49 protein-coding genes (1 of these 49 running past the window's edge) are annotated in these 57,671 nt (G+C 69.7%); 28 read left to right on the forward strand and 21 right to left on the reverse strand.

Features of this window, described 5'->3' with window-relative positions; translation table 11 throughout:
* Positions 1 to 65: 65 nt before the first annotated feature.
* On the reverse strand, positions 66 to 902 hold the full coding sequence (locus N7E59_RS09165; protein WP_261624631.1) for a type IV toxin-antitoxin system AbiEi family antitoxin domain-containing protein: 837 nt from the start codon (positions 900 to 902) through the stop codon (positions 66 to 68).
* A 166-nt stretch (positions 903 to 1,068) separates the two neighbouring features.
* Positions 1,069 to 2,391, reverse strand: coding sequence for a histidinol dehydrogenase (hisD, locus tag N7E59_RS09170; protein ID WP_261624632.1), 1,323 nt, complete (start codon positions 2,389 to 2,391; stop codon positions 1,069 to 1,071).
* Positions 2,392 to 2,602: 211 nt separating this feature from the next.
* On the opposite strand from hisD, the gene N7E59_RS09175 reads away from it, so the two are divergent.
* A complete protein-coding gene (locus tag N7E59_RS09175) occupies positions 2,603 to 4,234 on the forward strand; it encodes a mechanosensitive ion channel family protein (protein ID WP_261624633.1) in 1,632 nt (543 codons plus the stop codon).
* Here the strand turns inward: N7E59_RS09175 and N7E59_RS11845 are convergent.
* Positions 4,218 to 5,396, reverse strand: a complete 1,179-nt coding sequence (locus tag N7E59_RS11845) for an SDR family NAD(P)-dependent oxidoreductase (protein WP_315943009.1) — start codon at positions 5,394 to 5,396, stop codon at positions 4,218 to 4,220. The genes N7E59_RS09175 and N7E59_RS11845 overlap by 17 nt on opposite strands.
* A gap of 185 nt (positions 5,397 to 5,581) precedes the next feature.
* Here N7E59_RS11845 and N7E59_RS09185 point away from each other — a divergent pair, with 185 nt between their 5' ends.
* Positions 5,582 to 5,989: a hypothetical protein gene (locus N7E59_RS09185; protein WP_261624634.1), complete on the forward strand. Its 408-nt coding sequence runs from the start codon at positions 5,582 to 5,584 to the stop codon at positions 5,987 to 5,989.
* Between the two features lie 28 nt (positions 5,990 to 6,017).
* Here the strand turns inward: N7E59_RS09185 and N7E59_RS09190 are convergent, their stop codons facing one another.
* Positions 6,018 to 6,878, reverse strand: coding sequence for an MBL fold metallo-hydrolase (locus N7E59_RS09190; protein WP_261624635.1), 861 nt, complete (start codon positions 6,876 to 6,878; stop codon positions 6,018 to 6,020).
* Positions 6,879 to 6,985: 107 nt separating this feature from the next.
* Here N7E59_RS09190 and N7E59_RS09195 point away from each other — a divergent pair, with 107 nt between their 5' ends.
* Genes N7E59_RS09195 through N7E59_RS09205 form a run of 3 tightly spaced genes read left to right on the forward strand, consistent with a single transcriptional unit; the run spans position 6,986 to position 9,974 of the window.
* Positions 6,986 to 8,083, forward strand: coding sequence for a glutathione S-transferase C-terminal domain-containing protein (locus N7E59_RS09195; RefSeq protein ID WP_261624636.1), 1,098 nt, complete (start codon positions 6,986 to 6,988; stop codon positions 8,081 to 8,083).
* A gap of 36 nt (positions 8,084 to 8,119) precedes the next feature.
* On the forward strand, positions 8,120 to 8,914 hold the full coding sequence (locus tag N7E59_RS09200) for an SGNH/GDSL hydrolase family protein (RefSeq protein WP_261624637.1): 795 nt from the start codon (positions 8,120 to 8,122) through the stop codon (positions 8,912 to 8,914).
* Between the two features lie 10 nt (positions 8,915 to 8,924).
* Positions 8,925 to 9,974: an ATP-grasp domain-containing protein gene (locus N7E59_RS09205; RefSeq protein ID WP_261624638.1), complete on the forward strand. Its 1,050-nt coding sequence runs from the start codon at positions 8,925 to 8,927 to the stop codon at positions 9,972 to 9,974.
* Between the two features lie 66 nt (positions 9,975 to 10,040).
* On the opposite strand, the gene N7E59_RS09210 is transcribed toward N7E59_RS09205, so the two are convergent.
* Positions 10,041 to 11,297, reverse strand: a complete 1,257-nt coding sequence (locus N7E59_RS09210) for an aspartate aminotransferase family protein (protein WP_261624639.1) — start codon at positions 11,295 to 11,297, stop codon at positions 10,041 to 10,043.
* Positions 11,298 to 11,530: 233 nt separating this feature from the next.
* Between N7E59_RS09210 and N7E59_RS09215 the strand changes: the two genes are divergently transcribed.
* On the forward strand, positions 11,531 to 13,015 hold the full coding sequence (locus N7E59_RS09215) for an NAD-dependent succinate-semialdehyde dehydrogenase (protein WP_261624640.1): 1,485 nt from the start codon (positions 11,531 to 11,533) through the stop codon (positions 13,013 to 13,015).
* 118 nt (positions 13,016 to 13,133) lie between these two features.
* On the opposite strand, the gene N7E59_RS09220 is transcribed toward N7E59_RS09215, so the two are convergent.
* Positions 13,134 to 14,177: an endonuclease domain-containing protein gene (locus N7E59_RS09220; protein ID WP_261624641.1), complete on the reverse strand. Its 1,044-nt coding sequence runs from the start codon at positions 14,175 to 14,177 to the stop codon at positions 13,134 to 13,136.
* A 211-nt stretch (positions 14,178 to 14,388) separates the two neighbouring features.
* On the opposite strand from N7E59_RS09220, the gene N7E59_RS09225 reads away from it, so the two are divergent.
* The 6 genes from N7E59_RS09225 (at position 14,389) to N7E59_RS09250 (ending at position 21,263) form a co-directional block, all read left to right on the forward strand.
* Entirely contained in the window at positions 14,389 to 15,501 is a 1,113-nt protein-coding gene (locus N7E59_RS09225; protein WP_261624642.1) for a diaminopropionate ammonia-lyase, read from the forward strand.
* Positions 15,501 to 16,658, forward strand: coding sequence for an amidohydrolase (locus N7E59_RS09230; protein ID WP_261624643.1), 1,158 nt, complete (start codon positions 15,501 to 15,503; stop codon positions 16,656 to 16,658). Before N7E59_RS09225 ends, N7E59_RS09230 begins: the two co-directional genes overlap by 1 nt.
* Positions 16,659 to 16,950: 292 nt before the next feature.
* Entirely contained in the window at positions 16,951 to 18,816 is a 1,866-nt protein-coding gene (dnaK, locus tag N7E59_RS09235) for a molecular chaperone DnaK (protein WP_261624644.1), read from the forward strand.
* 10 nt (positions 18,817 to 18,826) lie between these two features.
* Complete coding sequence (locus N7E59_RS09240; protein ID WP_315943010.1) at positions 18,827 to 19,573, forward strand: nucleotide exchange factor GrpE; 747 nt, start codon at positions 18,827 to 18,829, stop codon at positions 19,571 to 19,573.
* Positions 19,574 to 19,749: 176 nt separating this feature from the next.
* Complete coding sequence (locus tag N7E59_RS09245; RefSeq protein WP_261624645.1) at positions 19,750 to 20,763, forward strand: DnaJ C-terminal domain-containing protein; 1,014 nt, start codon at positions 19,750 to 19,752, stop codon at positions 20,761 to 20,763.
* A complete protein-coding gene (locus N7E59_RS09250; protein ID WP_261624646.1) occupies positions 20,763 to 21,263 on the forward strand; it encodes a heat shock protein transcriptional repressor HspR in 501 nt (166 codons plus the stop codon). Before N7E59_RS09245 ends, N7E59_RS09250 begins: the two co-directional genes overlap by 1 nt.
* 92 nt (positions 21,264 to 21,355) lie before the next feature.
* On the opposite strand, the gene N7E59_RS09255 is transcribed toward N7E59_RS09250, so the two are convergent.
* The 6 genes from N7E59_RS09255 to N7E59_RS09280 form a co-directional block, all read right to left on the reverse strand.
* The gene (locus N7E59_RS09255; RefSeq protein WP_261624647.1) at positions 21,356 to 21,571 is read right to left on the reverse strand and encodes a hypothetical protein; all 216 of its coding nucleotides are present in this window, start codon (positions 21,569 to 21,571) and stop codon (positions 21,356 to 21,358) included.
* Positions 21,568 to 22,776 (reverse strand): M20 family metallopeptidase, encoded by a 1,209-nt coding sequence (locus N7E59_RS09260; protein WP_261624648.1) that lies wholly within the window; start codon positions 22,774 to 22,776, stop codon positions 21,568 to 21,570. Before N7E59_RS09260 ends, N7E59_RS09255 begins: the two co-directional genes overlap by 4 nt.
* Before the next feature lie 85 nt (positions 22,777 to 22,861).
* Positions 22,862 to 24,496 carry an AbgT family transporter gene (locus tag N7E59_RS09265; protein WP_261624649.1) on the reverse strand — a complete coding sequence of 545 codons (1,635 nt, stop codon included), beginning with the start codon at positions 24,494 to 24,496 and terminating at the stop codon, positions 22,862 to 22,864.
* Positions 24,497 to 24,632: 136 nt separating this feature from the next.
* Positions 24,633 to 25,454 (reverse strand): tRNA (guanosine(46)-N7)-methyltransferase TrmB, encoded by an 822-nt coding sequence (gene trmB, locus N7E59_RS09270; RefSeq protein ID WP_261624650.1) that lies wholly within the window; start codon positions 25,452 to 25,454, stop codon positions 24,633 to 24,635.
* Entirely contained in the window at positions 25,454 to 25,762 is a 309-nt protein-coding gene (locus N7E59_RS09275; RefSeq protein ID WP_261624651.1) for a hypothetical protein, read from the reverse strand. The genes trmB and N7E59_RS09275 overlap by 1 nt, the downstream gene beginning before the upstream one ends.
* A gap of 78 nt (positions 25,763 to 25,840) precedes the next feature.
* Positions 25,841 to 26,653 carry a hypothetical protein gene (locus N7E59_RS09280; protein WP_261624652.1) on the reverse strand — a complete coding sequence of 271 codons (813 nt, stop codon included), beginning with the start codon at positions 26,651 to 26,653 and terminating at the stop codon, positions 25,841 to 25,843.
* Positions 26,654 to 27,409: 756 nt separating this feature from the next.
* Here N7E59_RS09280 and wecC point away from each other — a divergent pair.
* Positions 27,410 to 28,672, forward strand: coding sequence for a UDP-N-acetyl-D-mannosamine dehydrogenase (wecC, locus tag N7E59_RS09285; protein WP_261624653.1), 1,263 nt, complete (start codon positions 27,410 to 27,412; stop codon positions 28,670 to 28,672).
* A 192-nt stretch (positions 28,673 to 28,864) separates the two neighbouring features.
* Here wecC and N7E59_RS09290 read toward each other — a convergent pair whose 3' ends face one another.
* From N7E59_RS09290 to N7E59_RS09305, 4 genes are all read right to left on the reverse strand, one after another.
* Complete coding sequence (locus tag N7E59_RS09290) at positions 28,865 to 30,850, reverse strand: BCCT family transporter (RefSeq protein ID WP_261624654.1); 1,986 nt, start codon at positions 30,848 to 30,850, stop codon at positions 28,865 to 28,867.
* 138 nt (positions 30,851 to 30,988) lie between these two features.
* A complete protein-coding gene (locus tag N7E59_RS09295; RefSeq protein WP_261624655.1) occupies positions 30,989 to 33,049 on the reverse strand; it encodes a penicillin-binding transpeptidase domain-containing protein in 2,061 nt (686 codons plus the stop codon).
* Complete coding sequence (locus N7E59_RS09300) at positions 33,046 to 34,128, reverse strand: CPBP family intramembrane glutamic endopeptidase (RefSeq protein ID WP_261624656.1); 1,083 nt, start codon at positions 34,126 to 34,128, stop codon at positions 33,046 to 33,048. Before N7E59_RS09300 ends, N7E59_RS09295 begins: the two co-directional genes overlap by 4 nt.
* Before the next feature lie 204 nt (positions 34,129 to 34,332).
* Positions 34,333 to 35,169, reverse strand: a complete 837-nt coding sequence (locus N7E59_RS09305; RefSeq protein ID WP_261624657.1) for a methyltransferase domain-containing protein — start codon at positions 35,167 to 35,169, stop codon at positions 34,333 to 34,335.
* 149 nt (positions 35,170 to 35,318) lie between these two features.
* On the opposite strand from N7E59_RS09305, the gene N7E59_RS09310 reads away from it, so the two are divergent.
* On the forward strand, positions 35,319 to 36,713 hold the full coding sequence (locus N7E59_RS09310; protein ID WP_261624658.1) for a hypothetical protein: 1,395 nt from the start codon (positions 35,319 to 35,321) through the stop codon (positions 36,711 to 36,713).
* Between the two features lie 9 nt (positions 36,714 to 36,722).
* On the opposite strand, the gene N7E59_RS09315 is transcribed toward N7E59_RS09310, so the two are convergent.
* The gene (locus N7E59_RS09315) at positions 36,723 to 37,385 is read right to left on the reverse strand and encodes an IclR family transcriptional regulator (protein ID WP_261624659.1); all 663 of its coding nucleotides are present in this window, start codon (positions 37,383 to 37,385) and stop codon (positions 36,723 to 36,725) included.
* Positions 37,385 to 38,431, reverse strand: a complete 1,047-nt coding sequence (gene hutG / locus N7E59_RS09320) for a formimidoylglutamase (protein ID WP_261624660.1) — start codon at positions 38,429 to 38,431, stop codon at positions 37,385 to 37,387. The genes N7E59_RS09315 and hutG overlap by 1 nt, the downstream gene beginning before the upstream one ends.
* Positions 38,432 to 38,589: 158 nt before the next feature.
* Between hutG and N7E59_RS09325 the strand changes: the two genes are divergently transcribed.
* Genes N7E59_RS09325 through hutI form a run of 4 tightly spaced genes read left to right on the forward strand, consistent with a single transcriptional unit; the run spans position 38,590 to position 44,272 of the window.
* Positions 38,590 to 40,281 (forward strand): urocanate hydratase, encoded by a 1,692-nt coding sequence (locus N7E59_RS09325; RefSeq protein ID WP_261624661.1) that lies wholly within the window; start codon positions 38,590 to 38,592, stop codon positions 40,279 to 40,281.
* A 32-nt stretch (positions 40,282 to 40,313) separates the two neighbouring features.
* Positions 40,314 to 41,675: a YjiH family protein gene (locus tag N7E59_RS09330; RefSeq protein ID WP_261624662.1), complete on the forward strand. Its 1,362-nt coding sequence runs from the start codon at positions 40,314 to 40,316 to the stop codon at positions 41,673 to 41,675.
* A 28-nt stretch (positions 41,676 to 41,703) separates the two neighbouring features.
* Positions 41,704 to 43,050, forward strand: coding sequence for a Na+/H+ antiporter NhaC family protein (locus N7E59_RS09335; protein WP_261624663.1), 1,347 nt, complete (start codon positions 41,704 to 41,706; stop codon positions 43,048 to 43,050).
* Positions 43,051 to 43,081: 31 nt separating this feature from the next.
* Positions 43,082 to 44,272, forward strand: coding sequence for an imidazolonepropionase (gene hutI / locus N7E59_RS09340; RefSeq protein WP_261624664.1), 1,191 nt, complete (start codon positions 43,082 to 43,084; stop codon positions 44,270 to 44,272).
* A gap of 19 nt (positions 44,273 to 44,291) precedes the next feature.
* Here the strand turns inward: hutI and N7E59_RS09345 are convergent, their stop codons facing one another.
* Together N7E59_RS09345 and N7E59_RS09350 are read right to left on the reverse strand one after the other, a co-directional pair.
* Complete coding sequence (locus N7E59_RS09345; RefSeq protein ID WP_261624665.1) at positions 44,292 to 45,206, reverse strand: DMT family transporter; 915 nt, start codon at positions 45,204 to 45,206, stop codon at positions 44,292 to 44,294.
* 181 nt (positions 45,207 to 45,387) lie between these two features.
* The gene (locus N7E59_RS09350; protein WP_390905037.1) at positions 45,388 to 45,738 is read right to left on the reverse strand and encodes a metal-sensitive transcriptional regulator; all 351 of its coding nucleotides are present in this window, start codon (positions 45,736 to 45,738) and stop codon (positions 45,388 to 45,390) included.
* An 88-nt stretch (positions 45,739 to 45,826) separates the two neighbouring features.
* Between N7E59_RS09350 and N7E59_RS09355 the strand changes: the two genes are divergently transcribed.
* Positions 45,827 to 46,045 (forward strand): heavy-metal-associated domain-containing protein, encoded by a 219-nt coding sequence (locus N7E59_RS09355; RefSeq protein WP_261624666.1) that lies wholly within the window; start codon positions 45,827 to 45,829, stop codon positions 46,043 to 46,045.
* Positions 46,042 to 48,372 (forward strand): heavy metal translocating P-type ATPase, encoded by a 2,331-nt coding sequence (locus N7E59_RS09360; RefSeq protein WP_261624667.1) that lies wholly within the window; start codon positions 46,042 to 46,044, stop codon positions 48,370 to 48,372. Before N7E59_RS09355 ends, N7E59_RS09360 begins: the two co-directional genes overlap by 4 nt.
* 109 nt (positions 48,373 to 48,481) lie before the next feature.
* On the opposite strand, the gene N7E59_RS09365 is transcribed toward N7E59_RS09360, so the two are convergent.
* The gene (locus N7E59_RS09365; RefSeq protein ID WP_261624668.1) at positions 48,482 to 49,621 is read right to left on the reverse strand and encodes a Fic family protein; all 1,140 of its coding nucleotides are present in this window, start codon (positions 49,619 to 49,621) and stop codon (positions 48,482 to 48,484) included.
* A 409-nt stretch (positions 49,622 to 50,030) separates the two neighbouring features.
* Here N7E59_RS09365 and N7E59_RS09370 point away from each other — a divergent pair, with 409 nt between their 5' ends.
* The 8 genes from N7E59_RS09370 to rlmN form a co-directional block, all read left to right on the forward strand.
* Positions 50,031 to 51,092, forward strand: a complete 1,062-nt coding sequence (locus N7E59_RS09370) for a YeeE/YedE family protein (RefSeq protein ID WP_261624669.1) — start codon at positions 50,031 to 50,033, stop codon at positions 51,090 to 51,092.
* Between the two features lie 100 nt (positions 51,093 to 51,192).
* On the forward strand, positions 51,193 to 51,420 hold the full coding sequence (locus tag N7E59_RS09375) for a sulfurtransferase TusA family protein (protein ID WP_261624670.1): 228 nt from the start codon (positions 51,193 to 51,195) through the stop codon (positions 51,418 to 51,420).
* 210 nt (positions 51,421 to 51,630) lie between these two features.
* A complete protein-coding gene (locus N7E59_RS09380) occupies positions 51,631 to 52,713 on the forward strand; it encodes a FecCD family ABC transporter permease (RefSeq protein ID WP_261624671.1) in 1,083 nt (360 codons plus the stop codon).
* The gene (locus tag N7E59_RS09385) at positions 52,710 to 53,843 is read left to right on the forward strand and encodes a FecCD family ABC transporter permease (protein ID WP_261624672.1); all 1,134 of its coding nucleotides are present in this window, start codon (positions 52,710 to 52,712) and stop codon (positions 53,841 to 53,843) included. The genes N7E59_RS09380 and N7E59_RS09385 overlap by 4 nt, the downstream gene beginning before the upstream one ends.
* Before the next feature lie 5 nt (positions 53,844 to 53,848).
* A complete protein-coding gene (locus N7E59_RS09390) occupies positions 53,849 to 54,673 on the forward strand; it encodes an ABC transporter ATP-binding protein (protein WP_261624713.1) in 825 nt (274 codons plus the stop codon).
* A gap of 90 nt (positions 54,674 to 54,763) precedes the next feature.
* Complete coding sequence (locus N7E59_RS09395; protein ID WP_261624673.1) at positions 54,764 to 55,786, forward strand: ABC transporter substrate-binding protein; 1,023 nt, start codon at positions 54,764 to 54,766, stop codon at positions 55,784 to 55,786.
* A gap of 24 nt (positions 55,787 to 55,810) precedes the next feature.
* Positions 55,811 to 56,836: a siderophore-interacting protein gene (locus N7E59_RS09400; protein ID WP_261624674.1), complete on the forward strand. Its 1,026-nt coding sequence runs from the start codon at positions 55,811 to 55,813 to the stop codon at positions 56,834 to 56,836.
* Between the two features lie 126 nt (positions 56,837 to 56,962).
* Positions 56,963 to 57,671, forward strand: the 5' portion of a protein-coding gene (rlmN, locus tag N7E59_RS09405; RefSeq protein WP_261624675.1) for a 23S rRNA (adenine(2503)-C(2))-methyltransferase RlmN. The gene runs 599 nt beyond the window's last position; only the first 709 of its 1,308 coding nucleotides appear in the window; it begins with the start codon at positions 56,963 to 56,965; its stop codon lies beyond the right edge, outside the window.

Raw genomic sequence — 57,671 nt, forward strand, 5'->3', positions numbered from 1 at the left:
CGCCGTATGTCGAAGCCCGGCGCACCCACGTAGGGGAGCGCCCGCCGGCTCACGGTCACCCCGCCTCACCGTCCCGCGCGCAGCGGCACCGGCGGCTGAAGGTGCCGCCGGGTGCGCAGCACGGCGAGCAGCCACCGCTGGGTCCGCTCCCAGGAGTGCCAGAGCTGTTCGTAGCCGAGCCGGTCGGTCATGAACCCCAGCCCGCGGCTCTCGAAGTCCCGTCCCCGGTCGACGGCGATTTGGCTCGGAGAGGTGTGGAACGCCCGGCTGTCGGCCTCCAGGATCCAGGACCGACCGACCAGCAGATCGACCCGGCCGACCCCCGGGATGAACACCTGGGGCTGCACGGGCACCCCGCGGCGCTGGAAGAACAGCCGCAGACGGGTCTCGGACCCCGACTGCGCCAGCGGTGAGAAGTGCTGTGCGGCGCGGCGGGCACGCATGGGCACCGTGGCCAGCAGGTGCTCCGCTTCTGCCTGATCGAGTGCGCCTCGATTCACCGCCGATTCGAGGACGATGAGCCCGGTCTCCTCATCGTGGCGGTGGAGCACCTGCGCCACCGCGTCGGCCACCGGCAGCACCGCCGACCTGCAGACGGTCACCAGCCGGTGGAACTGCACTGCCCGCGGCGGGACGGTCGGGGACGGCGCACCGGGGTTCAGCGCCACGTGAAGGTCGGTCTGGTGGGGCACCCACAGTTCGTGCAGCTCGCAGGCGCTCAGGCAGCCGAGACGTCCGCCCAGCTGCACGGCGCGCACCGCCGGCTCCGGCGAACGGCTCTCGGCGAACCACCCCCGGCTGACTCGGTGCAGGCGTCCCTGCGACAGCAGCTCGGACACGTGCCTGCGCTCGACGCCCATCTGCGCCAGCTGACTTCTGGTGAACGGTCCCGGATTCTCCACGGGATCGACCCTGACATGCGGCCGCCCACCCCCGCTGAGGCGATCCACACCCTTGTGGAAAACCTCTCAGACGATGCTCATCTATGAGGGCGGTTCGGGCTTCCCATATACGGAAGCCCGAACCACCCTCATAGATGAGTGACTCGGTCACGCCCTGACACCAGGCTCACCCCGCCGAATCCCCCTCGAACCGGCACCTCACCGCGTCCCCGTGCGCCGGCAGACCCTCCGCCTCGGACAGCGCCGCCACATGCCCGGACACCTGCTCCAGACCCGCCCGGTCGTAGCGGATCACCTGCTGGGACCGCAGGAAGCTGGTCACGTTGAGCCCGGAGCTGTAGGCCGAGGCGCCTCCGGTGGGCAGCACGTGGTTGGATCCCGCGCAGTAGTCGCCCAGCGACACCGGGGAGAACGTGCCCAGGAAGATGGCCCCGGCGTTGCCGATCCGGTCCGCCCACACCTGGTCCTCGGCGGTCATGATCTCCAGGTGCTCGGCCCCGTAGGCCTCGGCGATCTCCGCGGCCTGCTCCAGCGAATCCACCACCAGCACCGCGGACTGCGCCCCGCTCAGCGAGGCCTTCACCCGCTCCGCGTGGCGCGTCTGCGCGGCCTGGTCGGCCACGTGTTCGAGCACGTCCTCGGCCAGGGTCATCGAATCGGTGACCAGCACGGCGGCGGCCAGCTCGTCATGCTCGGCCTGGGAGATCAGGTCGGCGGCGACCACCGAGGCGTCGGCGGTGGAGTCGGCGAGCACCATGATCTCCGTGGGTCCGGCCTCCGCGTCTATCCCGACGACGCCCTGCACCGCCCGTTTGGCGGTGGCCACGAAGATGTTCCCGGGCCCGGTGACCAGGTCGACCGGGTCCACCACGCGCAGCCCCTCCGCGTCCCGGGCGCCGAAGGCGAACATGCCCACGGCCTGGGCCCCGCCGACGGCGTAGACCTCCTCCACCCCGAGCAGCCTCGCGGCGGCCAGCACGGTCGGGTGCGGGTATCCGCCGAAGTCGGGCTGCGGGGGCGAGGCGATGGCGAGCGATTCGACCCCGGCCACCTGGGCGGGCACCACGTTCATCACCACCGAGGAGGGGTACACCGCCTGTCCGCCGGGCACGTACAGCCCCACCCTCCGGATGGCGGACCACCGGTTGACCACCACGGCCCCGGCCCCGAGTCGGACCTCGGAGGAATCGGGCAGCTGGGCGGTGTGGACTTCGCGGGCGCGGATGATGAGCTCGTCGAGCGCACTCCGGATCGCCGGGTCCAGCTCGGTCAGGGCTGAATCGAGGGCGCTCTGCGGGACGCGCAGCGACGGCGGCCGCACCCCGTCGAACTGCTCGGAGAGGTCGAGCAGCGCCTCGGCTCCGCCGGTGCGCACGTGTTCGAGGATCGGCGCCACGGTCTCGGTGGTGGTGGCGATGTTCTGCTCCGGTCGCGGCAGCACCGAGGCGACGTCCGGGACGGTGCCGCGCAGGTCCTTCAGGGTGAGCATGATCCTCCTGGGTCGGGTGGCGGCGCACGGTCGCGGCGGCGCACACCCCCATTCTCACTCATCGGTCCTCGTGGAGGAGACGTTCAGCGATCGATGGGAAGACATGTCACGATGGTTCCGTCCGAGGCGCCGCCGTGTTCCCGCGCGGCCCGGGCCCGGAGAGTCAGACGCTCAGCCCGCCCCGGGCTGGGCAGGTGCCACAGGAGGTCGCGTGTTCTCAGCGCAGACGTCGACGTCGTCCGCCCCGCAGGATGATCCCTCCGAGCCGGCGGAGGAGGTCACCGACATCGTCGAGGAGAACGTCCCCGACGGCGTCCAGGCCCTGATCGCCGAGGTCGGCCCGACGATGGGTCTGCTCATCGGGGTGGGGATCTCGGTGGTGTTCGCGTTCCTGGTGATGGTGGCTTCGGCGATCATCCTCAAGCAGATCTTCCGGAAGATGCCCAGCGCGCAGCGTGCGGTGAACCGGACCCGCATCCCGGCGTTCGTCACGGTGACGCTGATCGGTTCGCGGCTGACGCTGGGGATCGTCACCACTGATCATCAGGATGTCTGGTATCTGGTGTTCTCGTACGCGCTGCTGGTGTCGATCGTGGTGTGCGCGGCCTGGTGGGCGCTGCGGGTGGTGGGGATCGTGGAGGCGGTGGTCCTCTCGCGGTTCGCCGATGAGGAGAGGGTCGATGATCGTCGCAGCCGCCGGGTGCAGACCCAGGTCTCGCTGATCCGTCGGGTGATGTACGCGATCATCGTGACGATCGCGGTGGCCGCGGTGCTGCTGATGATCCCGCAGGTGCAGGCGCTCGGGGCGGGGCTGCTGGCCTCGGCCGGTGTGATCTCGGTGGTGGCGGGTCTGGCGGTCCAGTCGACGCTGACCAATGTGTTCGCCGGGGTGCAGCTGGCCTTCACCGATGCGATCCGTGTGGGCGATGTGATCGTGATGGAGGACGTCTACGGGGTGGTGGAGGACATCACCCTGTCGGCGGTGGTGGTGAAGATCTGGGATGAGCGGCGGGTGATCTACCCGTCCAGCCACTTCACCACGGTGCCGTTCGAGAACTGGACGCGTGTGGGCACGGAGATGATGGGCACGGTGGATGTGGATCTGGACTTCCGCGCGCCGATGGATGAGATCCGTTCCCGGCTGAAGCGGCTGCTGAAGTCGACGACGCTGTGGGACGGCAAGGAGTATTCGGTGCAGGTCTCGAAGGCGGAGTCCGGGGTGCTGCAGGCCCGCTGCACGGTCTCGGCGCGGAATTCGGCGGATCTGTGGGATCTGCAGTGTCTGGTGCGTGAGGACATCGTGAACTTCCTGCGGCATGAGCATCCGCATGCGCTGCTGGCCACGCGGATGGTGATCGACTCCGGTGAGGAGGACCGCGACGGCCGGCTCTCGGTGCGCACCGGGCAGTTCGGTGCGGTGCCGGAGGACGGGGCGCGACGCTCGGAGGTCGACGGTTCGGGGCCGCACTACGAGGATTCTCTCGGTCGGTCCACGGACACTCGGGAGTTCCCGTCGACGTCGCATCCGGACACCGATGAGCATGAGTTCGTCCGCCGCTACGGCACGGCCGCGGAGCCGTCGGCGTATTCGGACGACCAGGACACTCCGCTGACCCGTGCGGGGGCGGGGGCCTCCCTGTTCACCGGGTCGATCAGTGCGGTGGAGCGCAATCGCGAGTTCGGCGGCCCGGGGGAGGATGCCTACCGGGAACGCCGTGAGTGGCTCGACGAGCACCACGGCACTGGGGAGATCGAGACCGCAGAGGTCTCAGAAGACGGCAACGACCGCGACGTCGACCGCACTCGCGGCACGGACGACGACGGCGTCAGCGGCCCGCGCTGATCGGCTGCCGGGCCGAGTCGCCCTCGGTTCCGGGCTGCGTCTCGCCGACCTGCGTCTGATCAGCGTGTGCGGCCCGGCGCGGCGGTCCGGGGAGCGAGATCCGCTTCGGCGCCGGAGCATCCGCCTTCGCGGCTGAGGCTGCGGCCTCCTGCTTCTGCGCCTGCTCGGCCTCCTGCTTCTCGGTCTTCTCCTGCTCCCGGGCGGCCTTCGCGGCGGCCTTCTCCTCGGCGCGGGCCTCCTTCTGAGCCTGGGCTTCGGCCTGCTTCGTCGCCTTGGCCTCGGCCTTCTCCGCCTTCCTGCGCTCCTTCTCGAGGCGCCGCCGTTCGGCAGGGGTCTGGAAGGCGCCGTCCGGTGCCGGGGAGGCGACGTCGACCTGCTCGTCGGCGGCGACGGCGGCCGCGGAGTCCCGCTTGTTGTACGCCCAGCGCACCACGGAGTCGGGCATGACCTTCAGGGTGGCGGTCACCGCCTGGTAGGTGCGGGAGGGGACGTGCACCTTGGCACCCTGCGCGTTCGCGGCCAGGCCCTCCCGGACGACGTCGTCGGCGTTGAGCCACATCCACCCCTTGGCGCGGTCGACGCTGATGCCCGACCGGCCGTGGAACTCGGTGCGCACCAGGCCGGGGCACAGTGCGGTGACGACGACGCCGTGGCGGGCCAGCTGCTCGTGCAGGGCTTCGGAGAAGTTGATGACGTAGGCCTTGGCCGCCGAGTAGGTGCCGGTGGAGGTGTACCCGGCCACCGAGGCGACGTTGATGATGCGCCCGCCGCGCTGCCGGCGCATGGTCTGGGCGGCGGTGTGGCACAGCTCCAGGGTGGTCTGCACGTGGAGGCGGAGGAGCTTGAGCTCGTCCTCCAGCTCGGTGTCGGCGAAGTCTCCGGCCAGCCCGTGGCCGGCGTTGTTGACCAGCAGGTGCACCGGCTGGGTGTGGTCGGCGAGCCGGTCGCGGACTGCGGCGACGCCGTCGTCGGTGGTCAGGTCGGCGACCAGCCGACGCGCTCGGATCCCGTACTGCGTGGTGAGCGTATGGGCCTGGGTGCGTAGCCTGTCGGCGTCGCGGGCGACGAGGACCAGCTCGTAGCCCTGGGCTGCGAGCTGGCGGGCGAACGCGGCGCCCAGACCTGCAGTGGAACCGGTGATCAGAGCAGTGGGGAGAGCCATGCCTCCATGGTAGATCGGAGGGCGTGTGATGTGGCACACGACGCACAGGTTTCCGCCCCTCGAATTGCTTCGAATCTTCAGCGTTTCCGGTGGTCAGGAAGCTTTGAGGGTGCTGTGCCTATCCTGGGTGTCCGCCTCGCGGACGGGTGCGGGCGGGCGGTGGAACGGGCGGCGAAGGAGGACGCATGCGGTGGCAGAGACGGGTGGAATGGGGCCGGACGGAGCTGGCTCAGAATCAGTGGGCGGTGTTGGAGGGGCAGATCGACGCCCCGGACATCGGCGCCGCGGAGCAGGTGCTCGACGAGCTCACGGGGTTCATGGAGCCCTTCCGCGCCGACGTGGAGGGTCGGCCGCTGGCCGGGGACTCCGACGGGCAGCTGGCGGTGGTGCGGCGCCGGGCGGACGACCGGCGCGGCCGGAAGGTCCTCTCGGTGTGGTTCCTCGCCGCGGGACCGGTGGGTCAGTGGACCCCGCACGCCTTCGACCGGCTGGCCTCGGCCACCGGTGAGCTGGTGGACGGGCTGATGGCCGAAGGGGTGCAGATCGATGAGATCCGGTGGATCGAGCACCCCTACGTGGAGCGGCCGTTCTGAGTCGGGTGCGGGGCTCGCACCCTGGGGCTCACAGCTCGCCGAGGCGGTGCAGGTGGTCGACTTGGGCGCCGATGATCTTCGCGGTGACGACGGAGCCGGCGGGTACGCTCTCGCCGTAGATGAGTGCGGCGAGCTGTTCGTGGTCGGTGTCCGGGCCGTGGGTGCGCAGCAGCTCCCGGACCTGGTCGAGCCGGTCGTGGCGGTGCTGCAGGTACTGGGCGACGACGTCGCCGAGGCTGTCGAGCCGGGGTCCGTGGGCGGGAAGCACGGCGGCGTCGTCGCCGTGGACGCGCAGGCGCTGCAGGCTCTCCAGGTAGTCGGTGAGCGTGCCGTCGGGGAAGTCGAGCATGGTGGTGCCGCGGCCGAGGATGGTGTCTCCGGTGAGCATGGCGCCGGCGTCGTCGGGGTCGGCGTCGGAGGTGCGGTCGGGGGCGATCCACAGGCAGATGGAGTCGGCGGTGTGGCCGGGGGTGTGGATGACCTCCACGGTGCGTGAGCCGGTCTGCAGGGTCTCGCCGTCGATCAGCGGCGCGGGGTCGGCGGCGGTGACGTCGTCGGTGCTGTCGGGCGCGGCGTCGGGTGCTGTGTCGGGCGCGGGCCGGCACTGCTCGGCGTCGAATCCGCGCACCGGTGCGCCGAACCGGGCGGCGAACGCCTCGGCGGCGCCGGTGTGGTCCCGGTGGCGGTGGGTGACCAGGATCTGGGTCACGCGGCGTTCGCCGACCACCTCGGCGACGGCGTCGAGGTGCTGGGGGTGCCCGTCGGGGCCCGGGTCGACCAGCACGACGTCGTCGTCGCCGGTGCCCAGCACGTAGGTCAGGGTCCCCTCCAGGGTCATGGGGGAGGGGTTGTCGCACAGGATGCTCCGTGCCCACTCGGTGGTCCGCATGCCACCACCCTATGACCCGCCGGAAGTGAGGACACCAGCCGCACTGTCGGCGGGTCATCTCACTTCCACCTGGTCACGCGGGCACGTGACCGCCGTAGGCTGGGGGTATGAGCAGCGAACAGCACTCCACCAAGGGCGCCTATGTGACCGGGGGAGAGTTCACCCGGGACACGAACTACATCGAGGATCGGGTGGTCGCCGACGTCGACGCCGTCCGCGCCGCACCCACCGAGGAGTCCTCGAAGATCGGGGACCCGCACATGCAGGGCCTCACCGAGGGTGCGGAGGCCTGGCCCGTGGAGCCGGGCCGCTACCGCCTCGTCGCCGCCCGCGCCTGCCCGTGGGCGCACCGCTCCATCATCATCCGCCGCCTGCTCGGGCTGGAGGACGCCATCTCCTTGGCCACCCCGGGTCCGGTGCACGACGCACGCTCCTGGACCTTCGACCTCACCGAGGGCGGTCGGGATCCGGTGCTGGGCACCGAGCGGCTCCAGGAGAACTACTTCGCCCGGTTCCCCGACTACCCGCGCGGGATCACGGTGCCCGCACTGGTGGACGTCCCCTCCGGCGGGGTGGTCACCAACAACTACCCGCAGCTGACCTTCGACCTCTCCACCCAGTGGCGGGCCCACCACCGGGAGGGTGCTCCAGACCTGATCCCCGACGACGCCGTGGAGGAGATGCTGCCCCTGATCCGGTTCATCTTCACCGAGGTCAACAACGGGGTCTACCGCTCCGGGTTCGCCGGGGACCAGTCCGCCTATGAGGACGCCTACGACCGCCTGTGGTCCGCGCTGGACAAGCTGGAGGAGCGGCTGGGTGAGTCCCGGTATCTGATGGGTGATCACGTCACTGAGGTCGACGTCCGGCTGTTCACCACTCTGGTCCGCTTCGACCCCGTCTACCACGGGCACTTCAAGTGCAACCGTCAGAAGCTGACGGAGATGCCGAACCTGTGGGGCTATGCCCGGGACCTGTTCCAGACCCCGGGCTTCGGGGACACGGTCGACTTCGAGCAGATCAAGCGTCATTACTACGAGGTCCACGAGGATGTGAACCCCACCCAGGTGGTGCCGAAGGGCCCTGAGCTGGGGTCTTGGCTCGGTGAGCACGGGCGGGAGCGTCTGGGCGGTTCGCCGTTCGCCGAGGGCGCCTCGGCCCCGGGGCCGGTCCGTGCGGGTGAACAGGTACCCGGGATAGTCTGAGGGCTGGACACCCCACCGGTCAGGAGGAGAGCCCGCATGTCGAGGACCGATGAGCTGGAACGGAAGTTCACCCGACGATTCGTCGCCGTGGGTGATTCCTTCACCGAAGGCGTCGGTGACATCGACCCGTCGAGCCCCAACGACGTCCGCGGCTGGGCCGACCGCGTCGCCGCGCAGCTGATGAGCAACGACCCGTCGTGGGGTTATGCGAACATCGCGATCCGCGGGAAGAAGCTCGAGCAGGTCATCGATGAGCAGCTGCACGCCGCCATCGACCTGAAGCCGACGCTGCTGACCTTCTACGCCGGCGGCAACGACATCATCCGGCCCACCGTGGACCTGGAACGGCTGATGGCCCGGTATCGGGCGGCGGTGAAGAAGCTGCGGGAGGAGACCGATGCGCAGATCCTGCTGTTCACCGGGTTCGACTCCGCCAAGGCGCCGATCTTCAACATGACCCGCGGGCGCACCGCGATCTACAACGAGCATGTGCGCAAGGTCGCCGAGGACCTGGACTGCGGGATCGTCGACTTCTGGAACATGAAGCGGCTGCAGGACTGGGCGTTCTGGGATGTGGACCGCCTGCACCTGGGCATCGCCGGGCACACGCTGATGGCCAAGGAGGTGCTGCGGGTGCTCGGTGAGACCGACGAGATCGACGACCCGGAGCTCGACGCCATGCCGGCGGTCTCCCTGTTCGACCGCACGAGGGAGAACATCACCTGGGGTCGGGACCACTTCTACCCGTGGCTGAAGCGCCGGGCCACCCGCACCTCCTCGGGTGACGGGATGTCCCCGAAGTACCCGCAGCTCACCGACAAGGTCTGGTGAGCCCGGGCCCGTGACGCCTGCAGAGGCTGACGCGAACGCGCGCTTCGTCGCCGAGCACATCGCCCACCGGTACCTGGAGTTCAACCCGCTGACCAAGTGGCCGGGGCATCGTGGGGCGCTGAAGGTGGAGGCACGGGGCCGGGGTCTCTCGGTCTCGGAGTACGCCAACACTATGACGTTCTTCGACGACGGGGTCTGTGTGGGCGCGACCACCGGTCTGGTCAGCTCGCTGATCGGCTACAGCGCCTCGAGGCTGGCCCGGTCCAAGCGGGCCACACGGGAGATCCTCGAGACCGCCGGTATGCCGGTGCCTTCCGGCACGGCCTTCAGCGCCGACGGCGCAGTCCGCGCGCGGAGGCACATCGAGGAGATGCTCCGGACGGATGCTGAGCGTCGGTTCGTGATGAAACCGTCCGACGGCAACGCCGGTCGCGGGATCACTACGGGGATCGGCGCGGGCGAGGAGGTCGCCGGGGCGTGGAAGCGTGCTCAGGCGGCGTCCAAGGACGGGGAGATCATCATCGAGGAGCAGGTCGCCGGAGTCGACGTGCGTGTCTTCGTGGTCGGGGACCGGGTCGTGGCCGCGGCGGTGCGGATCCCGGCCCATGTCATCGGCGACGGCTCGCGGTCCTTGGAGGACCTGGCCGAGGAGTACACGGTGACCCGCCGGGTGAACGCCTACTTGGGGGCACGGGATCCGTATGTCGACGCTCGGCATCTGGCCCGTCGGGAGCTTACCATGGAGTCCGTCCCGTCGGAGGGTGAGGTCGTGTTCCTCAACGGGACGACGAACATCTCACAGGGCGGGATCAGCGTCGACGTGACAGAGGTGATCGCCCCCGAGCTCCTGGACGTCGCGGTCCGCGCCGCCCACGCAGTACCGGGCTTGGGGACCGCCGGGGTGGATCTGCTCGTCCCCGATCTGAGCACGCCGGAGGGCGCGCATGTGATCGAGCTGAACCCGTCGGCAAACTGCTCGATCAACCAGTTCCCCGCCTACGGGCAGGGACGTGACGTCTCCTCGGCGCTCATCGAGGAGATGCGCCGCAGCCGCACCTGACACACGTCGCTCCCCGCCGGATGGTCCGACGGGGAGCGACGCGTGTGTGGGTCAGGCGGGACCCGGTCAGCCGCCGAGGACGGCGTCGAGGGTCTCGTTCCAGATGCTCAGGGCCTGATCGACCTCGGACTCGTTCACCACCAGGGCGGGGATGAACCGGACGCACTGGCCCCACGGACCGCAGGTCAGCAGCACCAGCCCGCGTCGGGCCGCCTCCTGCTGCACGGCCGCGGCGGTGGCGCCGTCGTACTCGCCGTCGGCGTCGCGGAACTCGTTGGCCAGCATCAGGCCCAGGCCGCGCACGTCGGTGATCTGCGAGTGCCGCGAGGCGGCCTCCTCGAGACCGGCCTTCAGCTGTGCGCCGCGGGCGGCCGAGTTGGCGACCAGGCCCTCCTCCTGGATGACCTCGAGGGTGGCCAGGGAGGCCGCGCAGGCCACCGCGTTCGCGCCGTAGGTGCCGCCCTGCGAACCGGGCCACGCCTGGTCCATGAGCTCCTGCTTCGCCGCGATCCCGGAGAGCGGGAACCCGGAGGCCAGCCCCTTGGCGGTCATCATCACGTCGGCCTCGACCCCGAAATGGTCGTTGCCCCAGAACTCGCCGGTGCGGCCCCAGCCGGTCTGCACCTCGTCCAGGATCAGGACGATGCCGTGCTTGTCGGCGCGCTCGCGCAGCCCCTGCAGGAACCGGGTGTTGTTGGGCACGTACCCGCCCTCGCCGAGGACCGGCTCGACGAGGAACGCGGCGGTGTCGTTCGGCGCCGACTGGGTGGCCAGCACGGTGTCGAGCTCGCGCAGCGCGAAGTCGGTGGTCTCCTCCTCGGACCAGCCGTAGTACGGGGTGTTCGGGTACGGGGCCACGACGACCCCGCCCATCAGCGGGGAGAAGCCGGCGCGGACCTTGGTGCCCGAGGTGGTCATCGAGGCGGCGCCGATGGTTCGGCCGTGGAAGCCGCCCTGGAAGACGACGATGTTGGGACGTCCGGTGGCCTGGCGGGCCAGACGCAGCGCGGCCTCGGCGGCCTCGGAGCCGGAGTTGGAGAAGAACACGGAGTTCAGCTGGGAGGGCAGCACCTCGCCGAGCCGCTCGGTGAGGTTCAGCAGCGGCTTGTGCATGATGGTGGTGTACTGCCCGTGGATGAGCTTGCCGACCTGCTCCTGGGCGGCGGCGACGACCTTCGGGTGGCAGTGGCCGGTGGAGGTCACGCCGATGCCGGCGGTGAAGTCCAGGATCCGACCGCCCTGGTCGTCGTAGAGCCAGACGCCCTCGCCGCGCTCGGCGACCACGCCGGTGGCCTGCTTCAGGATGGGGGAGAGGTTGGTCATGCTGACTCCTTGTCACGGTGATGAGGGGGACGGTTCTCAGCCTGTCACACCTCGGACCGTCATACTGGGTGTGTGGGGGCCGCGCGGATTGTTGCCGACCGGGCTGTGACCTAGGCTACTCACAGAGTGCAGGGGATGTCAGCCGTGCCGCGTCATGCGGGCTGACGGAGCCCTGTGCAGCGGCTAATCAGACGGCGGCGAGGTGTCCGCGTCGGGCGATTCAGGAGGACCATATGGCAGAGGCTCAGAGCATCACTGCGCAGCACGAGTCGGAGGCGATCTCCGCGACGCCCAAGCAGCTCTACATCGACGGGCAGTGGGTGGACGGTGAGAACGGTGCGACCATCGACGTCATCGACCCTTCGACGGGCCGGGCGCTGTGCCAGGTGGCCGACGCCAGCGTTGAGGACGGGTGGACGGCGATGCGCGCCGCTGAGCGCGCGCAGGCCGATTTCGCGGCGATGCCGCCGCGTCAGCGCTCCGACATCCTGATGAAGGCCTTCCGGCTGATGCATGAGCGGGTCGACGACCTCGGTCTGGTGATGACCCTGGAGATGGGCAAGCCGTTGGCCGAGGCCAAGGGGGAGGTGGCCTACGCGGCCGAGTTCTTCCGGCACTTCGCGGAGGAGGCCACCCGCATCGACGGCGGCTACCAGGTGTCTCCGACCGGCGGTGCGCGCTTCCTGGTGACCCGTCAGGCGGTGGGCCCATGCCTGTTCATCACCCCGTGGAACTTCCCGCTGGCGATGGGCACCCGCAAACTGGGTCCGGCGCTCGCGGCCGGCTGCACCTCGGTGCTCAAGCCGGCGGCGCAGACCCCGCTGACGATGCTGAAGCTGGCGGAGATCCTGCACGAGGCCGGGGTGCCGGCCGGTGTGGTGAACATCCTGGTCACCTCCACTTCGGGCAAGGTGATGGAGCCGCTGATCCGTTCCGGGATCGCACGGAAGCTGTCCTTCACCGGGTCGACCGGTGTGGGTCGGCGCCTGCTGGAGCAGTCGGCTGAGCGGGTCCTGCGCACGTCGATGGAGCTGGGCGGCAACGCCGGCTTCGTGGTCTTCGACGACGCCGACGTCGACAAGGCCGTCGAGGGTGCGATGCAGGCGAAGATGCGCAACTCGGGCGAGGCCTGCACCTCGGCGAACCGGATCTTCGTGCACCGTGACGTCGTCGACGAGTTCTCGAAGAAGCTCGCCGGGCGTATGGGCGATCTGAGCGTGGGCCGCGGCGTCGACGACGGGGTGAAGGTCGGTCCGATGATCGATGAGACGCAGCAGAACAAGGTCGCAGAGCTGGTCGACGACGCCGTCTCCGGCGGTGCGAAGGTGCTGACCGGCGGTTCCAAGCCTGAGGGCGACGGGTACTTCTACACCCCGACGGTGCTGACCGACATCCCTGAGGGCGCCCAGATGTGGACCGAGGAGATCTTCGGCCCCGTGGCCCCGGTGAGCGTGTTCGACACCGAGGAGGAGGTCATCGAGCGGGTGAACTCCACCGAGTACGGGCTGGTGAACTACGTCTACACCGAGTCCCTGCGCCGCGGGCTGCGGGTCTCGGAGGCGCTGGAGTCCGGCATGGTCGGGCTGAACCAGGGCGTGGTGTCGAACCCGGCCGCGCCGTTCGGCGGGGTGAAGGAGTCGGGCCTGGGTCGCGAGGGCGGTCCGAACGGCATCGACGAGTTCCTCGAGGTGAAACTCATCGGCATCGGCATGGACTGAGGTCTTCCTCTCCTCCCTCTCCCTCTCTCCATCGAGTCCCCGATCCCTGCGGCGTGTCGGGCCGAAGACGGCCCGAACTGCTGCAGAGATCGGGGACTCGATGTGTGTGGGGTGAAGATCATCCGTCCAAGCCGCGGGAGCGGAGGGCGGCGGTGATCTTCGCCAGCCCGGGTTCGAAGCGCGGACGGGCGTGGCGATCGGTGAGCCGCACCTCCAACCAGCCGCCGGCCGCGGCGCGTTCGCTCCGGGCGACGTCCCGTTCAGCCTGGAGCGGGTCCGCGTGGCTCCGTCCGTCGTACTCGACCGCCACCCGGAACTCTTCACTGCTCAGGTCCGGGTCGTGCAGGTATCGGCCCTTCGAGGTGAAGATCGGCACGTTGACGGCGAACTCGGGCAGGCCAGCGTGGTGCATCCGGTAGCGCAGCTCCGTCTCCCGCGGCGAATCGGCCCCGACGCGCGTGAGCGCCGCCGCCTCGCGCAGGGCACGGACGCCCCGGACCCCGCGGCGCATCCCCGCGACCTCCCGGAGATCCGACGGGGAGGTCAGGGCAAGTCCGTCACCGTGGAACCCGAGCTCGCCGAACTCCACGCGAGGTGAACGGACAAGCTGATCGGCGAGCATCAGCAGCTCCAACGCGCTGCGGCGGTGGGCCAGGTCGGAGACCGTCCACGCGGGGCTGGTCAGCAGAATACCGTTCCGTTCGACGACGTGCTTGGGCGGGATCCGCACCTGATGCCCGACGACGAGCCCACCGCGGATCATCGGCTTGGCCCCGTCGATCCGCGTCACGTGCAGGGGAGTGCTGAGCATCCCGGGTTCGCCTGAAGCCCATGCTGCGGCGCCGTCACGCTTCCATGTCGGAAGCGGCCTGGCCCACGGCAGTGATAATCCGTGGAGCGCGGCGGCCGTGTGGTGGGAGGCGACGTGGACGCCGTCGCCGGTGATGGACCGCAGGGTCTCACGGATCGGATCCTCCGGGATGCCGGGTGTGTAGAGGCCGTGCCCCAGTCGGGTCAGCGTGCTGCTGCGCAGACCGTGGCGGATCTCGTCGTCGTCGAATCCCGCGGAGAGCAGGTGGTGCCGGCGTCCCAGGTGCTGGGGCGGGATGGTCGGTGCACGGCGACGCCTGTCGGTGGGCGGGGTCGGCAGGGCTCCTGGCATGGGGACAGTCCACCGGAGATCGGGCCGGACTGCGCTGCGTTCTCCACAGGCCTGCCCCACCCCTCATCGAAACCCCGATCTCTGCAGCACTTCGGGCGGTTTTCGGCGCAACACGCCGCAGGAATCGGGGACTCGATGGAGGGGAGGGCAGGGAGTCGATGGTGAGTGGGGGAGGCTTGCCGTGGCACCCGCGGTCGAGGATGATTCCCACATGACCGCTCCGATCACCGCGCCCTACACCAACCCGGATGCCCGCTCGTGGCGCACGGAGCCGATGCGAAAGACCTCGCTCGATTTCCATCGGTCGCTGCCCCACTACGCCCCGACCCCGCTGATCCCCGTGCCCGCCCTGGCCGAGTCCCTCGGCGTGGGAACGGTGCTGGTCAAGGACGAGTCCTCCCGCCTCGGCCTGCCGGCCTTCAAGATCCTCGGCGCCTCCTATGCCGTGGCCCGAGCGCTCTCCGCCCGCCTCGGCGAGCCGCACGCACTGCCCCTGGACACCCTGCGCGAACGCCTGGGGACGAACAGCGGCCTCTCCCTGATCGCCGCCACCGACGGCAACCACGGTCGCGCCGTGGCGCACGTCGCGCACCTGCTCGGACTGCCCGCCGCCATCTGCGTACCGCCGGGCGTCGCCGAGGAGGCGAGGGAGGCCATCGTGGCCGAAGGCGCGGAGCTCACGGAGCTGGACCTGCCCTACGACGAGGTGGTCGACCATGCCGCCGAGCTCTCCGGCGGGGACGCCCTGCTGATCCAGGACACCTCGTGGGACGGCTACGTCGACGTGCCGCAGTGGATCGTCGAGGGGTACATCACCCTGGCCCAGGAGATCTACGAGGAGCTCGCCACGAGCGGCGTCGACCAGCCGGACCTCGTCGTCGTGCCGGCCGGCGTCGGCTCTCTGGCCCATGCGATCGTCCAGCACTACCGCTCCACGACACACGCGCCGGCCCTTGCGGTGGTGGAACCCGAGGTCGCACCCTCGGTGACCACCGCGCTGCACACCGGCGCACCAGTGTCAGTCGCCACTGGAGAGACGATCATGATGGGGATGAACTGCGGCACGGTCTCCGGAATCGCCTGGCCGACGCTGCGGGACGGGGTGGACGCCTCCCTGACCGTCACAGATGACCAGGCACGCGCCGCCGTCGCGGAGCTGCGAGACTTCGGCGTCGACTCGGGCCCGTGCGGTGCCGCGACGCTGGCCGCACTGCGCACGATCTGCGACGACGACGAACTGCGACGGAACCTCGGCCTCGGACCGGACTCCGTGGTCGTGCTGCTGAGCACCGAGAGCACCGCCGCGAACCCCAAGGGCAGCTGATGACGTCCGGGGGTTCAGCGGAGTCCTGGCGTCACCAGCTCCATCAGCTGGCGGAGACCGCCTTCGAGGAGCACCGCACGGCTGAGTTCGTGGCCGAGGTCCTGCGCTCGCTGGGGCTCGACGTCGCCGTCGGTGTCGGAGGGACCGGGATCGTCGGCACCCTGAGGCGCGGCACCAGCGAGCGGGCCATCGGACTCCGTGCGGACATGGACGCCCTGCCGATCCGGGAGCGGACCGGGCTCAGCTTCGCCTCCCGGCACGAGGGGCGTATGCACGCCTGTGGCCACGACGGACACATGGCGATGGTCCTCGGAGCCGCCGAGCAGCTCGTCGACGATGACTTCGACGGCGCCGTCCACTTCGTCTTCCAGCCGGCCGAGGAGCCCGGACGGGGTGCCGCGGCGATGATCGGGGCCGGGCTCTTCGACCGCTTCCCGATGGAGGCGATCTTCGGCCTGCACAACATGCCGGGACTGCCGGCCGGGGTGTTGGCGACCCGTCCTGGGCCGATCATGGCCGGCGAGGAAAACTTCGTCATCACGGTGACCGGCCGGGGCGGCCACGCCTCCGCTCCGCACCATCTGATCGACCCGCTGGTGGTCGCCGCGCACATCATCGTCGCACTCCAGAGCATCGTGGCCCGCAGCGTCGACCCCGTCGACTCGGCCGTCATCTCCTGCACGGACATCACCACCGACGGCGCACGCAACGCCGTCCCCAGCACTGTCCGCATCACCGGCGATGCCCGCAACTTCGCCCCCGACGTCAGCACGCTGCTGGAGACGCGCCTCCGCGAGGTCGCCGAACGGACCGCCCAGGCCCACGGGGCGACGGCGGAGGTCAGCTACACCCGTGAGTTCGCCACCACGGTCAACCATTCGGAGGCCACCGCCGCGGCGGTCCGCGCCGCAGCGCGCACCGTGGGCGAGGAGGGGTGTGATGCTGCGACGTCGCCGATCATGGCCAGCGAGGACTTCGGTCTGTTCGCAGACCGCGTGCCGGCGAACTTCACCCTGATCGGCAACGGGATGCCCGGGGAGCGTGGCGGAGTGCCGCTGCACAGCCACGACTATCAGTTCGACGACGCCATCCTGCCCGCCGGGATCCGGTACTACCGCAGCATCGTCCACGAGCTGCTGGCCCCACCCTCGGCCTGACCCGCCCCACCCCTCATCGAGACCCCGATCTCTGCAGCACTTCGGGCGGTTCTCGGCGCAACACGCCGCAGGAATCGGGGACTCGATGGAGGAAAGGGAAGACGTGCCGAGGGTCACAGGCCATCCGGCCCCACCGCGGGAATGACCTCACGCGTCCCGCGGTTGTACGAGAAGTGAAAGTTGAGTCGACCTCACTCAAGTCAGATTGACACCACTGAGTCACAGGTGAAGACTTGAGCACAGTCCGCTCAATGCGCGAATCGTCAGAACCCGTAGAAAGGGAACACAGACCATGGCACGAGCAGTAGGAATCGACCTCGGCACCACCAACTCGGTCGTCTCCGTCCTCGAGGGCGGCGAGCCGAACGTGATCGCCAACGCCGAGGGCGCACGCACCACCCCGTCGGTGGTCGCCTTCAACAAGGACGGCGACGTGCTGGTCGGCGAGATCGCACGCCGCCAGGCGGTCAACAACCCGGACCGCACCATCTCCTCAGTGAAGCGCCACATGGGCACCGACTGGAAGAAGGAGATCGGGGAGAAGACCTACACCCCGCAGGAGATCTCCGCCCGCACGCTGATGAAGCTCAAGCACGACGCCGAGGCCTACCTGGGCGAAGACGTCGACGAGGCCGTCATCACCGTGCCCGCCTACTTCAACGACGCCGAGCGTCAGTCCACCAAGGAGGCCGGTGAGATCGCCGGTCTGAAGGTCTCCCGCATCGTGAACGAGCCGACTGCGGCCGCGCTGGCCTACGGCCTGGACCGCGGCAAGGAGGACGAGCTCATCCTCGTCTTCGACCTCGGCGGCGGCACCTTCGACGTCTCCCTGCTGGAGGTCGGCAAGGACGAGGACGGCTTCTCCACCATCCAGGTCCGCTCCACCGCCGGCGACAACCGCCTCGGCGGCGACGACTGGGACCAGCGCATCATCGACTGGCTGGTCGAGCAGGTGAAGTCCAAGGACGGTGTGGACCTCTCCAAGGACAAGATCGCCGTGCCGCGTCTGAAGGACGCCGCCGAGCAGGCCAAGAAGGAGCTGTCCTCGGCGACGTCGACGGACATCAACCTGCAGTACGCCGCGATGACTGAGAACGGCCCGGTCCACGTCAACGAGACGCTGTCCCGCGCCAAGTTCCAGGACCTGACCTCCGACCTGCTCGAGCGGACCAAGAAGCCGTTCGAGGACGTCATCCGTGAGGCCGGGGTGAAGGTCGAGGAGATCGACCACGTCATCCTCGTCGGCGGTTCGACCCGTATGCCGGCCGTGGCCGACCTGGTCAAGGAGATGTCGGGCAAGGACCCGAACAAGGGTGTGAACCCGGACGAGGTCGTCGCCGTCGGCGCCGCTCTGCAGGCCGGTGTGCTGGCCGGTGAGCGCAAGGACGTGCTGCTGATCGACGTCACCCCGCTGTCCCTGGGCATCGAGACCAAGGGCGGTGTGATGACCAAGCTGATCGAGCGCAACACCGCGATCCCGACCAAGCGCTCCGAGGTGTTCTCCACCGCGGAGGACAACCAGCCCTCGGTGGCGGTGCAGGTCTTCCAGGGTGAGCGTGAGTTCACCCGGGACAACAAGGCGCTGGGCACCTTCGAGCTGACCGGCATCGCGCCGGCTCCGCGCGGCATGCCGCAGATCGAGGTCACCTTCGACATCGACGCCAACGGCATCGTCCACGTCTCCGCGAAGGACAAGGGCACCGGCACCGAGCAGTCGATGACCATCACCGGCGGCACCTCACTGGAGCAGGAGGACATCGACCGGATGGTCGCCGACGCCGAGGCCCACGCGGAGGAGGACAAGAAGCGCCGCGAGGCCGCTGAGAAGCGCAACGCGGCCGAGTCCACCGCCTACTCGGTGGACAAGCTCCTCAAGGACAACGAGGACAAGCTGCCCGAGGACGTCAAGAACGAGGTCCAGGCCGACGTCGACGAGCTGAAGAAGGCTCTCGACGGCCAGGACAACGACGACGAGGTCAACGCCGCGTTCGAGAAGCTGCAGGCCTCCCAGGGCAAGCTGGGCGAGGCGCTGTACGCGCAGTCGGCCGAGGGTGCTGAGGGTGCCCCGGGCGCTGAGGGCGGCGAGGCCTCCGGCGACGACGAGGACATCGTGGACGCCGAGGTCGTCGACGAGGACTCCGACGACGAGAAGAAGTGAGGAATCCCTGATGGCTGATGAGAACCGGAATCCCGAGTCCCGTCCCGGCGACGAGGGTTCTGGGGCCCACGACCCCGTCAAGGACCCGCTGACGCAGACGGAGGAGATCTTCGAGGGTCTCCCCGTCGAGGACGAGGACGACTCCGAGCTGGGTGACCCGTTCTCCGCCGAGTCCGCCGCCGGCACCGAGCCCGGTGCCGGCGCGGGCGCCGGGGAGGACGGTCCGATGGACGAGGTCTCCGGCGCGGAGTCGGAGCTCGAGGCCGAGATCGTCGAGCCCGGCTCCGAGGCCGACGCTGCGGCTGGTGCCGCGGCCGGCGAGGAGCGGTCCACCTCGGATCTGGAGGCCGAGCTGCAGTCGGATCTGCAGCGCGTCCAGGCGGAGTACGTCAACTACCGGCGGCGCGTGGAGCGTGACCGGTCGGTGGAGCGTGAGCGGACGGTCGGCCAGGTGCTGACCGCCCTGCTGCCGGTCCTCGACGACGTCTACGCCGCCCGGCAGGCCGGTGACCTGGCCGACGGGCCGTTCGCCGCGATCGCGAACAAGCTGGAGAAGGTGCTCGGCGAGCACGGCCTCGAGGTGATCGACGAGGTCGGAGCGGTCTTCGACCCGAACGTCCACGAGGCGATCATCCAGCAGCCGCACCCGGAGGTGGAGGCCGACCACGTCGCCGCCGTCCTGCGGGCGGGCTACCGCCAGAACGACCGCGTCCTGCGTGCCGCGCAGGTCATGGTCTCCACCGGTCCGGCCGAGTGAGCCTCGGGCCCCGGTCGGGGACCCGCGGACACCGCTGAGCCGGTGACACGGCGTCGGGCCGGTCGATCCTCCTGAGGGCAGGATCGGCCGGCCCGACCCGCATCACAGACTTCTATGACACTTTCCATCACCCCGACCGGCAGGTCAGACTCTTCAGCAGAAGGAAGGGAGGCGCCGTGGCCTCACAGGATTGGTTGAACAAGGACTTCTACGCGATCCTCGGCGTCTCGAAGGACGCCGATCAGGCGGAGATCAAGAAGGCCTACCGCAAGCTGGCCCGCAAGTATCACCCGGACACGAACTCCGGCGATGAGAAGGCCGAGAAGCGGTTCAAGGACGTGGGGGAGGCCTACACGGTGCTCTCCGACGCCGAGCAGCGGGAGCAGTACGACGCGATCCGGGCCATGGGTTCGGGCGCGAGGTTCTCCGGCGCGCCGGCGGGCGGCGGCGGAGGTGCCGCCGGGTTCGAGGACCTCTTCGGGGGGCTGTTCAACACCGGTGGCGGCGGTTACACGCGCACTCGGCGCGGCACGCCTCCGGGCACGGCGGGCGGCGCCGGCGGCTTCCCGGCCGGCTTCGAGGACATCTTCGGGAACATGGGGGGCGGCGGATTCGGCGGTCGCTTCGGCGGCGGCGCCCCGGCCAAGGGTGCGGACCGGTCCGCGGAGACGACGATCTCCTTCGCCGGGTCGATCAGCGGCACCCAGGTGGGGCTGCGTGAGCCCGACGGCCACGTCATCGACGTGAAGGTGCCCGCCGGGATCCGCGACGGCCAGAAGGTCCGGGTCAAGGGCAAGGGGCAGTCGAGCCCCGGCGGCGACGGCGACCTGATGGTGACGGTGAAGGTCACCCCGCACAGGTTCTTCGAGCGCGACGGCGACGACATCCGCGTCCACCTTCCGGTGAGCTTCGACGAGGCGGTGCTCGGGGCGACGGTCTCTGTGCCGACGGTGCACGGGGAGCAGAAGCGGATCAAGGTCCCGGCCGGGTCCTCGACGGGCAAGGTCCTGCGTCTGAAGGAGCAGGGAGTTCGACGGAAGAACAGGACGCCGGGGGACATGCTGGTCGTGCTGGACGTCCAGGTGCCCGCAGAACTGAGCGATGAGGCCCGTGAGGCGGTGGAGGCCTACGCGGCGGCGACCGCCGGTCAGGATCCGCGCGACGGGCTGGAGCAGAGGGCGAGGCTCTGATGACTCCGCGGCGCAGGATCCCGGACCCGGACGACCCGCGGCTGCGGGAGCCGGGGCAGCGGCATGCGCCGCTGTTCGTGATCTCGGTGGCCGCTCAGCTGGCGGAGATGCACCCGCAGACGCTGCGCCAGTACGACAGGATCGGGCTGGTGATCCCGAAGCGGCAGGGCGGACGGCATCGTCGGTACTCTCCGCACGACGTGGAGCAGCTGCGGGAGATCCAGCGCCTGTCCCAGGAGGGGGTCTCGCTGGAGGGGATCCGGCGGATCATCGAGCTGGAGAACCGTGTGGAGGAGCTCTCCGGCACGGTGGATGCGCTGCGGTTCGAGCTGCGTGAGGCGCAGCGGCATTCCACGAAGCCGCGCTTCTTCGCGGTCGGTCCGTACGGGGAGGCCGAGCCGGTGGACCGCGGACGCCGGCCCCGAGGGGCGAGCCGCTCGCTGACCCGGACCCAGACCCAGGCGCTGGTGGTCTGGGATGAGAGGTCGCGCCGCCGGTGAGAGGACCGAGCCTCAGCCCGCCGAGGCGTGTGACCACCCGAAACCTGACGTGACCCCTGCTTATTCGCAGGGGTCACGTCATTTTGCTTGGGTCAGCCGCGTCCGGGGTCGGCGGCGTGGCGCTGCATGAACAGCAGGACCGCCCCCAGGGCGAGGATCACTCCGAAGGTGATCGAAGTGTAGACGTCGCCGAGCACGAGGCTGAACGCGAGCCCCGCACCGCCCAGCGCGGCGGCGACCGCGGCGAGCAGCAGGCCGATCCTGCTGCCGAGGAACCGCCGGCCGCCTGGGGACCCGGCCGGAGTCACCGGTCCCGGGTCCGGTCGTTGAGGATGCCGGCGAGCAGGGCGGTCTGTGGGGCGATCCCGGAGATCAGGATGTGCTCGTGCACCGCGTGCGGGCCCTCGCCCACTGCGCCCAGGCCGTCGACCACGGGCAGGCCGAGGGCCGAGACGAAGTTCGCGTCGGAGGCGCCGCCCACGGCGGTGGGCTCCAGCTCCCGCCCCAGCTGACGGCCGATCTCCTTCACCCGGTCCAGCACGACCTCAGTCTCCGGGGTCGGGTTCATCGGCGGACGGTTGGCGTCGACGTCGACGTCCAGGGAGAGCCGCTCGTCGTCGGCGTGGGGTGCTGGCAGCCGCAGGCCTTCCAGCCCGGCCACCACACGGTCCTGTTCGGCGGGTTCGGTCACCCGCACGTCCACCAGGGCTTCGGCCGATCCGGCCACCACGTTGCGTCCGGTCCCGCCGTGGAAGGTCCCCACGGTCACGGTGGTCCCGTGCTCGGGGGAGGCGAGGTCGACGACGTCGCCGACCAGTGCGGCCAGGGCGTGCACCGCGCTGGCCCCCTTCTCCGGCTCCAGCCCGGCGTGGGCCTGCCGTCCGGTGACGCGCAGGTCGGCGAACACCATGCCCTTGCGTCGGTCCTTGGGGTTCCCGGCCGCGCTGGGCTCGGTGACCAGGGTCAGCGCGGACTCCTGAGCAGCGGCCTCGATGTGCGGGCGCCCTGCGACCGACCCGATCTCCTCATCGCCGGTGAGCAGCATCCGCACCGGCGGGTGTCCCACGCCGAGCTCCCGCAGGGCCTTGACCGCCCAGGCGGTCTGCACGATCCCGAACTTCATGTCCAGCACACCGGGTCCGGTGAGCCGGTCTCCGTCCACGGTCAGCGGCCAGGTCTGGATGGTCCCGGCGGGCCAGACGGTGTCGTAGTGGCAGACCACGAGCACGGGGTCACCGGCCGCGTCACCGGTGAGCTCGGCGCCGTCGTCGTCGCGGCCCTCCCAGCGCAGGTCGAGCACGTCGCCGTAGGTGCCGCCGTCGTGCCGGGTCTCCGCCGAGGGTTCTCCCAGCAGGTTCACCACCACTCGGCGGACCACCTCGAGCCCGGCGTCCAGCAGGGGCTTGTCCTGGCTGGGGGTCTCGGCGTGGACCAGGGTGCGCAGGTCCTCGATGAACTCGTCGCGGCGGGCTTCGATGTACTCGGCCACGGCGGTGGCGGGCGTGGTCGTCATGGGTCGGTGGTCACCTTCCGGTCGGGAGGGGTGGTCGGAGCGGTCACAGAGCTCGGTCCGGTTCGAATCGTTCCGGTTCGACGGCTCAGCGCACGGGCACGCCCGGGCCGAGCGGGATGCCCAAGGCGTACCACAGCATGAAGAACAGGAACCAGCCGACCAGCATGGCGATGGAGATGGGCAGGGTCATCGAGAGCAGGGTGCCGATGCCGGCACGCGGGTAGTACCGCTGGAGGTAGCCCAGCACCAGGGCGAAGTAGGGGCTCATCGGGGAGATGATGTTGGTGGGGGAGTCGCCCATGCGGAACAGCATCTGGGTGACCTCGGGGTCGATGCCCAGGATCATCAGCATCGGCACCAGGACCGGCGCCATCAGCGTCCACTGTGCCGAGCCCGAGGTGATGAAGAAGTTGAACCCCGCCACCAGAAGCACCACTCCGGCGAAGAGCACCACGACGGGCAGGTTGGCCTGCTCCAGGACGTCGGCGCCGTTGATGGCCAGCACTGAGCCGATGTTCGACCAGCTGAAGTAGGCGATGAACTGCGCGGCGGCGAAGAAGATCACGATGATCGGGGCGAGCTCCATGATCGAGCGTCCCATCATCTCCGGCACGTCCTGGAACTTCCGGATCGTGCCGGTGACCACCCCGTAGGCCACACCGACGACGAGGAACGCCAGGGCGATGGGCAGGGCGATGTCGGTCAGCAGCGGGGACTCCAGGGCGTCGCCGCCCTCGCCCTCCATCGGGGAGCCGGGGACCAGCAGCAGGGAGAAGTAGACGGCGAGGAAGCCCAGCAGCGCCAGGATGCTCCACCGCAGCCCGCGGACCTCCTCCTTGGAGTACTGCAGCAGCTCGGCGCCGTCGGTCGTGGCGTCCGGGTCCATGTCGCGTCCGGCGGTGAGCACTGCGGTGGCCGCGCCGCCTTCGGCGTCCTCGGCGGCGCGGAACCGGTCGCTGATCTTCACCAGCAGCAGCTCGGCCACGAGGGTGACGATGCCGGCGAGCACCACCGCGGAGGCCATGGAGAAGAAGTAGTTGGCGATGGGGGAGACGACGTACTCTTCGTCGATCAGCTGCGCACCGGCGGTGGAGATCCCGGCGAGCAGCGGGTCCGTGGCGGTGATGAGCAGGGAGGCGTTGTATCCGGCCGAGGCTGAGCCGAAGGCGACGATCGCTCCGAGCACCGCGGAGCGGCCGACGGCTTTGAACGCGGCGGCGGCCAGCGGGATGAGGATGACGTAGATGGCGTCGGAGGCGACCGAGCCGGTGACACCGGCCAGGGCGATGGTGAAGGTCAACCAGCGCTTGGAGACTCGGGCGACGACGACGCGGATCGCCGCACTGATGAGCCCGGAGCCCTCGGCCACGGCGACGCCGAGCATCACGGTGATGATCAGGCCGAGGGGCGGGAACTCGACGAAGTTCTGCACCGCGTCGGTGATCATCTGTTGGAACCCGTCGGGGGTCATCAGGGACTGGACGTCGATCTGCTCACCGTCGGCGGGGTTGACCGCACCGATGCCGAAGGCCTCGAGGATCGCCGAGAGCACGATGACGACGCCGGCGAGGATGACGAACAGCCAGAACGGGTGCGGCAGGTAGTTGCCGATCTTCTCGACCCACTGCAGGGAGCGGACCAGCCGTCCCTCCTTGGGGGCGACGTCGGTGTCCGAGCCGCGGTCCTTCTTCGGTTCGTCCTCAGAGTGGTGCGATGCCATGGTGCGCCCCCTCGGCGGTGTTCCGCTCACTGCGTGTACATGGTGCGGAATCGTTCAGTGCACGTTGGTTCGGCAAGTGTAGCGTGACGCAGATCATGCGGAAGGGGTCCTGACAGCCGAGCAGGCCCGGGGAGACTCAGCCCTCGCGGCGGAAGGTGAGGTCGAAGATGCGGCGCCCGGCCTCGTGGGCCTTGGCCTCGAAGTCGGTCAGCACGCGGCCGTCGAAGCGTGGGGCCCAGCCGCCGACCTCGTCGAGAGCCTCGTCCCAGTCGAGGGGGTCCTGCTTCTCGAGGCCCTGGTGGCGGACCGCGGTCAGTGGGGACTCCTCGCCGGAGCGCTCGCCGGCGTGGAGGTTGGTGAACCGCGCGTCGGCGGAGATGAGGTCGCGCATCTGTGCGGCGTAGCCGGACCAGTCGGTGGCCAGGCGCCACAGCCCACCCTCGGGGAGGAGACGGGCGACCCGGTCGATGAAGGGTTCCTGCACCAGGCGGCGCTTGTGGTGTTTGGTCTTGTGCCAGGGATCTGGGAAGAACACCCAGAGCTCGTCGACGGTGCCGCGGGGCATGAGCTTGTCGATCAGTTCGACGGCGTCCACGCAGGCGATGCGCACGTTGGTCAGGCCCTCGCGGCGCAGACGGGAGGCCAGCTGAGCCACGCCGGGCCGGTAGACCTCGACGGCGATGAAGTCGGTGTCCGGGTTCTGGTGGGCGGCGTGGACCACGGCCTCTCCGGAGCCGGTGCCGATCTCCAGGACGCGGTGGGCGCGGCGTCCGAATTCGGCATCCCAGTCGATGCGGAACCCGTCGGCGACTGCGGTGTCGCGCTCGCCGTGGGGGATGTCGAGCAGCTCGTGGCCCAGGGCGGCGTCCCAGGCGCGCTGACGGCGCGGGGGCAGGTTGTTGCTGCGCCGTACGAAGGACAGCGGGCGGCGCATGACGGGGCGCTTCTGCTCGTCCATCAGGACTTGTCCTCCGCCGGTTCGCCGGATGCGGCGATCACGTCCTTGACGGCGCTCTTGGGCAGCGCGTCGAAGTCCTCGGCGAGGCGGAGCAGGATCTCCGCGTAGACGTCGGGGGAGTAGTGGAAGGGCGCGAGTCCCCAAACACGGTCGGGGTCGGCGCGAACCTCGGGCACATTGATGACGTCGTTGAGCTCACGGGGGCTCACGGCGAGATTGCCGACGATCGCCGAGGTGTCCCGGGACACGCAGCTGCCGGAGACGGCGGCGCGCACGGGCGTGCGAGGTGCGGGATCCTGGGGGGTCACTCGTCTTCCTCCGGTGGTCAGGCGTCGGTACAGCCTACCTGGGAGGGGGAGTCCCGGTCCTGGCGGGGCCGGCACACGTCAGAGCGTCGTGTTCTCCAGGCTCTCCCAGTTCGTGTTGTCGGTGGAGAATTCGTATCCGGAGCCGGAGAACGACATGTATTCTCCGCCGGACTCACACCGGACGCCTTCTTCGCTCACGGTGCAGGCCACTCCGTCGATCTCCAAGACTTCGCCATACTCCAACACGGCGTCACCTGGAGGGAACGAGGTGTCGCTGAGCGGATAGAACTCTGCGCCCTGGGCGCTGAGGATCATGAACCACGGCGTGTTTGAGATCGGGAACTCGGCGTCGGCGTCGAAGTCGGCGTGGCAGCCGACCACCATCTGCTCCGGTCCGGTGATAGAGGTGACGGTGAACGTGCATCCGTGCCGCCCGGAAGGAGTCCGGAATCCCCAGGCGTCTACCCCGGGATTGGCGGTCACGTAGAACCTGTCAGGGTCGACACGATCACCGTCCACGGCGCCTTCGTCCTCCCCGTCGTTATCTTCGTCCTCATCCTCGGGGGACGGCTCCTCGTCGGACTCATCAGCGTCGTCTTCCGACTCTTCGTCCTCATCGTCAGACTCGTCGTCCGAGTCGCCAGTCTCGGAGTCGTCGGTCGTGGTCTCCTCGTCCTCCGGCTCCTCCGCCTCGTCTCCGGCGTCCGAATCGTCAGCAGAACCGGTGCCCTCCGAGTCCTCGTCCTCAGTGGACTCAGTCTGCGGATCTTCAGTGGCCGGACTCTCCTCTGAGGCATCTGCGCCCTCGTCCCCCGGCCCACAGGCCGTCAGCGTGAGCGCGACGCCGGCCGTCATCGCCATCCACCCAGACCTGCTGAGCATCGACACCATCAGTTCTCCGTCCCCTCGGTCACAGTGAGAATCTGTCGTCCCCCGGACGAACATCAGAGCGATGCTTCGTCGACTGCGAACTCAGACCCAACCCTCAGCTTTCCACACTTAGGGTGACTTTTCACCGGATTCTACGGTGGTGAGGAATGACGACGATGAGTCCCCGGAGATCGTTCGGAGAGAGTGATCATCCTCCAGTGACAGAAATGATTCAAGACGAAGTCCTTCGCTCTCCGGCGTATCAGTCTTACTTCGGATGCGTTCGAAATCGATACGTACAACATCCTGAGGTGGCACATCGAATCGGGTAGATCCGAACTCATGGGCAGATTTCGGAGGGGCGATGTCTCGTCGAAGATGACGAATGCAGTGGCGGACACTTCCAGCAGAGATTCGGAGTGGGGTGTCCCAGGATGGAGGTGGTGGAGAACGCTCGCAACCGAGTGGTCCCAGCATGCTCGCATCGTGCTCAGCCCGTCAGACCGATGGACTGAATCGCCGGCAGCGCCGGCTGTCGGGCGGAGAGAGATTTACGGTCGGCCAGCAGTGGGAGTGTGATGGGCTCGCCGTCGAGGTACGAGCAGCACCTGGACGGGGACATCATGAGCAGCAGGTGTCACCTTTACGATCTCCACCGCTGTGCTAGCCTGACGCCGTTCGAATCTGGGCCGTGTCGTCGAGGGTCGAGGGCGAACAGGAGCCCCGAGGCCAGTCCTGGAACGATTTCTTTCCATCGAATCCGGAAGTGGTGTGCTCATGACACCTCAGCGACCTGCGGCGAAGTCCGTCTGTGTGATCGGGCTCGGCTATATCGGACTGCCGACGGCGACGGTCCTTGCTCAGTCCGGAGCCACGGTGACGGGTGTCGACGTCAATGCTGTGACTGTGGACGCAGTCAATCGCGGCACGGTTCCCTTCGTCGAAGAAGGACTCGAAACAGCTGTGGCCGGAGTCGTGGCCCAAGGGCGATTGAAGGCTCAGGTCGAGGTGTCTCCGGCCGAAGCGTACGTCGTTGCGGTGCCGACTCCATTCACGGACGAACACCGTGCGGACCTGACCTATATCGAGTCGGCGGCGAGGAGCATCGCCCCACACCTCACCGGTGGTGAGCTGGTCATCCTTGAGTCCACTTCGCCGCCAGGAGCGACCGAGCGGATGGCGGAGGTCATCCTGGCCGAACGTGGCGATCTGACGGGCGAGGACGGACACCCCAACTCGGTGTACTTCGCTCACTGTCCTGAACGCGTGCTGCCCGGACGGATCATGATCGAACTTGTACAGAACGATCGCATCATCGGCGGAACGACGCGGGCGGCGGCCGAGATGGCACGAGACCTATACTCCCGATTCTGCCAGGGAGAACTGCTGCTCACTGAGGCGAAAACGGCTGAGATGGCGAAGCTGACGGAGAACGCCTTCCGCGACGTCAATATCGCCTTCGCCAACGAACTGTCACTCATCTCGGATCACTTGGGGATCGATGTCTGGGAACTCATCGAGCTGGCCAACCACCATCCGCGGGTGAACATCCTCAAACCGGGCCCCGGCGTGGGTGGGCACTGCATCGCCGTGGACCCGTGGTTCATCGTGTCGGCCGACGAGCAGAACTCCCGACTGATCTCCACAGCGCGAGAGGTCAACGATTCCAAGCCCCGGCATGTCGTGGAGCAGGTCATGGGTAAGGCGGAGCGCTTCCGGCAGCCGGTCATCGCAGCCTTGGGAATCGCGTTCAAGGCGAACATCGATGACCTCCGCGAGTCACCGTCGCGGAACATCGTGGCAGAGCTGGCCCAGAGGTTGTCCGACGGCAAGCTGCTCGTCGTGGAGCCGAACATAGATGAGCTCCCGCCAGACCTCGCGGTTCGGACGAACGTCGAACTGAGCTCGTTGTCCGATGGTCTTGAGCGCGCCGACATCGTCCTACTGCTAGTGGACCACGCCCCGTTCAACCACGTTGACCAGGACCTGCTCCGGGAGAAGGTCGTGCTGGACACTCGGGGCCTCTGGCGACAGGCCTGATCAGAAACCTGTACATCCAGGACGATCCGTCCGGGTCAGCAGCGGAGAACCACGCTCGACGTCGATGGCGGAACATCGCTCCTCTCCTGAGTGATTCAGCCGACGGTTGATCGCATCAGTCCTGGCCCGAACTCGCCGACGCACTCCGCGCACCGGGTGCCTCGGTAGGCGTCAGGTTGCTCCACTCGATCCTCAGCGGCCCTCGTCCCCGACGGACGACTCTCGGTCAGAGGCGTCATCGTCATCGGAGCTGACCGTCGAGGTCCGACCCGTCTCCGGGTCCCAGCCGTCGGCCCACGTGCCGGTCTCGAAGTCATAGCCCACCGGATTGCCGTCCTCATCGGTGCGGCGATACCACTCGGTGTACTCGGCCGCCGTGGAGTCGATCTCCTTGCCCGCACCCTCACCCGGGTTCGAGGGGACCACCTGCAGCTGCCAGTCGTCGCCGTACCGATCCACCCCGTCCAGCACCGCATTCGACAGCGCCTGACGCGCATAGCGGTGCCGCAGCGACAGCGGATCCGTGCCCAGCTCCTTCACGAAGCCCACCATCAGCACCAGCATGATCAGCGCGAACGGCAACGCCGTGACGATCACCAGATTCTGCAGACCCTGCAGCGCGGTCTCCCCACCGATCAGCAGCATGATCGTGGCCACGCCGGCCATCACCAGGCCCCAGAAGATCACGGTGAACTTCCGCGGATTCTGATCCCCGCGGCTGGAGAGGATCCCCATCACCACCGAGGCCGAGTCCGCCGAGGTGATGAAGAAGATCGCCAGCACCACGATCACCACGAACGGCAGCCACTCCACGTACGGCAGCTGCTCGATGATCGTGAACAGCACCTCCGGGGGAGCCATCTCATCGCTGAATCCGGGCAGCCCGTCCCGGTACATGAAGATCGAGGTCCCGCCCATGATCCCGTAGGCCACGAACAGCAGCGACGACGGGATCAGCGTGACCCCCAGCAGGAACTGCCGCAGCGTCCGACCCCGGGAGATGCGGGCGATGAACAGCCCCACGAACGGGGACCAGGAGATCCACCAGGCCCAGTAGAACACCGTCCACGCGGACTGGAACTCCAGGGTGTCCTCACCCCAGGAGGCCGAACGGCCCATCAGGTCGAAGAACGACCCCATGTACTCCATCAGCGCCGAGGGCAGCAGGTTCAGCAGGAAAAGGGTCGGACCCAGGAAGAACACCAGGGCGACGATGCCCACCGTCAGCACGATGTTGATGCTGGACAGGTACCGGATTCCGCGGGCCACGCCCGAGACCGCCGAGAGGATGAACCCGCAGGTCAGCACCGTGATGATGCCGACGGTGATCACCTGGGTGACCTCGATGTCGGTCACCACCGTGACGCCCTGGCCGATCTGCAGCGCCGCGATGCCCAGGGCGGCGGCGGTGCCGAACAGGGTCGCCACGATGGCGAACATGTCCACCAGCTTGCCGGCCAGGCCCTCCGAATGCCGCTTGCCGAACAGGGTCTCGAAGATCGATGACATCAGGAACACCCGGCCGCGCCGATACGCCGCATAGGCCACGGCGCCGCCCACCAGTGCGTACATCGCCCAGGCGTGGAAGCCCCAGTGGTAGTAGGTCTGCGCCATCGAGGTGTGGATCGCCTCCACCGTCTCCGCATCCACCGTGTTCGGCGGAGGAGTGTGGAAGTAGGTCAGCGGCTCCGAGGGACCGAAGAACAGGACGCCGATGCCGATGCCGGCGGCGAAGAGCATCGCCACCCAGGAGAACGTCGAATACTCCGGGTCCTCGTCGTCGCGGCCCAGGCGGATGCGTCCGAACGGGGACACCGCGATCACCAGCACGAAGGTCAGCACCACGATCGCCAGGATGTTGAACAGCCAGCCGGCGTTCTCCATCGTCCAGTCGAACGCGGCCGAGGTGATCTGCTCCACCGACCCCAGGCTCACCGCGCCCCAGACGATGAACGCGATGGTCAGCGTGCCGCCGAGGATGAAGACGAACGAGTCCAGGCCGTAGCGACGACGCTGCTCATCGATGCTGATGCCCGGCACCAGGGCCGGGTGGATGTCATGGGGATAGTCCTTGCGCGGACGCCGGTAGGGGCTGATCCGCTCCAGCGCGGCGCCGGCCCGACGCACCCTCTTCCGACCGGTCCCCGACCCGCTGCGACGCGGCTGATCATCGTCCATGACAGTGCTCTCCCTCTGTGCTGCTGTGCCTCGACCTCAGTCCTACGAGTGGACGCCGAGGTCGACGCGGCGCCGCCGACGCCGACCCGGCTATGCACATCGTAGGGCACAGGTCACACGAGGGGAGCTGCTGAGGGACTACCGGCGGATCTCGTGCACACCAGAGAGGAACTCGTGGAGGATCGGACCGTTCGTCGTCGAACCGAAGTCTCCCTCCTCGACGAAGATCGCCACCGCCAGATCACCCTGGAACGCGACCACCCATGTGTGGGAATACATGTCGTCACCGGTGCCGACCTCCGCGGTGCCGGTCTTCGCGAACACATGCTCGCCCGGGATCGAATCCATCCCGTCCAGGGTGCCCTCGTCGACCGTTCCCTCCAGCAGCTCGGTCAGGGCCTCGGCCTCCTCGGCGGTGAGACCGGAGTCGGCGTCGTCGCCGTTCTCGTCGGCGTCGTCCTCGGCGTCCTCCTCGTCCGGGACGACCAGGTGCGGGCGCACCGTCTCACCGGCCGCCACCGAGGCCATCACCGTGGCCATCCCCAGCGGAGACGCCTGCACCACGCCCTGGCCGAGCATGTCCGCGGCCAGCAGGTTGTCCTGCGAGTCCGGGGGCACCGAGCCCATCTGCACCGGCAGGCCGAAGTCCTCGTTCGCCGTGATCCCCAGATCCTGGGCCGCCCGGTTCAGCTGCTCGGCGTCCACGTCCGACGCATTGTCCGCGAACACGGTGTTGCAGGAGTCCGCCACCGCCGTGCGGAACGGGATCGACCCCACCGAGCTGCCCGGATACCCCGGCACATTGTTGAACTGCTGCCCATGGATCACCGTCGAGGTCGGGCACTGCACCGTGGACCCCGGCTCCACGCCGTCACGCAGCATCGTCAGCGCCGTGACCACCTTGAACGTCGACCCCGGTGCGTAGAGGTGCTGCAGCCCCGACCCCACATAGCCCTGACCCGCCGCGGCGACCAGGCCGCCGTCAGAGGGCCGGACCGCCACGATCGACGACTCCTCGCCGATCCCGTCCACCACGTCCTGGGCCAGCTGCTGGATCTGCGGATCCAGACTGGTCCGCACATCCTCACCGTCGACCGCCTCCGACTCATACACGGTGTCCCCGGCCATGGTGATGCGCATCCCCGGCTCCCCGCCGAGCACCTCCTCCTGGGAGGCCTGCACCCCCGACTGGCCGATCAGCCCCGCCGGATCCAGATCCGGGTCCTCCTCCAGGTCCTCCGCCGTCACCGGGCCCACCGTCCCGATCAGCGAGGGGGCCAGATCCTCATCCGTGGGCAGCGACATCGACTGCTCACGAGCCACCGCGCCCGGGATCTCCTCCACCTCCGCGGCGGTGATCTCATCCGAATCCGCCCGATGCACGGTGGCCTCCACGAACGCATCATCACCGTGGCCGACCACCTGATCGGCGAAGACCACCGGGTCGATGTCCACCAGCTCCGCCAACGCAGTGGCCGCCTGACGCTGCTGGTCCTCCGTGGCGCCGCCGTCGCCGTCGCCCTCGACCGACTCGTCCTCGACCTGCAGATCGGACAGGATGCGGGTCTTGTCGATCCCGATGCTGTACACCGTGCTGTCCGAGACCAGGGCCCGGTCGTTGCCGTCCAGGATCTTGCCGCGCTCCGGGGCGACCGCCGAGACCGACGGGGTCTGATCCCCGGTGAAGTCCTCGTGGATCGAGGTCGTCTCCGGCTCCACCAGCCAGGACTCCTCGTCCTCCGAGTAGGTCAGCTGAGCCTCGGTGTCGTACTCCCAGGTCTCGCCCTCCGCGCCGACCTCGTCCAAGGCCCAGGCGTGGTGGAGGGACACCGCGGCCGTGGGCGGGCGGACCGAATCCTCCTCCGGCTCGGTGACCTCCACCTCCGAGACCGTGACCTCCGGGCGCACCTCGCCGAACGCCTCACCGAAGTCCTCGACTCCCGAGGAGAGGGACTCCAGGTCGCCTTCGGTCGCGTCGAGCTCCTCGAAGTCCCCGCTGCTCAGCGCCTCGGCCAGACGCTCCGCCGTCGGCTCCGGATCCGGACGCTCCTCCGCGCACCCCGAGAGCAGCAGCGCGACCCCCAGGCCCAGGGCGCCGACGCCGATCAGACGGGCGGACGGGCGGGCTGATCGGTGCGCCGGCGGGTGTGCCGACGGTCGTGCTGAGGAGCGGACGGGCTGCGGGGGAGCGGTCATCATGCCTCAGATCGGCTCGGAGGGACCGGGGTCTCGGGGGTGGTGGTCTCAGGGGCTGTGGTCTCCGGGCCGGCGAAGCTGCGGCGCGCGGTGAGCAGCAGCACCAGCAGAATCGCGGCCGGCACCAGCCAGCCCGACCACCCCTGCAAGGTGGCCTGACGGACGTCGAGGGTGTCGCCCATCGCGGCAAACCAGGTCGGCAGGATCGCCGCCGAGGTGATCATCGACTGCGCGAACGCCGCCGGCCAGATCGACCCCGACCGCATCCGCAGCCAGGCCAGCAGCCCGCCGATCACCACGCAGTAGCCGACCATCAGAGCCCCGGCCACGAACACCGGAGTGTTCTGATAGTAGAAGCCCACCGCCAGCAGCGGGGCGAACCACAGCCCGTTGAGCACACCGGTGATCAGCACCGCCGGCACCGCACCCCAGCGCAGGTGCAGCCGCGGGAACAGATAACCGCGCCAGCCGATCTCCTGCCCCGCGTGGACGAACACGTTGACCACCGCCCAGCCGATGATCAGCAGGAACTCCACCGCCAGCCCCGTGGTCAGGAACTCCGCGGCGTCATGCCCGAGCCGACGCTCCAGATCCTGCAGGAAGATCGGCATGGACGCATCCAGCGGGAAGACGCCCAACGCCGCACCCACCGGGATCGCCGCCGCCGAGAGCCCGAGGAACAGCAGCAGCGCCAGCACGCTCCACCCGAACAGTCGGCCCAGCGGACGCAGCGGGGTGATGCCCAGGGCGTCGGTGATCGTCTGCGGGCGCAGGGCACGCCCCGCGGCGCCGCCGTCGTCGCGTCGACCGATGTGGCCGTACAGGACCGACGCCGGCTGACGGCGCTCGAAGAGGTAGATGATGACCGCCGCCACCGCGGGGGTGAGGATGAACAGGTTGTAGACCGTGCCGGTGAGTTCGGTGGTTCGCTGCTGGGGATCCTCGAAGAGCGCGCGGGCGGCGACCGCCCAGCCCAGGGCCAGGGTCAGCAGGGCGAAGCTGCCGAGCAGCACCAGCGGTGTGCGCGGGGTGGCCGGACTCGTGCGGAGCCGGACGGGCTTCTCGGCGGTGGTCTGCGGCATGTGCGGGCTCGGTGCTCCTCACCGTCACGGCCGAACACGGCCGGTCAGCTCAGGGATCGGGGACAGAGCCCGATGATACTCGCCGCAGCTGACCGCCCCCTCATGATCGAGTCCCCTGTTTCAGGCACAGTTTCGGGTGTTTTCGGCCCGACACGCTGCAGGAATCTGGGACTCGATGGGAGGGGGGAGGGGAGGGTGGGGAGCTCAGGCCTCGTCGGGCAGGTGGCGGGCGACGAAGAACAGCCGACGGAACGGCAGGATCGTGCCCAGCCGGTTCGGCGGATACGCCTCCGCCAGGGCGGCCTTGTACTCGGCGACGAACCGCTCACGCAGCGGATCCGGAAGCGCCTCCAGCACCGGACGGGCCGCGGTCGAGGAGATCCAGGTGAACACCGGGTCCTCGCCGGTGAGGATGTGGTGGTAGCGGGTCTCCCAGGCGTCCACCGTCCACCCGTCCCGGGCGACGTCGAGCATGTAGTCCTGCAGCTGCGACGTGGGCTGCAGCAGCGAGTCCGGGTCGATGTGGTCGGAGTACGGCGCCGAGGTCGCGAACTCCGCCAGCAGCCTGTGGCTCGGGGCGTCGAAGTTCCCCGGCACCTGCACCGCCAGCGCCCCGCCCGGGGCGACCTGATCCATGATCTGCGGCAGCAGCGCGCGGTGCTCGGGCAGCCACTGCAGCGCCGCATTCGAGACTACCAGATCCGCCGGTTCACCCAGCCGGAAGTCCCGGATGTCCGAGCGGAGATAGCTCACCGACGCGTCGTCCGCAGTGGACTGGGCGGCACGCTCGAGCATCTCCGCGCTGGAGTCCACGCCCACGATCGAGGCCTCCGGCCACAGCGCGCGCAGCACCGGCATCCCCGTGCCCGGTCCGCAGCCCAGGTCCACGATGCGCCGGGTCTCCGGCACGCCCGCGCGGTGGAGCAGGTCGATGAACGGCTGGAGGCGCTCACCTGCGAACGTCAGGTATCGGGCGGGGTTCCAGTGGGTGCTGCCGACGCCGCGTGCCGAGGGGGCGGCGGGGTCCGAGGAGGCGGGCATGCTCTCAGTGTATGGAGGCCGCGGCGTCCGGCGGCAGGGGCGGACGCAAATGGACACAGGCGCAGGTCGGGACGGTCCGGGAGACTGACCGTCGACACAGTGATGAGAACGGTTTGCAATAAAGAGTGAGCGTGTTGATAATCATTCTCATGAAGAACTCGACGATGATCATCACACAGACCACCGCCGCCCTGGCCCTGATGGCGCTGCTCGGCGCCTGCAGCACTGACGACGGGGGAGCCGAGGCGGCTGAGGGTAACACTGCCGAGGACTCTGCGGAGGAGACTGGTAAGCAGTCGGCGGATGAGCCTTCGGATGACTCCGTGGAGCCGTCCGAGCGGGAGACCTCCGAGGCCGGCGGACCCACGCCCCGCCTCGCGGTGACCTACGACGGCGGCGTCCAGGTGCTGGAGGGCGCCACGCTCGAGGAGCTCGCCGACTTCCCCGCCGACGGGTTCCTGCGGCTTAACCCCGCCGGCGACGGTCGTCACCTCTTCCTCACCGAGGGGGAGGGCTTCCGACTCCTCGACGCCGGGACCTGGGGTGAGCCGCACGGCGACCACAGCCACTCCTACACCACCGACCCGCTGCTCACCGACATCACCGTCGACGGGGACACCCCTGGGCATGTGGTCTCCCACGAGGGCACCGGCACCCTCTTCTTCGACGGCTCCGGTGAGATCCGCACCTACGACCTCGACAGCCTCGACGCCGAGACAGAGATCGACGCTGAGGAGGCCTCCGTCCCCGACGCCCACCACGGAGTCGCCGTCACCCTGGCCGACGGCTCTCGGCTCGAGACCATCGGCGACGGAGACGACCGCAGCGGCGCCCGCGTCGTCGACGCCGACGGCGAGGAGATCGCGGCCTCCGAGGACTGCCCCGGAGTCCACGGGGAGACCGCCATGGACGACGGCACCCTCGCGCTCGGCTGCGAGGACGGCGCCCTGCTCTACTCCGACGGCGAGTTCACCAAGGTCGCGGCCGAGGACAGCGTCGAGACCTCAGACGGCTATGCGCGCACCGGGAACCTGTTCCCGGCCGAAGGATCCACTGTGCTGCTCGGCGACCGGAACCTCGACCCGGACGGGGAGGAGCCGATGACCGAGATCGCGCTCCTCGACGCCGAGACCCAGGAGTTCACCGGCGTCGACGTCGGCGCGGCCTACAACTTCCGATCCCTGGCCCGCGGCCCGGAGGGCGAAGCACTGGTGCTCGCCGAGGACGGAGTGCTGCACGCCTACGACGAGTCCGGCGAGGACGCCTGGGAGCTGGAGATCATGGACCCCTGGACCGAGCCGGAGGAGTGGCAGGAGCCGCGCCCGGCGATCACCGTCGACGGCGACCTGGCCTACATCACCGACCCGGAGTCCCAGGAGGTGCACCTGGTCGACCTCACCGAGCGGAAGATCATCAACTCCGCCGAGCTCGACGTGGTCCCCAACGAGATCGCGATCGCCGACGGCCGCGTACCGAAGGGTGCGGACGAGGACCACGAAGGTCACGATCACGAGGAGCATAACCATGAGGATCACGACCACTGAGGTCCGCGTCTAGGCCCGGCCGTCGTCCTCCCCGAGGGCGGCGGCCACCTGCGCGGTGGCCTGCACCAGCGCCTCGCCGCAGCGGGCCAGCCGCTGGTCGTCGATGCGGTAGGTGGGCACCAGGGTGCTCATCGCCGCGACCACCCGGTCTCCCACGGCGATGGGGGCGCTGATCGCCGTGACGTCGTCCTCGATCGTGTTCTCCAGCGCCACATAGCCCGACTCCGGAGTCTCCCCGCGCATCACCGCGCCGGCGGCGGACTCCGACTGGGGGATCGTCCGCCCCACCCAGTTGGTGTGCCGGACCGAATGGGTCCCCTCCAGGATCGAGACATACAGCACCGAGTCCCGGGGCCCCGGGACCGAGAGGTACACCGACTCACCCGTCGCGTCCACCACATCCTGCATGGGCGTCTCGCTCAGGGAGACCAGCATCTGCCGGGTGAACGCCTGGGCACCCAGCTGGATCAGCCGCGGCCCGGCCCGGTAGCCGTTGTCCGGATCACGGGTCAGGAAGTCCGAGGACTCCAGGGTGCGCATCAGCCGCAGCGCGGTGCTCGCCGGCAGCTCCGAGTCCCGCGCCGCTTCGGCCAAGGTCGCGCTCCCGCGGTCGCACACCGAGGCCAGCAGGGCCAGGGCGCGGTCCACCGTCCGGGTCGAGGACTCCGTCATCACGCCACCTCGCTTGCCGGGGCGCCGGCGCCGAGGGCCACGCGGACGGACTCGTCGATCAGTCGGGCCGCAGTCTTCGCCGTGCGGGACTCGACGTCCAGCGACGGATTCAGCTCGACCACGTCGAGCAGCGCCAGCTTCCCCGTGCCCGCGGCCGCGGCGACTGCGGCCAGCACGATCGGCGCCGAGACCCCGAGCGCGGCGGGGGCGGAGACCCCGGGTGCGACGGCGGCGGGCAGCACATCCAAGTCCACCGTCAGATAGAGCACGTCCAGGTCGGCGGCGAACTCCTCGACGACCTGCCGCACGCCGGCGGCCCCGGCCTGCTCACAGTCCACGTCGGTCATCCACCGGACCCCGCGGCTGCGGGCTGTGTCGAAGAGGATCCCCGTGTTGGAGGGCTCAGCGATGCCCAGCACCAGGTACTCGAGCTCGGCGCCGCGGGCGGACTCGGCCTCGGCCATCTGCAGGAACGGGGTCCCCGAGGTGGGGCGCGGCTCGCGGCGCAGATCGAAGTGGGCGTCCAGATTCAGCACGCCCCAGCGCGGGCGGGTGCCGTCGGCGCGCGGGGACATCAGCTCGGAGTCCACGAGCCCCCGGTAGGACGGCCAGGCGGTCTCATGCCCGCCGCCGAGCACCACGGTCAGCCGGCAACCCTCGGCGTCCAGAGCTCTGGTGACGGCCGCCGCGGCCTCATCCTGCCCGGACTCGAGGTCCTCGCCGGCCGTGGTCACATCGCCGCGGTCGAGGATGCCGATCTCACCCGCCGCCGGTGCGCCGTGCAGCGCCATCGGCGCCAGGGCCCGGCGCAGCGCCTCCGGGCCCTCCGCCGCGCCCGGGCGGCCACCGTTGCGGCGCACACCCTCGTCGGAGCGGAAGCCCAGCAGGGCGACGTGGTCGGTGGCCTCGGCCGCGCTCCGGGGGTCGTAGGCGGTGTCGGGGAGCTCCGCGAGCACCTGCACGACCTCGTGCCATCGGGCGTGGGGGGCGCCGTCGCCGTCGTGACGACCGGTCCACGACGTCACGTCGTGAGGTGGGGCCGACATAGGGGTCTCCTGTGACCTGTCGAAGGGGCGAGCGGTGATCCGAATCTATCACCTCCCAGGGTTGCGGATGACGTCGATCACAGTTTCAATAGGTAGCAGTCATATTTTATTGAATGGAAGACCGATCGCCTCGTAGAGGTCAAGAGAAGGGCGCCGTCATGACGCAGAGCTTCACCCAGCACGACCCGTCGCGTGAGATCCGCGCACCGCGCGGCACCGAGCTGACCGCCAAGAGCTGGCAGACCGAGGCCCCGCTGCGCATGCTCATGAACAACCTCGACCCCGAGGTCGCCGAGCGCCCCGAAGACCTCGTCGTCTACGGCGGCACCGGACGGGCCGCCCGCAGCTGGGAGGCCTACGACGCCATCGTCGAGACCCTGAAGGACCTCGACGACGACGAGACCCTCCTCGTCCAGTCCGGCAAGCCCGTCGGCGTCGTGCGCACCAACCGCTGGGCGCCGCGGGTGCTCATCGCCAACTCCAACCTCGTCGGCGACTGGGCCACCTGGCCCGAGTTCCGGAAGCTCGAGGCCGAAGGTCTGATGATGTACGGCCAGATGACCGCAGGCTCCTGGATCTACATCGCCACCCAGGGCATCCTCCAGGGCACCTACGAGACCTTCGCCGCCGTCGGCCGCAGGCGCTTCGGCGGCACCCTGGCCGGCACGCTCACCCTGACCGGCGGCTGCGGAGGCATGGGAGGCGCCCAGCCGCTTGCCGTTACCCTCAACGGAGGAGCGGTGCTCGTCGTCGACGTCTCCGAGGAGCGGCTGAAGCGGCGACGCTCCAAGCGGTACCTCGACGAGGTGGAGACCGACCTCGACGCCGCGCTGGCCAAGGTCACCGCCGCGAAGTCCGAGCGTCGGGCGCTCTCCGTCGGGCTCGTGGGCAACGCGGCCGACGTGTTCGCCGAGGTGCTGCGCCGACACCGGGAGGGAGAGATCGAGGTCGACGTCGTCACCGACCAGACCTCCGCCCACGACCCGCTGTCCTACCTGCCGAGCGAATACACCGTCGACGAATGGGACCGGGAGGCCAAGGCCGACCCCGAGGGCTTCACCAAGAAGGCCCAGGAGTCCATGGCCCGCCAGGTCCAGGCCATGGTCGAGTTCCAGGACGCCGGAGCCGAGGTCTTCGACTACGGCAACTCCATCCGCGATGAGGCCCGCACCGCCGGGTACGCCCGCGCCTTCGAGTTCCCCGGCTTCGTGCCCGCCTACATCCGCCCCCTGTTCTGCGAAGGGCTCGGACCGTTCCGGTGGGTCGCGCTCTCCGGCGACCCGGAGGACATCCGGGTCACCGACCAGGCCATCAAGGAGCTCTTCCCCGAGAACGAGCATCTGCACACCTGGATCGACGCCGCCGGCGAGTATGTCGAGTTCGAAGGGCTGCCGGCACGGATCTGCTGGCTCGGGTACGGCGAACGCCACCGGGCCGGACTCCTGTTCAACCAACTCGTCGCCGAAGGGAAGGTCTCCGCGCCGATCGCCATCGGACGCGACCACCTCGACTCCGGATCCGTGGCCTCCCCCTACCGAGAGACCGAGGCCATGCTCGACGGCTCCGACGCCGTCGCCGACTGGCCGCTGCTCAACGCCCTGACCGCCACCTCCTCGGGGGCGACCTGGGTGTCCGTCCACCACGGGGGAGGGGTCGGCATCGGCCGCTCCATCCACGCCGGACAGGTGGGCCTGGCCGACGGCACCGAGCTCGCCGCCGCGAAGCTCGAGGCGCTGCTCACCAACGACCCCGCCATGGGCGTGTTCCGCCACGTCGACGCCGGATACGACCGCGCCGCCGACATCGCCCACGAGCGCGGAGTGCGCGTGCCGATGCACGAGCAGGACTGACCGGCGCTGTCCCGGTTCCTGAAGGAGTCAACATGAGTACACGATCGACACACGGGTCATCAGAGGCGCCCAACGGCACCCATGCCGGAAGTGCCAGGCCCAAGGGCGTCTGGCGGTTCTTCCTCTACTCGGCGATCGGGATCGTGGTGTTCTTCGTCCCGATGACCATCGGGGGAGACACCACGGTCCCCCTCGACCACATCGTCAGCGGGTTCCGCGAACTCCTCGGCGGCGCAGCCCCTTACCTGATCCTTGCGATCATCCTCGGTGGCGCGATCTATCCCTTCGCCACCGGACGATGGCGGGTCAGCCAGACCAAGACGGTGTTCGCGCTGCTGAACGTCGTCGGGCTCGCCGCCGCGACCATGATGGTCTTCGACGTCGGACCGGGCTTCCTGTTCGACGAGCAGCTCGGTCCCTTCCTGTTCAACAGTCTGGTCATCCCGGTCGGGCTGATCGTTCCCATCGGGGCGATCTTCCTGGCGCTGCTCATCGGATACGGGCTCATGGAGTTCATCGGAGTAGTCGTCCGACCCCTGATGCGACCCGTGTGGCGAACCCCGGGCCGATCCGCGGTGGACGCTGTGGCGTCGTTCGTCGGCAGCTACGCCCTCGGCCTCCTGATCACCGATCGGCTGTACCGCGGCGGAACGTACACAGGTCGGGAAGCTGCGATCATCGCCACCGGATTCTCCACCGTCTCGGTCACCTTCATGGTCATCGTCGCCCGGACCCTGGACCTGATGCACCTGTGGCTCTGGTACTTCTTCCTCGCTCTGTTCGTCACCTTCGCCGTGACTGCGCTGACGGCTCGGCTGCCACCTCTGAGCACCATCCCGAACGAGACCTACCCGGAGGCTGAGCCGGACCCGGAGACTCCGATCACCGGAGGTCGGCTGCGCACCGCATGGTCCGACGCCATGGAACAGCTCGCCCACGCCCCGTCACTTCCGCGGAACCTGTGGATCAACCTCCGTGACGGAGTCGTCATGGTGTCGCAGATCCTCCCGTCCATCATGTCGGTGGGTCTGATCGCCCTCATCATCGAGAAGTTCACGCCGGTGTTCGAATGGGTCGGTTACCTGTTCTACCCCTTCGTGTGGCTCCTCAGGCTGCCTGAACCCGATCTGGCGTCGACGGCGGCCGCAGTGGGCATCGCCGAGATGTTCCTGCCCGCCACTCTGGTAGCGGGAGCCGAGTCAGAGCTGCTCCGCCTGGTGATCGCCGTGGTCTGTGTCTCCGCTATCATCTTCTTCTCGGCAGTGGTTCCGGCGATCATGGCGACCGAGATTCCGCTGAAGGTCTGGCACCTGGTGGTCATCTGGGCACAGAGGGTGGTGCTCACCCTGGTCCTCACCGTTCCGCTGGCCCACCTGGTCCTGTACCTGGCCTGACCACCCGCCGCCGACGAGGGAGATCACCATGGACGCGCTGCTGAACCCGGTGCTGCTCTCCGTGCTGGTGCTGTGCGTCCTGGCGCTGAGCGGGGTGCACGTGCTGCTCGCGCTGCTCATCGCCGCCGTCGTCGCCGGACTGCTCGCCGGGCTCGGGCCCGCCGACATCTTCACCACCCTGGTCGACGGACTCGGCGGGCAGGGGGAGACCGCCCTGAGCTACCTGCTGCTGGGCGTCCTCGCGGTGATGGTCGCCCGCTCCGGACTCACCGGCAAGCTCGTGCGCACCGTGATGCCGCTGATCCGCGGTCGACGCGGCGCCGTGCTCTTCGCCCTGGCCGGGCTCGCCTGCTTCTCGCAGAACCTCGTGCCCGTGCACATCGCATTCATCCCCATCCTCATCCCGCCGCTGCTCACCGCCTTCGACAGGATGCGCATCGACCGACGAGCCGTCGCCTGCGCGCTCACCTTCGGGCTCAAGGCCCCCTACCTGATCGTGCCGCTCGGGTTCGGACTCATCTTCCAGGGCATCGTCGCCGAAGAGATGAGCTCCCACGGCATGGATCTCTCCCTCGGCGCGATCCCCGCCGCCATGGCCATCCCGACCGCCGGGATGCTCGTCGGACTGGTCGTCGCCGTGCTGGTGAGCTACCGCCGCAGTCGGGAGTACGCCGAGGTGGAGACCCGGTTCAGCATCGAGTCCAGCGAGCCGGCAGGCGACGACGAGACGTCAGGCGACGCCGAGCCCCACGGAGGATGGACCTGGCAGCACGTCGTCGTGCTCATCGCGCTCGCCGTCACCCTGGTGCTGCAGCTGGTCTTCAGCTCCCTGGTCATCGCCGGTCTCGGCGGCGTGCTCACCATCTTCCTGCTCCGCGGCGAGCGGTGGCGCCGCGGCGACGAGGCCGTCACCGGCGGTGTGGCCATGATGGGCACCATCGCGTTCATCATGCTCATCGCCTCCGGCTACGCCGCCGTGCTCCGCGAGACCGGCGCCGTCGAGGACCTCGTCTCCGCCGCCGGCGGCATCATCGGCGACAGCCACCTCGTCGGCGCGCTGATGATGATGACCGTCGGACTGATCGTCACCATGGGCATCGGCACCTCCTTCGGCACCATCCCCGTGCTCGCGGCGATCTTCGTGCCCCTGGCCGCCACCCTCGGCTTCTCCCCGCTGGCCACCGCCGCCCTGATCGGCGCGGCCGGCGCCATCGGCGACGCCGGCTCCCCGGCCTCCGACTCCACCCTCGGCCCCACCTCCGGACTCAACGTCGACGGCCAGCACGACCACATCTGGGACACCTGCGTCCCCACCTTCCTGCACTACAACATCCCGCTGTTCATCGGCGGAGTCGTCGCCGCCCTGGTGCTCTGACCCGCACCCCGCCACCGAGGAGGACCCGACCATGACGTCCACGCTCATCACCGGAATCGGAGAGCTCACCACCGTCGACGCCGAGGCGCGGGTGCTGCACGACGCCGCCGTCGTCGTCGAGGACGACCGGATCGGCTGGATCGGACCCGCCGGCTCAGCCCCGGCCGCAGACGCCGTCGTCGACGCCAACGGCCGGGCCATGCTCCCGGGCTGGGTCGACTCCCACACCCACCTGGTCTTCGCCGGCGACCGCAGCGCCGAATTCGAAGCCCGCATGGCCGGACAGTCCTACTCCGCCGGCGGGATCGGCGTGACCACCGACGCCACCCGGCAGGCCGACGACGCGACCCTGACCCGACTCATCCGCGACCGGGTGGCCGAAGCCGTCGCAGGCGGCACCACCTACCTCGAGACCAAGACCGGCTACGGACTCGACACCGACGAGGAGGCCCGGCACGCCCGACTCGCCGCCGACGAGGTCGACGCCGTCACCTTCCTCGGCGCCCACCTGGTGCCCGCCGGAGCCGACGCCGACGACTACCTCGACACCGTCTGCGGCCCCATGCTCGAGGCGGTGCGCCCGTATGTGCGGTTCGCCGACGTGTTCTGCGAGACCGGCGCCTTCGACGAGGCCCAGTCCCGACGGGTGCTCCAGGTCTGCGCCGCCGCCGGACTGGGACTGCGCGTCCACGGCAACCAGCTCGGCGAAGGCCCCGGCGTCCGACTGGCCGTCGAGCTCGGCGCGGCCAGCGTCGACCACGTCAACCACCTCGCCGACGACGACGTCGCCGCGCTCGCCGGCACTTGGAGCGGTTGGGACGCCGGGGTGTCCTCCGGGACGCCGGGGACCGTGGCCACCTGCCTGCCCGCCTGCGACCTCTCCACCCGCCAGCCCCTCGCCCCGGGACGCCGGCTGCTCGACGCCGGGGTGGAGATCGCCCTGGCCTCGAACTGCAACCCCGGCACCAGCTGCACCACGTCGATGAGCTTCAACGTCGGCACCGCCGTGCTGCAGATGCACCTCAGCCTCGCCGAGGCGCTGCGGGCCGCCACCTACGGGGGAGCGCTGGCGATGCGCGCCCAGGACGAGGTCGGATCGATCGAGGTCGGGAAGCGGGCGGACCTGCACCTGCTCGACGCCCCGGCCGCGATCCACCTGGCCTACCGGCCCGGCATGCCGCTGACACACTCGGTGTGGCGTGCTGGCCGCCGCATGGTGTGAACCGGTCTGGTCGACGGCTTCAGGTGACCTGCCTGGCGGCCCGGCGTCGCTGGTGACGCTGCGCGGCCGCTGAGGCCCACCAGGCCCCCAGGATGATGATCGCGCAGCCGATCAGCTGACCCGGAGTCGGGACGTCGCCGAGCAGCACCGCCGCCAGCGCCAGGGAGAACACCCCGGGCAGCAGGAGCAGCACGCTGGCCACCGTCTCCTGGACCCCGAGCATCCCGGTGTTGATGAACCAGTAGACGACCACCTGACCCAGGAACGCGAGCAGCAGCAGCCACCCCCAGTCCGCGGGTGTGGCGGGCAGACCCATCCCGCCGGAGACGAGCCCCGCGATCAGCGCGGCCGTGCCGGCGGAGAGCCCCACCAGGGCGAGGACCGTGAAGGGGGCGGGCTTCGTCGTCGCCGGTGCGGTGCGGCGGATGACCGCCAGATAGCAGGCGTAGCCGGTGCCGGCGATGAGGCCGAAGATGACCCCTCCGATGCGCAGCTCGCCGAGGTCCAGCGCCCCGGCGACCAGCACCAGACCCAGGAACATGACCGGGATGATCAGCCCCAGCACCGGCATCGGGCGGGTGCCCTCCATGGCCCAGGCGATCAGCGGCAGCACGATCAGCTGCACGTTCAGCAGCACGGTGGCGATGCCCGGGCCCACCTCGGCGATGGAGAAGTTCCAGAACACGTAGTCGGTGCCGAGGGCGAGCCCGGCGATCAGCGCGCCGATCACCGTGCGGCGGGGGAGGGCGCTGGAGCGGTCCACGCGGGAGAGCTCCCAGAGCACCATGGGCAGCATCATCGGCACCGCGAGCAGGCAGCGCAGCGCGGCGATGGCGATGAGGTCTGCGTCGATCACGGAGACCAGCAGCGCGGAGGCGCCCATCGCGGCGGTGCCGCAGATGAGCATGAGCGTGCCGCGCAGGGGAGTGACCATCAGGCCAGTTCTAGCATGCGCCCGATCGAGACCCAGAAACGCCCCCGCCGAGCCTCAGCCGAACCCCTCCATCGAGTCCCACCCCACCCCTCCATCGAGTCCCCGATCTCTGCAGCACTTTGGGCCGATTCGAGCCCGACACGCTGCAGGGATCGGGGACTCGATGCGGGTAGGGGGCCGCTCAGGACTTCACGAGCCGACGGATCGCCGCCGAGGCCTCCTGGAGCTTCGCCTCGGCGTCCTCGCCGCCGGACTCCATCGCATGGGCCACGCAGTGCCGCAGGTGGTCGTCGAGCAGGGCGAGCCCCACGTTCTCCAGCGCCGACTGCAGCGCACTGATCTGGGTGAGGATGTCGATGCAGTAGACGTCCTCGTCGACCATCCGATGGATGCCGCGGACCTGCCCCTCCACCCGCCGCAGCCGGGTGAGGTACTTCGACTTCTCGCTCATGTACCCGTGCCGGCCGTCCTCGCAGGCGCCGGCGGGGCCGTCGTCGTCGGCCTCGGATGCTGTGTGATGCTGCTCGCTCATGGGGCCTCCTCCTGGAGGAAATATACCCTATAGGGGTATGGTTGTGCCCAGTGGCAGCCCGGATCGAACGTCAGAAGAGGTGCATCCCATGACCGAGACGCGAGAGTACAGCGTAGACGGTATGTCCTGCGCGCACTGCGAATCCGCCGTCACCGAGGAGGTCTCCGCCCTGCCGGAGGTCGAGGGCATCGACGTCGACGTCGCCGCAGGAAGCCTGCGCGTGAGCGGGCCGGCCGAGCGGCTCGACGACGACGCCGTCGTCGCCGCCGTGGACGAAGCCGGCTACACCGCGGTGCGCGCGGCATGACCACCACCGGACAGCAGGTCCGCCTCGACATCGGAGGCATGACCTGCGCGGCCTGCGCCCAGCGGGTGGAGAAGAAGCTCAACCGGCTCGACGGCGTCGAGGCGACCGTCAACTACGCGACCGAGACCGCGCAGGTCACCGCCGCGGCCGACCGTGACCACGGGCAGCTCCTCGACGAACTCGTCTCCACGGTCGAGAAGACCGGATACACCGCGACAGAACCGGGGCGGTCCGTCGGTCCCGACGGCGACGGCGACAGTGCCGGTACCGCCGACGACGGAGACGAGCAGGCCGAGGAGCCCGACCGGGAGCTCGGTCTGCTGCGCACCCGTCTCATCGTCGCCTCGGTGCTCTCCGCCCCCGTGGTGCTCTGGGCCATGGTCCCGGCCACCCAGTTCGACTACTGGACCTGGGTCTCACTGGTGCTGACGGCCCCGGTGGTGCTCTGGGCGGGGCTGCCCTTCCACCGCGCGGCGCTGATCAACGCCCGCCACGGCGCGGCCACCATGGACACCCTCATCTCCGTGGGCACCCTGGCCGCCCTGTTCTGGTCCCTCTACGCCCTGCTCTTCGGCCACGCCGGGGACCCGCAGATGCGCCACGCCTTCACCCTGATCCCCGAACGCGGCGACGGCACCGGGGACGTGTACTTCGAGGTCGCCGCCGCAGTGACCGCGTTCCTGCTGCTGGGCCGGTACTTCGAACGCCGGTCCAAGCGACGGGCGGGTGCCGCACTGCGCCGCCTGCTCACCATGGGCGCGAAGTCGGTCACCGTGCTGCGCGGCGGCTCCGGGGACGGCTCCGCAGGTACCGGGGAGGGATCCGAAGAGACCACGGTGCCGATCGGCGAGCTCACCGTCGGCGACGAGTTCCTCGTCCGCCCGGGCGAGCAGATCGCCACCGACGGCGAGGTCGTCGCCGGAACCTCCGCGGTCGACGAATCCATGCTCACCGGCGAGTCCGTCCCCGTGGAGGTCGCCGTCGGAGACCGTGTCACCGGGGCGACGCTGAACACCTCCGGCCGGCTGGTCGTCCGTGCCGAGCGGATCGGCTCCGACACCCAGCTCGCCCAGATGGCGCAGCTGGTCGAGCAGGCCCAGTCCGGCAAGGCCGAGGTGCAGCGCCTCGCCGACCGGATCTCCTCGGTCTTCGTCCCCGTCGTCCTGGTCATCGCGATCGTCACCCTGATCGCCTGGCTGCTCACCGGCGCCTCGGCGGAGACCGCGTTCACCGCCGCCGTCGCCGTGCTCATCATCGCCTGCCCCTGCGCCCTCGGCCTCGCCACCCCGACCGCGCTGCTGGTCGGCACCGGACGCGGGGCCCAGCTGGGCATCCTCATCCGCGGCCCCGAGGTGCTGGAATCCTCGCGCGGGATCGACACCGTGCTGCTCGACAAGACCGGGACCCTGACCACCGGGGCCATGAAGGTCACCGCCGTCCACCCGTCCGCCGGCGCCGACGAGTCCGAGCTGCTGCGGCTGGCCGGCGCGCTCGAGGCCTCCTCCGAGCACCCGATCGCCCGTGCCGTGACCAGCTCGGCGCGGCAGACCCTGGGCTCGGCGCCCGGCACCCTGCCGGAGGTCACGGACTTCCGCGGGCTCTCCGGCCTCGGGGTGGAGGGCGTCGTCGAGGGCCGTGAGATGCTCATCGGCCGGCCGCACCTGCTCGAGGAGCGGGGGGTCGAGGTCCCGCTCGAGGCCCGCATGCTGGTCTCCCACGCTCAGGCCCAGGGCGCCACCCCGGTGCTCGCCGCCGCCGACGGAGCGTTCCTCGGGGTCGTCATCGTCGCCGACACCGTCAAGCGCCGCTCCGGATGGGCGGTTCGCTCGCTGCGCCGGCTCGGCCTCGAGACCCGCATGATCACCGGGGACAACGCCGGCGCCGCGGGGGAGGTCGCCCGAGCCCTGGACATCGACGAGGTCATCGCCGAGGTGCTGCCCGAGGACAAGGTCACCGAGGTCCGGCGGCTGCAGGACCAGGGCCGGCGGGTGGCGATGGTCGGCGACGGGATCAACGACGCCGCCGCCCTGGCCCAGGCCGACCTGGGGATCGCCATGGGCACCGGGGCAGACGTCGCCGTCGACGCCGCCGACATCACCATCATCCGGGGGGAGCCGCGCAGCATCGCCGACGCGATCCGGCTCTCCCGCAGCACGCTGCACGTGATCCGCACCAACCTGTTCTGGGCGTTCCTGTACAACGTGGCGGCGATCCCGCTTGCCGCGTTCGGGCTGCTCAACCCGATGCTCGCCGGCGCCGCGATGGTGCTCTCCTCGCTCTCGGTGGTCCTCAACAGCCTGAGGCTGCGCCGCTTCCGCGGCTCCTGACCCCTCCCCCCTCCATCGAGACCCCGATCTCAGCGGCGTGTCGGGCCGAAATCGGCCTCAGATGCTGCAGGGATCGGGGACTCGACGGGGACGGTGAAGCTGTCAGTCCTCAGGGACGCTGCGGGACGGGGCGGTTCGGCGAAGACGCCCGAGTGTCGAAGCGCGTGCTGGCCAGACGGCGCTCGGTCAGGGTCACCAGATCCAGCACATCGGGGCACAGGTAGGCACGGAGGCCGCGCCCGATGGAGACGGTCGTGAGGACGTCCGCTCCGTGCAGCGACTCCAGTGCCTTGGACGCGGCGTTCATCGACACGCCATGTATGCGCCGGACACTCGTGGGCGTCAGGACGGGAGTGCCGGGCAAGCCGTCGACGATGGCACGGACTGCCGAGTCTCTGCGGAGCGCACGCCGGAGGCCGGTCGTATCTCGGTGACGTTCGATCCTGGCGAGCCAGTCCTGGTGCAGCTCGTCGACGTCGTCGACCAGGTCGGACGCCTGGGCCGCCGCGTCGGCGACGGCGCCGGCGAACACCGCGATCCACGTTTCGCGCGCACGGTGAGCCGACTCGGAGTCCGGTGCGTCGTCATGCCGGAACGCAGTGAGGCCGCCGATGTAGTGGTCGTCGAACGTCGCAAGCACCAGGCTCACCGGCAGGATGGAGGCCTGGGTCAGTCCGCGGCGGGTGAGCACAGTGTGGATCAGCGCGCGGCCCACTCGGCCGTTGCCGTCGGCGAAAGGATGGATCGTCTCGAACTGGGCGTGGACCAGGGCCGCTTGGACGATCGGAGAGTGGGCAGCCCCGTTCATGTATCGGACGAGGTCCTCCATCGCTGCGGGCACTCCCTGGGGAGCAGGCGGAACGAACTCGGCGTCGAGCGGATGGTAGGCGGACCCACCGACCCAGTTCTGCGTCCGACGCAGACCGTGGAGCCGGGGAGCATCGGTGAGCAGTGAGCGCTGCAGATCGACGAGCTGATCGACCGTGACCTGCTCTGCAGAGGCGATCGCAGCCGATGCCTCAGTCACGACGGTCATGTTCTGTGCGACCAGCCGAGCCGCCTGGTTCACCCCCGCGACGGATTCGTGCTGACCGAGTTCGGCCAAGGCCGCCTGTTTGGGGCTGGGCGAGATGCCTTCGATCCTCGATGAGGCGATCGCCTCGGACCTGAGAAGGAGTCGGGCCAGCGGGATCAGCCCAGCGAAGCTCCTGCGGTCGAGGTCCCGAACCGACTGTTCGGCTCGCGCCACCGCTGCGTCGACCTCAGTTCCCAGACGGAGCGCCGAACCCGTCAGGGGGTCCGGCCGGTAGGAGGCATAGGGGCCTGACCTCCGGGCGCTCCGCGGCAGCCCAGATCCTTCTACGGGGTTCCAGTGATGCTCATCCCACCCGGCCATGGCTAGTCTCCAAAGGTGTCCTTCACGGGCTTCACTTACACTTTAACCCCTAAAGTTCAACGCCGACCTCGGGAGCGGACGGACAACGGCTACCCCGCCCCATCGAGACCCCGATCTCAGCGGCGTGTCGGGCCGAAATTGACCTCAGATGCTGCAGGGATCGGGGACTCGATGGGGCCGGGTGGCGCAACGCGGGTTAACGCGCCGTAGCAAACCGTCAAGTTCCTTGGTGATGACCCTCGACCAGGTGTCCGATGGGCACATGATCATCACCGGACTCCTCCTCGGCGCAGTGCTCGGATTCGTCTTCCAGCGCGGCCGCTTCTGCGTCACCGGCGCCTTCCGTGACCTGTTCACGATCAGGAGCACGCGCTGGTTCACCGCGTTCATGGTGATCGTCGCCGTCCAGTCGATCGGCGTCTTCGCCCTCGACGCGCTCGGGGTCATCAACCTCGAGGGCGGCACCTTCCCGTGGCTGGGCACCATCCTCGGCGGGTTCATCTTCGGCTTCGCGATCATCCTCGCCGGCGGATGCGCCACCGGCACCTACTACCGCGCAGGGGAGGGGCTGGTCGGCTCCTGGTTCGCGCTCATCTGCTACATCGCCGGTGCCGCCGCGTTCCGCTTCGGTCCGCTGGCCGGCACCACCGACGCTGTCCGCTCCGTCGAGATGCAGGACGGCAACCTGCAGGAGGCGCTCGGCGTCACCCCGTGGATCCTGGTCATCCTGCTGGTCGCCGGAGTCGGCGTCGCCGTGCTGCGCCAGCTGAACCGGGAGCGTCAGATGCACAAGGTGCAGCTGCCCGCACTGAAGAGCGGGATCTCGCACGTACTGACCGAGAAGGCCTGGCACCCGTTCGTCACCGCCGCGATCATCGGCATCATCGCCATCGCCGCCTGGCCGCTGTCCTGGGCCACCGGTCGCGAGGCCGGACTGGGCATCACCGGCCCGTCCGCGCAGATCGGCGTGTTCCTCGGCACCGGGGACATGGAGCTCGTCGACTGGGGCATGATGCTCGTCCTCGGCCTGCTCATCGGCTCCTTCATCGCCGCCAAGGCCTCCGGCGAGTTCAAGATCCGCGTCCCCGACGCCCAGACCACCGTCCGCTCGATCATCGGCGGCCTCGGCATGGGCTGGGGCGCGGCCTGGGCCGGCGGATGCACCATCGGCAACGCCATGGTCAACACGGCCACCTTCAGCTTCCAGGGCTGGACCGCGCTGCTGTTCATGGTCCTGGGCACCGGCGTCGCCGCGAAGATCTTCATCATGGGCGGCGGACGGAAGGGTGCGACGGCGACGCCGAAGCTCACCACGGTCTCCTGACCCAGCCCTGACCGCCCCGAAAGCACAGATCGCACAGACCGCCCCGAAAGCACAGACCACAGACACCATCAGACCGTCACACGACGGAGAGGAGAACGACATGACGCAGCACGTGCTCGAGACCGACGGACAGGTCTGCCCCTTCCCGCTGGTGGAGGCGAGGCAGGCGATGGAGCAGATCGCATCCGGCGACGAGCTCATCATCAACTTCGACTGCACCCAGGGCACCGACTCCATCCCGCAGTGGGCCGCGGAGAACGGCTACCCGGTGACCGACTTCTCCAAGCGCGGCGCCGCCGAGTGGAGCATCACGGTCAGGAAGTCCTGACCGGCCCGACCGGCCCACCCGCAGCGGACCCCCTGCTCCTCGCCCGAGGAGCAGGGGGTCCGTTCGTCTTCCGTCACATCTCGTTCTCGGAACAGGTTTGGTAAGGCTATACTCACCATGTTCCGAAAGTCGGATGTGATGCACCGCCCCGCCGCGACCTCAGCGACGACGACGGCAGCCGCCGACCCCGCCGCAGCACCGAGGACGCCCGTGACCACTCTGACGCCGGAGGCCGCCGCACCGTCGGCCGACCCCGCGGATCCCCAGCGCGCAGCCTCGCCCCGACGCCGCGCCGGCGTCGTGCTCCTCGCCCTCGGCATCCTGGTCGTGCTGGCCTGGGCCAGCCTGTTCGTCGGCTCCGGGGACATCACCGCCGCCCGCACGTGGGAGATCCTCGGCGCCTGGATCCGCGGCGAGCTGCCCGCCGGTGACCGCGACACCGCCGTACTGATCATCCTCGAACGGCGCCTGCCCCGCACGGTGCTGGCCGTGCTCGTCGGCGCGGCCCTGGGCCTCTCCGGCACGCTCATGCAGGCGCTGACCAGGAACCCGCTGGCCGACCCGGGCCTGCTCGGCGTCAACGCCGGGGCCTACACCGCAGTGGTCATCGGCTCGGCGACCATGGGAATCACCGTCGGCACCGGCCACGTGTGGCTCGCCCTGGGCGGCGCGCTGGTCACCGCCGTCGTCGTCTACGGGGTCGGCACCTCCGGACGACTCGGCGGCTCGCCGGCCAAGCTCGTGCTCACCGGGGTGGCCGTCGGCGCGGTGCTCAGCGGACTCAGCTTCGCGATCACCCTGGCCATGCCCGAGGTCTTCGACAAGGTGCGCTTCTGGTCGGCCGGCTCCCTGCAGGGCCGCACCTTCGACGAGATCACCGCCGTGCTCCCGTTCCTCGCAGCCGGCACCGCCCTGGCCCTGCTGCTGCCCCCGGCGCTGAACGCCCTGGCCCTCGGCGACGACGCCGCCGTCGCCCTCGGCTCCCGGCCCGCCCTGACCCGCATCCTCGGGCTGGCCGCCATCACCCTGCTCTGCGGTGCGGCCACCGCCGCGGCGGGACCGCTGTCGTTCATCGGGCTCATCGTCCCCCACGCGCTGCGGATGATCCTCGGCCCCGACCACCGGTGGCTGGTGCCGATGAGCCTGCTGGCCGCGCCGATCCTCATGCTCGCCGCCGACGAGCTCGCCCGCCTCGTGGTCGCCGCCGAACTGCCCACCGGGGTCGTCACCGCGTTCCTCGGAGCCCCGGTGCTCATCGCGCTGACCCGCCGGAAGGGGGTGCGTGAGCTGTGACGACGACGCTCCACAGCCGCGCACGGACTGAGGCCCGCCCCGAGGCCCGCCCTGAGACCCGTGCTGAGACCCGCGGAGACACGGGGAACACCGGCGACGGCGCCCGCACCCGCCTCACCGCCCGGCGACGCGACCTCCGGACCCCGATCGTCACCCTCGTCCTCACGATCACCGCCCTGGCCCTGGCCTGGTGGGGGCTGAACTCCGGCACCTCACAGATGACCACCGCCGACACCCTCGACGCGCTGCTCGGCCGCGCCGACGAGGGCACCGCCCGCGTCATCCTCGACTGGCGGCTGCCGCGCGTGGTGTTCACCCTCCTGGGCGGGGCCGCGCTGGCGATGGCCGGAGCCGTGTTCCAGTCCATGACCCGCAACCCCCTGGGCAGCCCCGACGTCATCGGCTTCTCCACCGGCGCCTACACCGGGGCGCTGGTCGTCGCCGTCGCCGGAACCGCCGGCGCCCTGGCCACCCCGCTGGGAGCGGTCGCCGGGGGACTGGGCACCGGTGCGGCGGTGTACCTGCTGGCCCGACGGCGCGGACTCAACGGGGGAGGGCTCTCCGGGATGCGGATCATCGTCGTCGGCATCGGGGTGAGCATCCTGCTCGGCTCGGTGAACACCTACCTGATCACCACCATGGACCTCGAGGCCGCGATGTCCGTGGCCACCTGGGGCGCGGGCAGCGTCAACGACATCACCTGGACCCACGTCGTCCCCCTGACCCTGGCGCTGGCCGTGCTCGGCCCTGTCATGCTCGCCCACGCCCGCGAGATGACCCTGATGGAGATGGGCGACGACGCCGCCCACGGGCTCGGCGTCAGGTTGGAACGGGTGCGCCTGGTGATGTTCGCCGCCGGGATCCTGCTGGTCGCCGTGGTCACCGCCGCGGCCGGCCCCATCGCGTTCGTCGCCCTGGTCGCCCCTCAGCTGGCCCTGCGCCTGACCCGCTCCGGCTCGGTGGGCCTGCTGCCCGCCGCCGCCATGGGCGCGGCGCTGCTCACCGGCGCCGACCTGCTCGCACGCTGGGAGGCGGTGCCCGCCGACCTGCCCGTCGGCGTGGTCACCCTGTGCCTCGGCGGGGCCTACCTGGTGTGGCTGCTGACCACCATGGGACGGAGGACGGCATGAGCAGCATGAGCACGATGGACGACGCCCGACGCACTCCGACCGCGTCGCGCCTGCGCACCGAATCCCTGCACGCCGGCTACGAGGGCCGCCCCGTGCTCGCCGACCTCAGCATCGAGATCCCCGACGGCTCCTTCACCGTGATCCTCGGCCCCAACGCCTGCGGCAAGTCCACCCTGCTGCGCAGTCTGGTCCGCCTCATCCGCCCCACCGACGGTTCCGTGCTGCTCGACGGCGCCTCCGTCGCCTCGATCCCCACCAAGCAGCTCGCCCGGACCGTGGGCCTGCTGCCGCAGTCCTCCCAGGCGCCCGAGGGCATCACCGTGGCCGACCTCGTCTCCCGCGGGCGCCACCCGCACCAGTCCCTGCTGCGCCGGTGGAGCACCGACGACGAGGACGCCGTCGCCCGGGCCCTGGCTGACACCGGAATGACCGACCTGGCCTCCCGGTCGGTGGACGAACTCTCCGGCGGGCAGCGCCAGCGGGCCTGGATCGCCATGGCCCTGGCCCAGCAGACCCCGCTGCTGCTGCTCGACGAGCCCACCACGTTCCTCGACATCGCCCACCAGCTCGAGGTGCTGCAGCTGTGCACCCGACTGCGACGCAGCGGCCGCACGCTCGTCGCCGTGCTCCACGACCTCAACCAGGCGCTGCGCTACGCCACCCACATCGTCGCCATGCGCGACGGGGAGATCCTCGCCCAGGGGACCCCCGAAGAGGTGGGCACCGCCGAGCTCGTCGAACGGGTCTACGGGGTGGCCGCGCGGATCATCGACGACCCCGAGACCGGCCGACCGCTGGTCATCCCCAAAGCACCGGACCCCGGCACCTGACCCCGGCTGATCCAGGCCGATCCCGAACTGCCCCGGCGCGACCGGGTTCCACCCGACCCCCAGATGTCCCCCAGACAAGGAGAACCCCATATGCCCACCACCCGCACCGCACTCACCGCCTCGCTGGCCGCCCTGGCCCTCGGACTCACCGCCTGCGGCGGAGGCGGAGGCGACGATGACAGCGGCGGCGACGGCGGCTCCGGGGGCGAGGCCGTCACCGTCGAGCACAACCTCGGCACCACGGAGATCCCCGCCCCGGAGGACGGCGAGCTCGACATCGTCGCCCTGGGCTGGTCGGACGCCGAAGTCGCTCTGGCGCTGGGCCACGAACCCGTCGCGGTGATGGACTGGCTGGGCTTCGGGGAGGAGACCCACGGCGTCGGCCCCTGGGCCGCGGACGAGGTCGAGGGCGAGCCCGCCGTGATCGAGCGCGCCGACGGCGAACTCGACTACGAAGAGATCCAGGCACTCGACCCGGACCTGATCCTCAACGTCAACTCCGACTACGACGAGGCCACCTACGAGCGGCTCTCCGAGATCGCCCCCACCGTGGCGGGCCCCGAGGGCGCGGCGAACTTCAACCCCGGCTGGCAGAACCAGACCGAGCTGATCGCTCAGGCCCTGGGTGAGGAGGAGGCCGGTGAGGAGCTGATCTCCGACACCGAGTCGCGCATCGAGGAGGTCGCCTCCGAGCACCCGGACTTCGAGGGCGTCGAGGCGGTCACCGGCTCCAAGTTCGGCGAGGCCTACGGGCTCTCCGCCGCCGGCGACCTGCGCTGGGACATCATGCAGGACCTGGGCTTCACCATGTACGGCCCGGCCGCCGAGATCGCCCCGGAGGACGACTTCTATGCCGACGTCTCCCAGGAGCAGGTGGACGTGTTCGACGCCGACGTCGCCGTGCTCTTCCCCATCGGCTACACCCTGGAGGACCTGGAGGACGACGACCTGCTGAGCTCCCTCGACGTCGTATCCGAGGACCGCGCGGTGCTGCTGGACCCGGACGAGGAGCTGGTCCAGGCGTTCTCGGCCGGCAGCCCGCTGTCCATCGAGGTGGTGCTCGACGAGCTCCCCGACCGTCTGCAGGAGGCCGTCGACCGTGGACAGGAGTGAGACGCAGGAAGGACGTGATCATCTGTGAGGGCATTCGACGTCCGAGTGAGCCGCATCCGCCGGCTCAGCCCGCACTTCGTGCGGTTCACCTTCGGCGGGGAGTCCCTGCGGCGGTTCGCGCCCACCGGACTGGACCAGCGCATCAAGCTGATCTTCCCGCTGGCCGACGGCAGCTTCACCGACCTCGGGCTCTTCGACGAGCCGGCACCGGCGATGATGACCTGGTACGCCGCGTGGCGGGCCCTGCCAGACGAGGAGCGCAACCCGATCCGCACCTACACGGTCCGACACATCCGGCGTGAGCACGGGCAGATCGACGTCGACTTCGTCCTCCACACCGACGACCATGGCGACGACGACGGCGCCGACGGCCCGGCCGCATCCTGGGCGGCCCGGGCGACGGTCGGCGACCGGCTCATCGTCATCGGCCCCGCCCTGGCGGACGACGCGGTGATCGACGCCCGGGGCTGCACGGTGGCCGACTCGACGGCGACCGAGCCGGGCAGCGGCGTGGAGTGGTACCCCGGAGCGGCGCGGCGGCTGCTGATCGTCGCCGATGAGACGGCGGTCCCGGCGGCGGCCTCGGTGCTGGAGTCGCTGGGACCCGAGTACACCGGGGAGGCGTTCCTCGAGGTCCCGACCGCCGGCGACGTGCTCGACGTGCGCACCGACTCCCAGGTGCAGATCCGGTGGCTGCCCCGCGAGGGCGGGACCTGGGGCGCGGAGCTGGATCCGGCCGTGCGCGACTGGGGACGCCGACGGGTCCGCACGCTCGTGGGCGCCGGTGTCGGCACCGCCGATGGTCCGCAGACCTCCGAGCAGGAGCTGCCCGAGCTCCCGGAGTTCGAGGGCCAGCCGCTGCTGTGGGAGGTCTCCGAACCCGGGGACCAGGACCACGGGACATCCTCCGAGGACGACCACTACGCCTGGCTGGCCGGAGAGGCCGGGGCGATCACCGCGCTGCGCCGCCACCTGGTGAAGGACCTGGGGATCAGCCGGAGACGCGTCTCGTTCATGGGGTACTGGCGCCGCGGCCGCCCCAGCGCCTGACCCCACCCCGCCCCCACCCCTCCATCGAGTCCCCGATCCCTGCAGCGTGTCGGGGCAATTTCGGCCCGAACTGTGCCAGAAACAGGGGACTCGATGTGCGGGGAGGGGCGTGGGAGACTGGTGGTGATGTCGAGAACCCAGGACGGCGCCGGCGACCGCGCCAAGAGCAGCGCCGAGAACAGCGCTCAGAACCGCCCGCAGGTCCAGCCCAAGGCCGAGGGCTGGAAGCAGGCCGTCGACGCCGAGGGCCGTCCGAAGCTGCAGTTCGCCCAGTCCCGCCGGGTCTCCCAGCCGCCCAAGCACCTGGCCGACCTGACCCTGGCCGAACGCACCGACTGGGTGAAGGAGCTGGGCCACCCGGGCTTCCGCGCCAAGCAGCTCTCGGTCCACTACTTCACCCACTACACCTCCGACGCCTCAGAGATGACCGACCTGCCCGCGGAGACGCGGGAGGAGATGGTCGCCGAGCTCATGCCGCCGCTGCTCACCGAGGTGCGCCGCCTGCGCACCGACGACGGCGCCACCATCAAGTTCCTCTGGCGGCTCTTCGACGGCGCGCTCGTCGAATCGGTGCTCATGCGGTACCGCAGCCGCATCACCCTGTGCATCTCCTCCCAGTGCGGCTGCGGCATGAACTGCCCCTTCTGCGCCACCGGCCAGAACGGGCTCACCCGGAACATGTCCACCGCCGAGATCGTGGACCAGATCGTGCGGGCGAACCGGGTCATCGCCGCCGGTGAGCTCGACGCCCCCTCGGCCGAGGAGGTCGCCGAGGAGCAGGACCACACCGGCCTGGGCGAGGAGGCCGACGAGCCGTCGTCGCCGTCGGGCCCGC

This window comes from Nesterenkonia marinintestina, from assembly GCF_025420485.1.
GTDB classification, from domain to species: Bacteria; Actinomycetota; Actinomycetes; order Actinomycetales; family Micrococcaceae; genus Nesterenkonia; species Nesterenkonia marinintestina.

Bases quoted from the DNA above. Each gene is read 5' to 3' on its own strand.
- N7E59_RS09355 (WP_261624666.1), top strand. From the start codon at position 45,827: ATGACCGAGACGCGAGAGTACAGCGTAGACGGTATGTCCTGCGCGCAC.
- N7E59_RS09185 (WP_261624634.1), top strand. From the start codon at position 5,582: ATGCGGTGGCAGAGACGGGTGGAATGGGGCCGGACGGAGCTGGCTCAG.
- N7E59_RS09350 (WP_390905037.1), bottom strand. From the start codon at position 45,738: ATGAGCGAGCAGCATCACACAGCATCCGAGGCCGACGACGACGGCCCC.
- N7E59_RS09390 (WP_261624713.1), top strand. From the start codon at position 53,849: ATGAGCACGATGGACGACGCCCGACGCACTCCGACCGCGTCGCGCCTG.
- N7E59_RS09345 (WP_261624665.1), bottom strand. From the start codon at position 45,206: ATGGTCACTCCCCTGCGCGGCACGCTCATGCTCATCTGCGGCACCGCC.
- N7E59_RS09375 (WP_261624670.1), top strand. From the start codon at position 51,193: ATGACGCAGCACGTGCTCGAGACCGACGGACAGGTCTGCCCCTTCCCG.
- hisD (WP_261624632.1), bottom strand. From the start codon at position 2,391: ATGCTCACCCTGAAGGACCTGCGCGGCACCGTCCCGGACGTCGCCTCG.
- N7E59_RS09360 (WP_261624667.1), top strand. From the start codon at position 46,042: ATGACCACCACCGGACAGCAGGTCCGCCTCGACATCGGAGGCATGACC.
- N7E59_RS09290 (WP_261624654.1), bottom strand. From the start codon at position 30,850: ATGGACGATGATCAGCCGCGTCGCAGCGGGTCGGGGACCGGTCGGAAG.
- N7E59_RS09215 (WP_261624640.1), top strand. From the start codon at position 11,531: ATGGCAGAGGCTCAGAGCATCACTGCGCAGCACGAGTCGGAGGCGATC.
- N7E59_RS09200 (WP_261624637.1), top strand. From the start codon at position 8,120: ATGTCGAGGACCGATGAGCTGGAACGGAAGTTCACCCGACGATTCGTC.
- dnaK (WP_261624644.1), top strand. From the start codon at position 16,951: ATGGCACGAGCAGTAGGAATCGACCTCGGCACCACCAACTCGGTCGTC.
- N7E59_RS09305 (WP_261624657.1), bottom strand. From the start codon at position 35,169: ATGCCCGCCTCCTCGGACCCCGCCGCCCCCTCGGCACGCGGCGTCGGC.
- N7E59_RS09395 (WP_261624673.1), top strand. From the start codon at position 54,764: ATGCCCACCACCCGCACCGCACTCACCGCCTCGCTGGCCGCCCTGGCC.
- N7E59_RS11845 (WP_315943009.1), bottom strand. From the start codon at position 5,396: ATGGCTCTCCCCACTGCTCTGATCACCGGTTCCACTGCAGGTCTGGGC.
- N7E59_RS09225 (WP_261624642.1), top strand. From the start codon at position 14,389: ATGACCGCTCCGATCACCGCGCCCTACACCAACCCGGATGCCCGCTCG.
- N7E59_RS09190 (WP_261624635.1), bottom strand. From the start codon at position 6,878: ATGCGGACCACCGAGTGGGCACGGAGCATCCTGTGCGACAACCCCTCC.
- N7E59_RS09315 (WP_261624659.1), bottom strand. From the start codon at position 37,385: ATGACGGAGTCCTCGACCCGGACGGTGGACCGCGCCCTGGCCCTGCTG.
- N7E59_RS09335 (WP_261624663.1), top strand. From the start codon at position 41,704: ATGGACGCGCTGCTGAACCCGGTGCTGCTCTCCGTGCTGGTGCTGTGC.
- N7E59_RS09250 (WP_261624646.1), top strand. From the start codon at position 20,763: ATGACTCCGCGGCGCAGGATCCCGGACCCGGACGACCCGCGGCTGCGG.
- N7E59_RS09195 (WP_261624636.1), top strand. From the start codon at position 6,986: ATGAGCAGCGAACAGCACTCCACCAAGGGCGCCTATGTGACCGGGGGA.
- N7E59_RS09325 (WP_261624661.1), top strand. From the start codon at position 38,590: ATGACGCAGAGCTTCACCCAGCACGACCCGTCGCGTGAGATCCGCGCA.
- hutG (WP_261624660.1), bottom strand. From the start codon at position 38,431: ATGTCGGCCCCACCTCACGACGTGACGTCGTGGACCGGTCGTCACGAC.
- N7E59_RS09230 (WP_261624643.1), top strand. From the start codon at position 15,501: ATGACGTCCGGGGGTTCAGCGGAGTCCTGGCGTCACCAGCTCCATCAG.
- N7E59_RS09330 (WP_261624662.1), top strand. From the start codon at position 40,314: ATGAGTACACGATCGACACACGGGTCATCAGAGGCGCCCAACGGCACC.
- N7E59_RS09210 (WP_261624639.1), bottom strand. From the start codon at position 11,297: ATGACCAACCTCTCCCCCATCCTGAAGCAGGCCACCGGCGTGGTCGCC.
- N7E59_RS09295 (WP_261624655.1), bottom strand. From the start codon at position 33,049: ATGATGACCGCTCCCCCGCAGCCCGTCCGCTCCTCAGCACGACCGTCG.
- N7E59_RS09300 (WP_261624656.1), bottom strand. From the start codon at position 34,128: ATGCCGCAGACCACCGCCGAGAAGCCCGTCCGGCTCCGCACGAGTCCG.
- N7E59_RS09240 (WP_315943010.1), top strand. From the start codon at position 18,827: ATGGCTGATGAGAACCGGAATCCCGAGTCCCGTCCCGGCGACGAGGGT.
- N7E59_RS09260 (WP_261624648.1), bottom strand. From the start codon at position 22,776: ATGACGACCACGCCCGCCACCGCCGTGGCCGAGTACATCGAAGCCCGC.
- N7E59_RS09370 (WP_261624669.1), top strand. From the start codon at position 50,031: ATGATCATCACCGGACTCCTCCTCGGCGCAGTGCTCGGATTCGTCTTC.
- N7E59_RS09280 (WP_261624652.1), bottom strand. From the start codon at position 26,653: ATGGTGTCGATGCTCAGCAGGTCTGGGTGGATGGCGATGACGGCCGGC.
- N7E59_RS09265 (WP_261624649.1), bottom strand. From the start codon at position 24,496: ATGGCATCGCACCACTCTGAGGACGAACCGAAGAAGGACCGCGGCTCG.
- hutI (WP_261624664.1), top strand. From the start codon at position 43,082: ATGACGTCCACGCTCATCACCGGAATCGGAGAGCTCACCACCGTCGAC.
- wecC (WP_261624653.1), top strand. From the start codon at position 27,410: ATGACACCTCAGCGACCTGCGGCGAAGTCCGTCTGTGTGATCGGGCTC.
- trmB (WP_261624650.1), bottom strand. From the start codon at position 25,454: ATGGACGAGCAGAAGCGCCCCGTCATGCGCCGCCCGCTGTCCTTCGTA.
- N7E59_RS09220 (WP_261624641.1), bottom strand. From the start codon at position 14,177: ATGCCAGGAGCCCTGCCGACCCCGCCCACCGACAGGCGTCGCCGTGCA.
- N7E59_RS09310 (WP_261624658.1), top strand. From the start codon at position 35,319: ATGAAGAACTCGACGATGATCATCACACAGACCACCGCCGCCCTGGCC.